This window comes from Paenibacillus sp. Soil750 (assembly GCF_001428045.1).
GTDB classification, from domain to species: Bacteria; Bacillota; Bacilli; order Paenibacillales; family NBRC-103111; genus Paenibacillus_E; species Paenibacillus_E allorhizoplanae.
The window spans coordinates 172533-230203 of the sequence record NZ_LMSD01000001.1 but is presented as its reverse complement, the minus strand read 5'-3'; the positions used below and the strand labels follow the sequence as shown (position 1 = coordinate 230203).

The following is a 57671-nucleotide window of genomic DNA, read 5'->3' as shown; positions in this document are numbered from 1 at the left end:
CGTATACACAACAAACCCGGTAGCTTCGCAATTTGGTTCGGATGTGAGTATACTTTCGTATTCCGTTCCGATCAGCTCCTGCTGAATCACATCTTTCATCTCTTCTCCCTGCAGCAGGCGATAAGCAATGCGATTATACAGGATGCATGCTTCATTGCATCTTTCGTCATAATGAGTCATTTTCGATTGCATATGGGAAAATCGCTCAATATCCTTCCACTCCGTGTACGTCAAAGCTACTGGCAAACAACGCATCAGTGAACCATTCCCAGCACTTTGGCCCATTTCAATATGCGTTACGTATGCCGCCTCGAACCAACTGTCCTCCACATTTTCAAACGTATGTCTGATGATGTTACCGATATCTTTCGGCCTCGTTTGATACCATTTCATGAACTGATCACCGATAGCATCCAAAGGGTACGCTGGATTTTCCAAAATCCCCTCCGCCACACACAACGTCATCATCGTGTCGTCCGTCACTTCACCAGGCTCCAATCGCCAGACGCCGCCGCCAATGATCTCTGTCAAATATCCGTATCTTGCTTGGATTTCCCTGACACTCATGAATTCGGTTGTACCGCCCAACGCATCCCCAATCGCGACGCCGTAGATCCCACCTTTGATTTTATCCAACAAGTCGTGTTTGTTCATGCTTATTACTCCCTTCCCCCACTACCTGCTTGCGTCATTAGACATTCACTCAAACTATGATATTTATGATATGTCTTCAAAATATGACAGACTTTCTCCGCTCTTTCTTCGAGCGTTCCTTGTAATAGGAAATACGGGATCTGTCTCATTTTGAGATCTGCGATAATCTGCTTCTGGAACACAAACCGCTGCACCTCCCCCGAACGATCCCAAGTATCTGCATAAGGAATATCGGTATCGCAAACAAAAACAAGCTCATACCGCGACGCCGCATCCACTGCCAGTTGAGTCAAACGTGGCGTAGCCGTACCATGATAATAATGAGAAAACATATACGTTGTAATCGAATTGGTATCCACGAAGAGGACATCACGCGCTTCTTTCACGAGAAGCTCCTCTCTTTCCAAATGCCCCTCCGCGATCTCTTCTAACTGCTCTAACGATAATCTGCGATCCACTTGATGTTTCTCCCAATATTCCCGTCCGTACTCCATCATCCAACCTGTATGCATCTGTTTCGCCATGTAAGCGGTAAGTGTGGATTTGCCCGTCGAGGGAGCGCCAAGAAATACGACTTTCGTAATCAGATCTTTATAAACAACCGGACTCAGAAACTTTCTATTGTCAAAAGGATTCCCCCGCACTTGCGTGCCCGAGACCGGAAACGTGTTCCGATCCGGATCAACCTGGCGATTCACTGCACCCAAAGCCGCGCTCATGTGCTCACCATAAAACTCACTGGAATAGAAATGTGTGATCTTCCGCCCCTCCAGCTTCTGCAGGATATAGGCCTCATGCATCCTTTTAATCGCTGGCGTATCGCCTATTTCATTAGAACCATCCCATGCTTCAATAACCTGTACCTGCGGATAGAGGGTACGTATCCAATTGGATCGCACACGCAAAGGGATATCCGTCGTTTCAGGACAGTCATAGATGACAACGATCACTTCATCCATCTCCTTGATCGCAGTCTCGATCATGTATTGATGACCCGCATGCAGCGGTGCAAATTTACCTAGCGTTAAGCCTGTTCTGTGTTGTGACATAGGGGTTCCCTCCGATCTTCCATGTGTAACGCCCGTTTCCATCCCACATAGCCAGCAATAGCGATGAACAAGAAAATAACGTATAAGAAGGCAACTGCATACAAATCTTTGTAAGCATACATCGCTACTGACATCACGTCGACAGCAATCCAGATGAGCCAATTCTCTAGCACTTTTGACGAAAGTAGATACTGTGCAATGAGACTTAACGTAGCAATGAATGCATCTGCATAGGGAATCGAGGCATCTGTGTATGTTTGTAGAACATAGCCCCAGAGCAGGGTCATCACCACCAAGAATATACTTAATAGGAACGTGAGTCTCCGTGTTATTTTTCTAGTCGGACGCACCTTGGTACCTTCTCTTTTTGTCAGCCAAATGATCCAACCATACACGCTCAATATGAAAAAGAACACCTGCAGCATCGTATCCGCATATAATTTCGCTTCCCAAAACATCACGAAGAAACAACCTACATTGACCAGTCCAATTGGCCATGACCATATATTTTCCTTTGCTGTTAACCATACGCATAACAAACCTGTCGTAGTCGCAATGATTTCGATTGCTGTTGATGAGGTGTATATCGCAATGGCGACCATACAGACGAATAATGCCAAGAATGACCATGCTTTTCTCATACGTAACGCCTCCTTAAGTTTAACTCCAAGCTAACAATACTATCATTATGACATTATCAAAAGCTAAAAGAGAAGCGCCTAGCTATAAATGGATAGCTGAGGCGTCAGATCAGTAAAGCGATAGAGCTGTGCGGCTCTTTGCGAGTAACGATTGGAAAGCTTCGGCTCTCCGTTACGATCCACCGCTTCTTCAATAATACCTTTGCGGCTTTGCGTAGATGTGATTTTGCGAATGAAGTTGCTTTCCTCAAAATGTGGCACGACCGTTTGAATCACTTGGTACAGTTCACCGATGGTGAACTCTTCGGGAAGAAATTCCTTGGCAATGGTTGTCGTTAGCATCTTTTTCTGAATCTGTTGTAAGGCGTCCGCCAATATTTGCCGATGATCAAAAGCCAACTCTAACTTTAGCGCTTCCTCAATCGTAAATAATTGCACATCCGAAGCGTCTGTGTCGGCGCGTCTTTCAGCCAACATTTTCTCGTTAACTAAGGCATAGAAAGCATGAGAGATGATCCATCCTCTCGGATCACGCCCTGGTTCACTATAGACGTTTAAATATTCCATATGAACATCCGCGACACCAGTCTCCTCTTGAAGCTCCCTCCGTGCACATGAATACATACTCTCTGACTCTTGACAAAACCCACCAGGTAAAGCCCAATGGCCTTCGAATGGCCATTGTTTTCTTTGAATCAGCAGGACCTGTAAGTCCCGAATGGGCAGCGCCTTTTTGGTTGTGCTCTTTTCCCTGGAGGTAATGGTGAAAATGACAATATCACTCGGTGCACCATCTGGTGTTCGATATTTATGGGAGGAGTAGTTCGACTCTTTTTCGTTCGTGTCCATTGTGGCACCTGCTTTCGTAACTTTAATGTCGATATGATATTATCATTATGACATATTTAAATGAGTTGTCAAGTGGGGTTAGCCCGTTTGACGTTGTCCCACTGTAAAAAGACTCATCATTTCGCCAAAATCACTTTCTTTCGCATGGCACTTCACGTAAAATATAAATAAGCATATCCATCACAAATGTTGGATACAAATTCGATCTTAACGAGGTAGGCCATGAAACCAACCGTTCTTCACTTCATTGCTCCACCGATTCCTTATTTCTTAGATTGCGGAAGCGCTTACTATGAAATTGGGGAGAGTCATATAAGTAGGACAAACATCGGTGCCTTCGACCTCATCGTCGTTAAGAAAGGGACTATATTCATCGGAGAAGGAACGAATGAATGGACACTTCAGCCTAATGATGCCATCATTCTAAGACCCGATCTCTCGCATTTCGGAACGGCTCCTTGTGAGCAAGAAGCTGAAATTCTTTGGATCCATTTCCATACGTATGGCGCTTGGGATGAGTACATGGATATGGATGCGTGTTTAGCGAATCAGAATGCTCTCATTGAGGATCACAAACAGAAGGCTTTCCTTAATCATGCGGAAGTGAATTCCATATTTATCCCCAAATATATGAAACTGAATCACAAAGCCTTAGAAATCTTAGAATATTTCTTCGATTTGGAACAGGAGTCGCGCTCCCAACGCAATTGGAGGAAACAGAATACCTTTCAATTGTTTATGCAGCATATTAACCGTGAATTAATTTCAACAACCGACATGACTGCGTTTCATTTAGCTGAGAAAGTGGAGCTATTTATTCGCCAAAATTATACGAAGAAAATATCCAATGCCCTCTTGCAAGAGCATCTGAATTATCATCCTAATTACATTGCCAAATGCATGTTGAAGGTGTTCGGGATGACACCTAATGACTATTTGCTTCAATTTCGTATCGAACAGTCCAAGAAGTTGCTGATTCAGACCAATTGGACCATGGCGAGAGTTGCGGAAGAGAGCGGCTTTCAACACGCCTCCTACTTCTCACACTGCTTCTCTACCAAGGAAGGGATCTCTCCTTTGAATTTCCGTAAAAACTATACAGGCCATTCATGACCGTCATGCCCAGCATGAGACGCGAACATGGGATCTCGCCGGAGGACCTTGTTGGTTTTCCATCTATTCGGCGTATGATCACAAAATCCCAATTTTCAACTGTATATTTTCCATCTATTCATCTGGTGCACAGAAGGGTAACTTCGCTTACTTAAATAAATAGCCAGCAACCTAGATATCTCAAGGTTACTGGCTATCTCTCGTTCACTTACTTGCGCAGTCGTATCACATTCCAAGATAGCCTTGGCAATGTTCCGATTAGCATATCGTCTTGAATGGCAGCATCGCCATCACTATGCGGTGTCACTCGATTAGAATGATTCATCGTATTTACAGCTTTGACATCCCTGTTTTCCAATACAATGTGCTCTACCACTCGGTATCCCTCAAAGCTGCGCAAGTCGCATGAAACAACTAATGAGGAATCAAGACTCTTATTAACTGCAAATATCGTAAGTTCGTCCTTCTCTTCCTGATGAACAGCAACCGCATCCAGATAAGGGACATCCGTATAGTCCTTCGTATCATATTTAGGAGCATCTACGAACGAATGCAGCACCGTTCCTCTCCCATAAACAGAAGCGTGCATATACGGATAAAAAATCGTCTGGCGCCAAGCAGGTCCGCCCGTTTGCGTCATAATAGGAGCTATGACATTCACTAACTGCGCTAAGCAAGCAATTTTCACGCGATCTGCATGTTTTAATAGTGTGATCAGCATTGTGCCTACCATTAGGGCGTCCTCCAAGGTATACACATCTTCAAGCTGTGGAGGCGCAAATTGCCACGGTTCCATCTTCTTGTCTGACTCCAAAGTATGAAACCATACATTCCATTCATCAAAGGAAAGCATCATCGTTTTTTTGCTTCGCTTTTTCGCTTTTATATAATCACACACCGCAATAATCTCTTGTATAAAGGCTGTCATATCCATCGATTTGGCCAAGTAATTAGCGGTATCATTATCTGCGTTTCCATAGTACGTATGTAAGGATAAATAGTCAACATTGTCATACGTATGGTCCAGCACTGTGGCTTCCCACTCCGCATAGGTTGGCATACTTCGAAAAGAACTTCCGCATACGACCAACTCAATTGTCGGGTCTAAGAGTTTCATCGCTTTGGCTGTTTCATTTGCCAATCGACCATAGTCTTCTGCCGTTTTAGCCCCAATTTGCCAAGGTCCATCCATCTCATTGCCTAAACACCACGTCTTGATCCCATAAGCATCTGAATAGCCGTGGGCAATTCTTAAATTGCTCCAATATGATCCCGCAGGATGATTGCAATACTCCACCAAGTTTCTTGCATCATCGATCCCTCTTGTTCCTAAGTTTACAGCCATCATCGCTTGTGCTTTGACCTGTTTGATCCATGCGAGAAATTCATTTGTTCCAAATAAATTAGGCTCTAGTACACGCCACGCCAACTCCAGCTTGGCAGGTCTACCACTAATCGGTCCGACACCATCCTCCCAGTTGTACCCCGAGACGAAATTGCCCCCTGGATAACGAACGATAGGGACACCAATTTCATTGATCATCGCACGAACATCCTGCCTAAAACCTTGCTCATCTGCTGCAGGGTGTCCAGGCTCATAAATGCCGCCATAAACTGCACGCCCCAAGTGTTCAATGAAAGATCCGTAAATGCGCTCATCGACTTCAGCAATTCGAAAATCTTTATCCAACTTCATGCTCGCTTTTAACACAGTCGTCAACTCTCTCTTCCTCCTAATTTCAGTTACCAAGCCATTGTGCTATTTTTCATAGGAAAGCTGCCCTGCAGATTTACAAAGATCCGAGAGGCAGCCTCTATTAAATGAATTATGTTCCGAATACTCGCCACGATTCAATTCCTGTTGATGTGGTCGCTTTGGCTGTTATGTTGACGCGGATTTTGGTAGTAGAAACAGGCGTAAATGTCGTCGTGTTGTATTGATTGGCGAGAACTCCTAGTCCTGACGGGCTTGCTACATTAACCCATGCGGTTCCATTCCAATACTGTATGGTATAGGAGGCTGGGAGATCGATACCTTGATTATCGTCAAACCAATAAATCGCTGTACTAGATACTGTTTTCGCTGATGCAAAGTCGTATTGCACCCATTGCGTTGTACCTGGATTATCCCAGTTTCCATACACAGAATGTCCTCTGTCATTTGAACTTGTTGGTGCATAACCATCGTTCAGACCTGCAAGACTTTCCCAAGCTGATACGAACGACGTCGTCGCTGTCCCTTGTGGTGCTACATCTTGAGGTCCTGACGGTGTGCCCACTTGCAGTTTCACATCGTACGTGGCGTTCGTTCCAACGCTAAGGTTAACGATGGTTTTAGCGCCTGACGTCGCCGTCACCGTGCCTGTTTGCACGTTGTTCACAAGCACATTATAGGTACCTGCTGCAAGACCCGTGAACGTGACTTTCGTAACGTGGGCTGCTGTTGTGGTGGAATTTTTCAAAGTAAAGTTGACATCATTCTTAGCTGTAGCCACGATTGCTGATGTATATTGGTCACGCTCAAGTTCCATGGAGAACTTCTCCGTAATGAGATGCAAACGTTTGAACAAGCCGTCCTTCGGCGTAATCGTATATTTCCCGCTGCTTAGGGTTACGTCCGCCCCATAGCCATACAAGCCAAAGATGGGATCAACGGCAACATCCGCACTTAGAATTTTCAAAGCACCGAACAGCCCAAGATCAGCTTCACCGCTCATCCCGCGCCAGCCATTAAATAGAGGACCGCCATCCAGGCCTAGAGCGCCGTGATTTCCTTTACTTGCTTGATAAGTCCAAGAAACAGCACCAATATTAGCAGCATCACTACTAATTTGACCAGAATTGATCGCACTTATATTGGCTATTTTAGCGGCATAGGATAACCGCTGCTCTTGCTCCGGTTTCGTTGAATTCGTACGAATCCAGTCGTCCATCGCATAACCTGCAAGTGACGTGCTGTACTGGAAATTCCACCAGTTGTCCCCCGTAATGGTTACAGGATCGGTGTAGTAATACCACACTGGCATATGACCGCGTGCTGCTCTCGTTTTGGCATTAATTTTACCTTTGATGGTATTGTTATTATTCATCTTAGCCAGCATGTAGACCGATTCTTCCCCTGTATTGTCATAGCTGTATTCTGATCCGTATGGATAGGAATTTGCTGAAAAATTGCTGTATTTCGTTGCCATTTTGCTGATGATATCGTTCGCTTGTGTCGTATAGCCCTCATCTTGAAGTGCTTTAATAATGTCTGGTGTCGTTAACTCGCCCATTAATCCCGTCTCCCAGTTGTAGGCAACTGGACCGTCATATAAGGCTTTGAATACATTATATGCGCGAAGCAAATACGTATTTTTGGGATTCTTGTATGTCACCAGATTCGGGTAAAACTTAGCAATTTTATACATACTGAAGTACGTATTATAAATATGCGGATACGCATAGCCCCGATAGGTTGGCGTTGTGTTTGGTTGCGCCATTAGAAAATCTGGAACAAGATAATCGGTATGATGGCCATTCATCAAATTCGTCCATACGGCCGTTTCCAAATAATTATCTACGGCTGTTACTTCAGAAGCGATAGGCGTAATCGCATTTTTTTCAGCAAGGAATTGACCATGTGTAAGCCCCCAATCATCTCCCCAACCCCAGTATCCTGCGAAATTGTTCCGCTTGGCTTTGGTCTGCATCATCCAGTCGTCGAACACTTTATCGCGAATATCCCCTGGCACATTCCATTGTTGATTGTTCACCATGAACGTCGAATGTCGCTGTAATGCCGCATCAATAGGTTCAATGGCATAGAATTGGAGAACTGTCTTCTCCCCTGAGCCGTACGTAACCGTAATATTGTTCTGTCCCAAATGGGTCATCGTCATCTGATACAATTTGTGATCCGTTCCCGTTGTACCTAAAGAAGTAATTGTCGTCTCGGATGGGTATTGCGGCGTAACGGCAGTAATCGTTTTGGATGTGTGCAAATCGAACTTAGCCGTCTGATTCGTTGGTACAATCATGCCAGGAACCACATTGAAATCAACCATACCTTCGCTATACAGCCTATCTTGAACGGCATACTCATCTGCAGCTTTGAAAAATTTGAAGGCATACGTTTTACTTGCGCCTGGTGCTAACGTTAGGCTCGTGTTGGGCAAATATCCACGACCATTGCTTTTAATCACATTGGAGTGGATATAGTACACATTCAACCCCTTCGCATAGCCCCCTTGATCCGCTGCCCACATGCTGCCTGGATGCTCCTCAACGCGCCAATTGTCTTGATACTCAAGTCCCGCTCCCGTCGTCGTGTCAGGTACCATAAGCAGAGAAGGGCCAATACCGCTAGGGCGCTGCGCCACGATATACGAACTATTGTTACCGATAAAAGCATGTGTAATGACACGTGTCTCATAGATTTCGTCATTATTGCCGGCAGTGAAAAATTCATTGAAGGGGAGCGGGAGGCCGAAATCCCCGATTTCCAAAGTTTGCGTGCTTGTATTCGTAACGGTAATTTGCCATTTCAAATAGTCACTCACGAGGGAATAGGATTCATCGACTTTGAAGTTTTTAATCCCTGCACTGTTAGTTGAATTCTGATACGTAATATTAACGGTATTGCCCGTTTGGGAAGTGGTTCTGCCATCCGCCGATTTACTCGAAAGCGCTTGTGTCCAAGCCCCTGTTCCAAGCTTATACGTAAACATAAGCTCCCCAACCCATTGATGATCAGCTGTGTTCTGATTCGGTGCATTCGTTGCATTCATGACATAATTGGTTGGATAGGTATCCCCGCCAATCTGTAGCGAAGTAATTTCGCCATTCGTACCCGTCTGAACCGTAAAATTACTATTCGTAATGGTATTGGCTGAAGCTAGCTGCGGTACCAACAGAATGGCTGCGGCCGTAATCGTGGAAGCTGCAAAAAGTTGCACTCGCTGTGACTTTGACATCTTACTCCAATACTTACTAATTATTTGCTTCATTAGAAAACCTCTCTTCCTCATCTTAGATTTCTTCGACATCTAGCGGGGATTCTTCTTACCACTGGGCTTCGATCCTAGCTGCATCGAACTGTCATCCTCTGCGGCAAACCTCCTGTCATTCGCTAAATTTTGTAGCGCTTACATTTTCTATCATATCTAAAATTTGTGCGATTTACTTTAAGTTTCACAACCTATTTTTACACTATATGAACTAATGTCGTGGGAATTTTCTTTAAAAATATCACCCTAAAAACCCCCTAAAGGATTATCCTTCAAGGGGGTTCTTTTTGCTCATTCCAGATTAACTTTTCATACCGGTCAACGTGATTCCCTCTACAAAATACTTTTGACCAACCAGGTAGAAAATGACGCCTGGCGCAAAAGACAGGCACGTGGCTGCCATCGTCAACGACCAATCTTGCTTTAATTGACCTTTAAAATTGGTAAGCCCCAACGCTATGGTGAATTTATCGCTCGAATTAATGTAGATCATCTGTTGGAGCAAATCATTCCATAATCCGATGAAAATAAACAAGGCAACGACGATCATAGCGGGCTTGATCGCCGGCATAATAATGCTGAACAAAATCCGGAAGTACCCGGCACCGTCTATCGTTGCCGCTTGGTCGAGTTCTCTCGGTATAGAGAGAATGAACTGCCTGATCAAAAAGATATTAAAAGCGCCGCCGCCGCAAAAATAGGGCAGAATCAATGGCAGATAGCTGTCATGGAGCCCCAGCCCCCGCGTCCATCCAATGTACAGCGGAATGAGCGTTACCATGGCAGGCAAGAGCATAGAACCGACGCAAAGGATCCAGATCAATTGTTTGCCCTTAAACCGCAACCTCGCAAAAGCATATCCGCACAAGGTAGCCGTGAACGTCCCCCCCAAACAGGAAGGAACGATAATGATCATCGTATTCCACAGATACTTCCAAAATTTAAATATATTCAATGTTTTTTCATAATTGGAAAACAACCAATTTTTCGGTATAAGAGACGGCGGATACTTGTAGATCTCGGGATTCGTCATCAGTGACGTGCGGAATATCCACCAAATCGGGAAGAGTACGATGAGGGCAAATACAATGACGACTATAAGTGTAAGCACGTTCATCGTTCGTTCACTGCGTTTCTTGCTCTTCAATCTGGCGTATGCGACTTCGCTCATTTATCGTCGTCTCCTTCGGAAAAGATCCACCGTTTCGACGTCTTGAACAAAACGGCAGTAAAAGCGGCAAGAATGGCGAAAATAATAAAGGTCGTCGCGCAGGCATAGCCCAGCTTGTAATTGACGAATGCCTGATCATACATCAGATAAGTCATGAATCGGGAAGAGTTGCCCGGACCGCCATTGGTCAGAGCAAGGGCCGGCGTAACGACTTGGAGATTGGCGATCAGACTCAGCAACAGGTTATAAAAGATGATCGGCGTCATACAAGGCAAGGTGATATGAAGAAAGCGATTCCATCCGTTCGCGCCATCCATTTCAGCCGCTTCATGATAGACGCTCGGAACGCTCTGAAGACCAGCCAAAAAAATAACGATTAAGTTCCCCGACAGCCAGACCGCAATCAATGAAAGAGAGGGGATTACGTAATTGGAATCCGCGATAAAGAGAACTTTATTCAATCCGATTTCGGAGAGGAGATAGTTGAAGAAACCAAAATTGGCCTCGTAAAGCCAGGACCATCCTACATATATAGCGGCAGCAGGCAAAACGAAAGGCACATAGAATACGGCTCTGAAGAATCCTCTTGCCGGAATTTTACGATTCAACAGCATCGCGATGAAAAGTGAATAAATCATGCTTCCGGCTACAGATAAAAATGCAAAGTAGAGCGTTGCGATAATTGAATCCTTAATATAAGGATCGGTGGTAAATAGCGTGATGTAATTGCTGAAACCGACGAATTCAGGGTTTTTTAGCCCCGTCCAATTCGTCAAACTAATGCCCAACACGCCAAGAAGAGGCAGGTAGGTCAGGAAGATCAGCCCGAGTATTGCCGGAATCAAGCATATGTAAGCAACCCTTGCCTCGCTTGAATGAAAGCGGGAACGGCGTTGCTGAGGTTTATTAAAAGTTTCCATATCTTGCCCCCCACCTCATATGTGAAGGATGACCACCGCTTGCTTGTTCTTGGCGGTCATCCTTCCTATACGTTATTTTTTGCCTTTATTAGCTGCTTTCAAAGCTTCGAGATTTTTGGTAATGGCATCCTTGGCGGTAGCTTTTCCGGTCCAAACATCTCCCAAGGTCGATCCCAGCAAGGTGTTAAAGTCCGTCGTATGATTCGTATAGAACCAAGCTGCAGGTCTAGCGGCTGAGGATTGTGCATAATCGACTACAGCGGACTTATATTCGTTGTACGGAGGGAAGTTCTTATTGTCGACCCATTTATGGGTAAGCGTTTCATCCGTATACCACTTTTTCAGTGTTGGCATCCAAATACCCGATGAGATAAGTCCCCAGTTGTTTTCTTCGGCCGTGTACCATTTGAGCCATTCCATCGCTTCTTTCGGATGCTTGGTCTGAGAGAATACGACATTGGCACCGCCTGTGTTGAGAGTAACCTTTTCCTTCATGTAAGGTAATACGGCTACACCATATTTCAATCCTGCATCCTTGGCCGCATTCAAGCTAGTGCCTATGTTCCACTGGCCGTTCGTGGCCATGGCAACCGTTCCTGCGATGATCGTACGCTGAATGCCATCATCCGTCTGTCCAACAGACAACGGGGCAACTTTGTCTTTCAAGTACAGATCCGCGACTTTCTGAATCGCTTCGATACTGGCATCTTCCCCAATTCTCACCGCTGTACCGTCATTGTTATAGAAACCCCCGCCATTGCTAAGCACCCAGGCTTCCAACTGCCATGCCAAATTTTCGACGGATGCGCCGTACTGAACGATGCTCTGCGGATTAAAGCCAGCCTCGTCAGCATGTTTGCCATTCTTGTCGATCGTCAGCTTCTTCGCCGTTGCTACGAATTCGTCCCATGTCCAGGCTTTATCTAGCGCGGATGGCGGATAAGGTACTTTCGCTTTGTCGAACATATCTTTGTTGTAGTAAAGGAGGAGGATTTCATTCGCAGCGGCATAGGCTACGGTTTTACCTTGATATTTGTAAGCAAGGCTATCCAGCGGCTTGCTGTCACTTCCCGAGTACATGGCACTTACATCATTCAACATACCATCGGAGGACCACTGGATGACGCCATCCTCCTTCAATATTCCCGTATCTGGTAATTGACCTGCCGTCGCCTGCGTATTCAGTTTGGTCATATAGTTTTCCCATGGAATCGCTTGCACTTTGACTTCGATTCTGTTTTGAGAAGCATTAAACTTATCCGCCGCTGCCTGGGTTGCGCTTCCTTCCGCCTCACTTCCCCACATCGAATAGGTAATCTTAACCTTCTCCGTGGAAGGAGCTGCCGTCTTCTCTGGTGCTTTTGTAGCTGCATCTCCTGTTGGCGATGCGCTTGGTTTATCGTTATTCGTGGAGCATCCAGCCATCATGCTTAAGATCAAGACCATTGATACACTAACCACGAATCCCTTTTTCATTGTTTTCATATTAACCCCTCCATCATATATAATTCGCCGTCACTCCTTGATTCCTCCCGCGTAGGCGGGGAATATTTCATCTGTCTATTAAGACTCTTATATTGTCGATTGCTCCCTTCCCTCCTTGACCAGAGTTAACAAGCGTGATCTATCCTTGCACCTCATGAGGGTAAAACCGTATTTTCTCTAATCCACACTCTCATCTCGCCGCTTCCCCGGTTCGCCCAAGCAAAGTAAGGGATAAATCGGGCCGTAGTTGCTTCTAAGTGATCCTCGTCTTTCACGCGGTACAGTTGTTCCTTCCAGCCCTCGTCTTGGATCCGATAAGCGGTTAAGTCGATGGTAAGCAGTCCGCCCAACAAGCTGCTATCAAAGCTAACTTGATCTTCGAAGCCCGGATGGATAATCAGCTTATGTAGACCTTTGCCATTGTCGGCTTCCTCCAGGCAGTACACCATCGGCCCTCGCTGGATGGCGACCATACCTACGGTCTCTCGAATTTCCGGATTGCCTTTCATTGGACTAACGTTCATTGGTAGAACTAGATGGACGATATCGCCGGCGTTCCATTCCCGCTCGAGATGAAGATAACCGTTAATCAGGCGCATAGCGGATTCTGCTAAGGGTTGCCCGTTAACACTGACATCCCAAGAAGCACACCAGCTTGGTATCCGAAGAGCCAAGGAGAAGAATGTGGGCCCATCCATCTTCAGCTCGAATCTGATGTTACCGTTCCATGGCAGCTCGGAATGCTGGATGAGCCCAACGGCACTGCCATCCACCTCCACAGTAACTTGACTCCCAATATATAAGTGAGCATAAAGGGCATGCCCATGGAACGAATAGATGTAGCTGCCGAGCGAGGCGAGCAGACGAGCGATATTAGGCGGGCAACACGCGCAACCAAACCATCGCTGCCTTTGCATCTTCACGTGATCGAAATTCTGATTCTTACCGCTGGCTTCAGGCCAAGCTTCCAATGGATTCACGTAGAAAAAGTGCTGTCCGTCGCGAGACATTCCGCCGATTACGGTGTTATAAAGCGCTCTCTCCAAGACGTCCGCGTATTCGCTTCTCTGCTCAATCTGAAGCATGCGCTGGGCGAAGAAGATGAGACCGATCGATGCGCACGTCTCGGCGTAAGCCGTATCGTTCGGCAAATCGTAATCGAGCGTGAACGACTCGCCGTAAGACATTGAGCCGATCGATCCCGTAATGTACATCCGCTTGTTCACGATGTTATGCCAGAGCGCTCGGCAAGCCTTTAACAAATCCTCGTCTCCAGTTGCTGCCGCGACGTCGGCCATACCCGTGCACATATAGACGACCCGCACCGCGTGACCTTCGGCCGTCTGCTGCATGCGAATCGGGATGTGCGCTTGGCTGTAAGATTTGTCCTTGGCTATCTTCAGCGCTTGGAAATGAGTCTCGCCATTCCGGCGATCGAACTCTAAATCGTAGAAGTGGGGACTCTGCCCTCTCTCATCCAAGAAGAACTTCGCCAGCTTCACATAGCGATCATTGGAGGTGACTCTGTAGAGCTTCATTAGCGCCAGCTCGATCTCTTGGTGCCCATCATAACCTTTGATCTTTCCAGCCTCTGGCCCGAACGTCGCATCGATGCAGTCGGCGAGCTTGCAAGCTACTTCCAGAATCTTGCCCTTTCCCGTTGCCTTCTCATAGGCGACCGCCGCTTCGATCAGATGACCCGCACAGTAGAGCTCGTGGCACTCCGCTAGATTCGTCCATCTGCCTGCCTTTTCTTTAAGTGTAAAATACGTATTTAAGTATCCGTCCGCATGCTGCGCCTTAGCGATCAGATCGACGACTTCGTCCGCTACCTTTTCCAGATCAGGATCAGGCATTTGCTCCAACAGATAACCGACGGCCTCGAGCCACTTGGCCACGTCGCTATCTTGGAACACCATGCCGTAGAAGTCGCCCTGCTCCAATCCGGCAGCGATTTTGAAATTCTGGATGGCGTGACTTGGCTCGTTGCCTTCGATTCGGTCATTAAGTGCCTCCCACTGGTAAGGAACTACAACATCGCGAATTAATGAAATATAAGGGGACCAGAAGTCATCCTGGATGATCACATTCTTCAATTGAACGGGTGTTGAGATAGATATAATACTCATCAGGTGTGCCCCTTTTATAAATTTCGCCTTCTTAATGAAAGCGCTACTAATTATAATACATGGGATAGCCTGGTATTAATTAAAGATTTACAACCACTTTTTTAGAAATTACAACCAATAGAATATATTAAAAATATCCCAAATGAACTCTCCAATTTTACAGTTCAACTCTCAACCTATCCCTTATCTCATCGATTGCGGCGCGCTTTCTTAGGCGAAGGGAAGAAACATATTATCGGGAATAACATCGGAATAGTGGATTTATTGTTTAGGCATTATCTACGATTTTAATAACTTTTGGATTAACTAATATTCGTACTTGCAATTCCGTTAATTCCGAGTATAATACTAGGTATATCGCCGAAATGAGGTAACCCCCATGCTAGAAACCGTGAAATTAGAGCAACGCTGGAAAGATGATTATCTGGATTTGTTGAATTATGCGAAGCAAATCGGGGACGCCCAATGGCAAAACGAAATTATACAGACGCTGAGTAAATCAGCCTTATATATGCAACAAACGACACTTGAATATCAAATAAGCCAACTATGGCACCAGTTCGATGCCGTCAATAAGAAGATGCTGGAGCTATACAGACAGCTGAGGGAAACAGATAACGTGTATGTCTCTTCTCGGTTGATCGAGGAAGTTTGGGGATTGAAACTACAGCGGGTTGAAATTGGTAAACAGTTGAACGCGACTTACCAACGCTAGAAATGCAAAAAATCCCGTATGCGGATTACCGCTCTACCGGACATCGGGTTCATGTCTATTCATCATTTCCATGCATGCAGTCATCTGCTCTGCAGAATTGCTTTAAACGGTACGCATCAATTTGCAGATTGATATGTACTGGCAATAAAAATTTCATCGTATGAATCCAATGATAACCGTGTGTGTTCGATAACTCCTTGTATAAGGACGAATCTTACACAGCGGTTTGTTTCATTTCACGCATCATACCCATCATCATTGTCATCATCTCATCGCAAGACTGCATCTTGGACATCATCATATCCATATCCATCATGTCTGCCATTTCCATACCTTGCATGCAATCCATCATCATCTTCATGTTGTTCATTTTACACATCATTTCTTCCATACACATCGACATCATCATTTTCATGCTCATCATTTCCATTTGTTCCACTCCTTTCTCTCTACTTGATTGTTTTCCAACAATTAGAAGATTAACCCATTTGACTGTTTTTATCAAGTCTTTTTCGAAAATAATGTTGCTTTTAGATAATTGATTATGTTATATTTTAATATTTGCTAAATACCAATATAACCCCTTGGACTGAGTGTTTTAGTCGGGTTTAATGCTAACACGCGATGCATCGATGCGTCGCGCAAGCGAAAATAGCTCCTCCGGAGCCCTCTAAGTCGATTTTTTCGACTTACACGGGCGCTGCGTAGCGAATCATAAAGGAGAACGACATAATCATTCAGCGCCGAATATCGTTATAGATACTAGTGAATATAAATCATAGAAAAAGCGCTAATGTCAATTCAAATTGACATCAGCGCTTTTTTTCATACACTTAATCGTATTTATCTTCATCCTCGCGTTCTACCCCGTCTATCATTAATTCTAATTCCGTCTCCAAATTCAGATGCAAAGGAGCAGGCAATACGTCGAAAATATCTTGGATCATCTCATTTCCAAGCAGATCATCCAGTGTTTGAGGCATGGGATCTTGACGGAGTACCCACTCGCGGATGGTATCAATAAATACATAGAACGAAGATTGAAATTGATCGGCCACTGCTTCTTTCTCATCGCTTTGATAGGAGGTCATGGTCTGCCAGTTATGAAGTGTGATGTCTAAAGCTTGTTTGACTTTGGGATCCATGATGTACTCCTATGCCTGACCTTGCGCAATTTGAGCGAGACGCTCCTTAATATTTCCCGTACAAACACCACCATGATAAGTGATGACTGTTTCAATGTCATAGTCCAGCAGCTTTGCTACGGATTCCAGCGCTAACGGCATATCTGGCGTGAACTGAGGATTCGGAGGCATCAGCACGCCGTCTTGCGACGTAAGCGCATCTCCGGAAATTAATGTTTTACTGTTTGGATGATACAGACTGATATGATCTGGCGTATGGCCAGGTGTATAAATGACCCGAATGCCCCCGCCAAAAGGAAGTTCATCCCCATCCTGAAGCGTCACATCCACTTTCGTCGGAGTAGCCAAAATCTTGCGTTTAACCAAGGGCACTTCCCCTTGAATATAAGGCTTGCCAAGTTCATGCGCCAGCACTTCGATCCGTCCCTCAGCAGCGCCCACCAGCTCTGGCAGGCTGCCAATGTGATCCATGTCCTGGTGCGTAATAATGATTTTCGTCAGCTTTTCAAAAGGAAAGGATGCTGCAGCAAGTTGGTCGCGAATCAGTCCTAACTGACCAGGGATACCCGTATCAACAAGGATGACATCCTGCTCGTCCCAAAGTAGTGCCGCATGAACGGTGAATGGATTCCCATTCACGTCCATATCCAAAATAAACGGTTGAATTCCTGCTTGATCTGCCATTCCTGCACCTCCGAAAAATTTGCCTAACTACTTATTTCCATTGTAATGGCTGGTGCTTGCAAGATCAATTTTTGTATTCGAGCTAAACGCTGTACCCGATTTATTTTTCCATAAAATCCTATATACTAGTTACTAAATGGGAAATGGGGGCAAAGCGATTATGACTGAGTTCATGTCTTTTTCTGCCACTGAGAATTTAACTACGATCCCCGGAAAGCTAATTTCCGGCCATTATCGCCAATCATTTGGCTACAAGGTGAAACGGTCCAATGGTACGAAAGATTATTATTTGACCTTGACGTTAAAGGGGACAGGTTTATTCAACAACGGTAAAGAAACCTATGCATGCCAACAGGATGAGGTTACCTTAATCACACCAGGCACCCCCCATTTTTACGGAACGCCAGAGAACACGCTATGGGAGTTTTATTGGTGTCATTTTGTCCCAAAGGAAGAATGGCTACCGCTTTTACAGCTGCCAGAGGTGATTAAAGGCATACGATTTGCTCGCTTTCATTCTGAAAACGAGTCGCTTCAGGTAACTAACTCTTTTTACAATTTAATTCAATACAATGATGAAACGGATTTCTACTCAGAAAGATTCGCTATCAACGCACTTGAAAAACTCCTCCTTCTCCTGTCCAAAAGTGCCATGCAAACCGAATATCCGTTGGATTCACGCATAGTGCATACGTTAGCGCTGATTACACAGCATTATAGTCAACCTTATACGGTTGCTGAACTGGCTGCTGTCGTTAACTTATCTGCTTCCAGGTTCGCCCATCTCTTTAAAAAACAGACCGGTGAATCCGTGATGGACATGTTAAATAAAATTCGACTTCGCCAAGCTAGAAAACTCATAGAAACGACTTCATTAACGATGGCCGAAATTGCGGAGGAAGTCGGGTTCAATCATCCCTTTTATTTCTCCCGTCAGTTTTCCGCTTTCTATGGGACATCCCCTGCCCTATGTAGAAAGCGCATTCAACAGTTAAGAATGGAATGAAAAGAAGCGCTGGAGTAACCCGAACGCTTCTCTCATTCTCAGTTTATGGCGTGGTATAGATATTCGGCTGCGTAGGTGTGGCCATACCCGTTCCAAGATAGTAACTCGTATGAGGTGGTTGGTTGTAAGCTACATTTTGCCAAGCGATATCCAGACGGTAAAGCGGATCATGCATTAGAGTCCACAGGCGTGTCGTTGTTTCATAAGGCGTTGCATAGATGCGTAAAGCTGAACTGTCTGATTTCCGCCAAATGACCTCTTCACGCCAATCGCCGAATAAATCGGCTTGCAAGCTAGGATTCCCTTTCGTGGAGTTATTCGAATTGGTTCCTGTTGCGGTTAGCAAGGTCGTTGTATTGAGACTTGTGTAATTCCACTTATCAATACGTCCAACCCCATTCGTGCCATCCCAATTATGATCAAGAAGCTCACGGGAAACATCGCCATCCCACCAGATACCAAAGTTAATGGAGGAAGGGGTCGTAGAGCTGATTTTGGTACCATTGATTTGATAAAGCCCGACACCGTTGCTTGCCCATACTTCTTCGCCGGCATACCGTGGGTCAATATCAGCTGCCATACCTCTTCCCGTATCAGCACCTGTATTCACTCCCCACTTGATGGCTCCAGTTCCTGCATTCCACACGGCTGCACCATAAGTAGCACTAGTACTTTCCATCACTTTGAATACTTCAAGTCCCGCGCTGTTCGGATCCAAATCGCCGACATGAAGGGCATCACCATGACCCAACGCTGTGTTATATTTCTTAGCTCCGTTATCATCAATCGTCATCGCGCCATAGACGATTTCATCCTTGCCATCACCATCAACGTCGGCAGCTGTTAAGTTGTGGTTCCCTTGCCCTGCATAAGCCGAGTTGCCTGAAGTGTTGCTGTCAAATGTCCACAATTTAGATAGTGTTCCACCACGCCAATTGTACGCTACCAGAACCGTTCTCGTGTAATAGCCGCGTGCCATGACAATGCTGGGCTTCTGACCATCCAGATAGGCGACCGTCGCTAAGAAACGATCTACACGGTTGCCGTACGTATCGCCCCAATCGCCGACTGTGCCGCGCGGTGGATCGTAGCTCGTTGAGGTCAACGCCTTTCCTGTCGCCCCTTCAAAGATGGTTAAAAATTCTGGCCCACTCAGAACTCTCCCCACACTGTTGCGATAGTCCACCGTTGAGCTGCCAATGACTACGCCAGTGCCGTCCTTCGTTCCATCGGCTGTTTTCATGGCGATTTCCGCTTTACCATCCCCATCTAAATCGTAAACCATGAATTGCGTATAATGCGCGCCAGCTCGAATATTTTTACCCATACTAATCCGCCATAACCGCGTACCATTCAGTTTATAAGCATCGACAAATACTTCACCCGTATAGCCATCTTGTGAATTATCTTTGGAATTCGTAGGATCCCATTTCAAAATAATTTCATATTGCCCGTCACCGTCCACATCGCCAACACTTGCATCATTGGCGTTATAGGTATAGCTGACACCGTCTGGTGTCGTCCCGCCCGCAGGTTTCTGTAGCGGCACATCCAAATAGTTGTTCACCCATGGCGTAACCGCAGTTGACGCGGTCTGCTCCACGCCACCAACAACGGCTTTAACCGTGTAACTGGAGCTCGTGGTACCCGAATTATCTTGATAATTCGTGCTTGTCGTGATCGGTGTAGCATTGAGCTTAACGCCATTTCGATAGACGTTGAACGAAGTGCTTGCTGCCTCCGTCCCGAGAAGTCGCCAACTGACGAGGACGCCCGTGCTGACCTTAACTGCCACTAGACCGCGGTCTAATTTCTCCATTTGCCTAGCAACCGCTGCGTGTGCGGAAGGTGTTTGGATACCGAAAGAAGAAATGAGGAGTGAGCTTAATGTAATGAAGCAAGTTGCTTTAATCAGTTGCTTAGCATGTTTAAACATTTCTACAACCTCCAGGTAGTCAATTTAGATCTACATTCAATTTGCCTCGGGACATCTGCGGACCTCCCGTTTCACCTCCTGCGATCGTATGGATCATCAGTCCATTGATTGCGCTTACATTTCATTTCGTTCCTCATTATATCGTGAAAATACAAGAGATTTAATGCAGACAATAGCTAACTTCCTGCACAATCCTGCTATTGTATGGCATATATCTTTGTAACAAGCAACAGCCCAGCTTCGAACAAAAAAAAGACCACTTCCCAAAATAGGAAATGGTCTATATTTATAATCATTTTTCGTACGTTCGGTAGGCGTGTACTTCCATAAACATAACAAAAACCCTTGATTATCAAGGGTTTTCATGGGATGCGGTCGGAGGGATTTGAACCCTCACGCCTTGTGAGCGCCACCCCCTCAAGATGGTGTGTCTGCCGTTCCACCACGACCGCATGAGAGAATAAAACAATGACCCGTAGGGGACTCGAACCCCTGTTACCTCCGTGAAAGGGAGGTGTCTTAACCACTTGACCAACGGGCCATACCAAAAGTCATTGAACATTTCAGCCCGTTATGGACGACAAGTGTTATTATAAAGGATTCTGGGCTCTTTGACAAGCCTAATTATTGGTAATAAACCAGTCGAAGCAAACAAGCGAGGAGTCCCCATGGCCATGCTTCTAAAACCATGAGAACTCCCCTTTGCAACCGACTATTTAATTTTAAAATAGGACACAGACTCGTTCAATGTATCCACAACGGACTTCAGCTGTTCCGACGCAGCAGCAATATTCTGCATCATGGCAAGCTGTTCCTCTGTGGCCGCTGCTACCGTTTGCGATCTCGTCAAAATCTGAGATGAGCTTGACGCTGACTGATCCATCGTAGCTGAAATTTCTTCCGAGCTAGCCGACATTTGCTGCGTTATCGCCGATGTCTCATGAATCTGAGTGACGATGTGTGTCACAGACTGCATGATCGTTTCGAAGCTCTGGTTTACTTCCTGCATCATTTGTGAGCCGGCGCTTGCTTCTTGCTTCGTCGCATTCATCGACTGGGATACACTAGCAATCTCGACTCTCGTTTCGTGGATCAACTGATTGATACCGTCGGCAGATTCGATCGATTGTGATGCGAGCTTGCGGATTTCTTGGGCAACCACATTAAACCCTTTGCCATGCTCACCTGCTCTAGCCGCCTCAATGGACGCATTCAGCGACAAGAGATTGGTCTGGTTGGCGAAGCTCGTGATACTTGAGGCAATCTGCCCAATCTCATCCGACTTACGGGTCAGCGACTGTACCGTCACAGACAGCTGTTCGACCGAGCTCAGCATATTCACAATTTGATGTTGCAGTTTCGAGAGCAGCTCATTACCTAGTGTTGCGTGCTGAGAGGTTAATGAGGAGTGATCCGCCATGACGCTTGAGTTCTCTGCGACACGTTGAATCCCAATCGCCATTTCCTCGATTGCCCGGCTCGTCTCCTCACTGCTTCTTGCTTGCACTTCGACTTCCTGTGTCATTTCTTGAATATTCGAAGCCACATGTTCAGCAGCGTGGGCAGACTCTTTGGAGCTGTCCGACAGCTCCACGGAAGCATCGTGCACGAATTGCGTATTGTGTGCAATCGTGCCGATTAAGCCTCTCATTTTGGCAACCATATGATCAACCGACTCTGAAATCTGACCCAGCTCATCCTTTGAATACGTCAATTGAGCCTCATGGCGCAAATCTCCTGCAGCAACCTCACCCGTAATGGTTAAGATTCTACGTACCACTGACATGATTTTCCTGATTACAAATCCGCCAGCTCCAAACAAAATGAAGACGATAACCGCCACGCCGATGTAAACGCCTTTGGCTGTTTCTTTATTGTCCTGCTTAATATCGACAATGCTTTGATTAGCATGCACGTCTAGAATTTCACCAATGACATTCAGCCCTTCGCGACCCTTCTCAAAGGTGGCCATCAGCTTCGCTTCATTCAAAACGCCTTTGCCAACACTCCCCGCTTGAACTACGGCATTTGCTTCTTTAACCCACTGATCAAAGGAAGTTTGAAAGCTCGATGTACTTTGCTCAATCGTTACTTTCGTCTCCGCATGTGCCGTTTGCAGTAATTCCTTTGATTTTAAAATAGTAACCGCTTGTCCGACCCTTGTATTCGTTTGTTCAATATTGTCTTTCAGCAACTTCAACTGGTTCGTTTTCTCCTCCGCAGTCAAGGTACCCGACACTAACAACTGATAAGCGTTCATAGCTTGATACATATCCCGGTCCGCATTCAAAATAAGTGACACACTCTTCTCCGTCGTCTCATACAAGGAGGAGGTCAGTGTATCCGTATTGGACTTGTTTACCTGTAGGAGGTATACACTCGTGCCTAAATACAACAGAGAAGGAATTAACAACAATAAGATAAGACGCACACGTATCGAGAATAATTTAGTCACTGGTAGTTCCCCCATCGTGAAGCTTTTTTTATTCACTATAGAGGACAAACGTTTAACAGATATTAGAAATTTGTTAGAATAGGTTGAGATTCGGATGAACAAAAATAAGCCCAACGGCATGAATGCCATTGAACTTATTTCGTGACGGAGAGAGAGGGATTCGAACCCTCGCACCGCTTACGCAGTCTAACCCCTTAGCAGAGGGTCCCCTTATAGCCACTTGGGTATCTCTCCATGTATGGCTCCCCGAACAGGACTCGAACCTGTGACAACTCGATTAACAGTCGAGTGCTCTACCAACTGAGCTATCAGGGAATGAACAAGTTTTATTTTATTATGAAGGCGCCGTTAAGTCAAGTGTATACGATTTCAATTTCCCCCTGCAATTTCCACAAACAAATTTACGCACATCCAATTTACGTTTCCGATAATACTCCGTCTTGCAATTCACACACTCTAACCTATATTTATAGGCTTGTTTCGCCCGGGGCCGCGGTAAGGATTGGCAATATCGGGTACCGCCTACTTGGGCTAGCAAAGTTTTGAAATCCTGATCCCGATGCTGATAGCCTCGCTTCAAAATATGTAAATGATAATGGCAGAGCTCGTGCTTGATGATCTTCTCGATTTCTTCCCGCCCATAGGTCTCCCACTGGCTCCAACTGATCTCAATATCATGTGATTTCATAAAATAACGTCCACCCGTCGATCGCAATCTCCGGTTAAAACGCGCCTGGTGAACGAAGGGTCTCCCAAACGATTCCATAGAAATCTGCTCGATCCATTGCTGCAGCTCTTGATCTTCCATCTACGAACACTCCAATGACAAGTTCTTACTTGAATTTGTACCGTATGTACGGCTATACTGTCAAGTAGAAAAGAAGAACGAACGCTCTATACAGAAAGGATTTGAACCACCTCATGCCACAAATGCGCTATGCCATATTGAAGCTTGACCAACAATTGGAATTCGTCGAAATGCCTTCCTCCTATTCCTATCAATTAACGGCTTTGAACCAACGTTTACACAAAGAATTAGAGAAATTAACCGCTGACCATGTGCCACAGCTTCCACGCGTAATTGCGGAGTGTGACGACTTGGAATTGATCGGTACGACGTATACGCTTATCCAAGGCTTGGATTACATCAATGGTTTAGAAAAAACGTTCGCTGGTATCCAAGAGAAATCCTATCCGTTGATCTCACTGTTGACTGAAATTCGTGCGCTGCAAGCTCAGCTTGAGCAATGGTACGAAGAGGAATTTGATCTCTAAACAATCGGGACCTGCACCCATTTCCCTCATTCTTCATATGCTATAAGTACATGGCGAAGAAGGGGATGGGCATATGCCGCAATGGCTTTGTAATCAATTAATGCGTGCCTTCCAGAACAAAAACCGCAGACAAATTCGATTATTGAACGATAGCTGGTACTTTTACCGCACTCGCCGCTCACAAGAGGAGTGGCCTGACAGCCAATCGACGGACGGACCGAGTAAACGTAAATTTTGATGAGAAAGCTAGTACTTGTGCTACAAGTGCTGGCTTTTTTGCCATTCGGTACATAAAAAAAAGATAGAAAGAGTAAACATGCGATAAAAAACATACGAACCTGACGACATCAAGAGCAAGAAAAAACAGTTGCATATTTGAAATGTGCCCTCTATACTGTAAATAAATGTAACAAAAAGTAAAGATGAATTAGAGAATTAAATATAAATACCTGAGTGAAGCACACTCGAGCTTGCAGATTTATCTGCTGTTCGTTTGTGCTTTTTTTGCGTATTTATTTTGAAAAAGGGGGCTTATTTACATGGAGACAATTAGTAGTCAGTGGCTGCGCAGAATGCGCGAGAAGCATCGTAGGTTGTTTTGGAAAAGAGGATTGGAGGATCGGTTTCAGGTGTTGCAGGAAGGAGAACGAGTAGGTCGAGAGCAAGTAAGTGGGAAGAGAATAGATCAAGTGCAAAATAACGTGAAGAGAAAGAACCAAGTGATACAGACTGAAAAGCAAGTAGATCGAGTGCACCAGACTGGAGAACAAGAAAGTAAAGTGCAAAAAAACGGACATCGAAATAACAACGTTATTCCTTTGGAACAAAGAAGGATCGTTTCTAGCAGCAAACCACATCCCCCCACCATAGCTGAGCTTGATGCGGACGTATGGGAACTTCGAAAGCAGTTTATCCTCCAGATCGCTAATCGGCGTAATGGCAAAGTTCGGCTTCAAGAAGTCGCAGCCGAGTGCAATGTGAACATTCGTATCGCGGCTGAGTGGCTCATCCGTCTTTCGATGGAAGGAATGCTTTCCCTAGTCGCCGGTCAGCGATATACGATGACTTATTTGGTGAAGGAGGTGGGAGGTGCTCAGAAGTAAGGGATGCTTCGAACAGAATAAGTTGACTCGTTCCCCCCCGTTTACTGTATAACCTACAGTTAATTTTGGCGAATTCTGCGTTTTGCAGAGATTAACTGGAAAACCTCCATCTATTTACAAACAAATTGGCGATTTGAAAGAAATACGCTGAAAGTAACTACATGAAATCCAGTTAAATCAGTAAATGTGGAGGTGAACAGGAAATATAGATGGAGGAAATCCAGTTAAAATGCTAGACGCACAAAAAGCAGTTGGGAGCGAACTCCCAACTGCCACTTATTCATCATCAACTGATTTCCTAAACCTGCTATTGCGGCTTCTTCATCGTTAAGCCTACGCGGCCTTTTTTCTGGTCCACATTGAGTACCCATACTTGGACGATGTCTCCAACAGAAACCACATCCATCGGATGTTTCACGAACCCGTTCTTCAGCTGGGAGATGTGCACCAGCCCATCGTTCTTAATGCCGATATCGACGAAGGCGCCGAAGTCGATCACGTTACGCACCGTGCCGGTCAATTCCATGCCCGGCACAAGGTCTTCCAGCTGCAGCACGTCTGTGCGGAAGATCGGCGCAGGGACTTCGTCCCGCGGATCCCGCCCAGGCCGCTGCAGGCTGTCTAGGATGTCCCGCATCGTCGGGACACCGACGCCAAGCTTAGGAGCCAGCTCCTCTGGCTCCAGCGTCTGCAGCAGCGCTAGCAGCTGCTGAGAGCCTAGCTGCGCAAGCTCGATGCGCAGCTCCTTGAACAACCGATCCACCACGTCGTAAGACTCCGGATGGATCGGGGTGTTGTCGAGCGGGTTCCGGCCGCCCGCAATCCGCATGAACCCGACACACTGCTCGAAGGATTTCGCACCAAGGCGAGGAACCTTCGACAGCTCCTGTCGGGAGCTGAACTTGCCATTCTCCTCGCGATACTTCACGATGTTCTTCGCAAGTGTCGCGTTGACCCCCGACACGTACGACAGCAAGGACGGGGACGCCGTGTTCAAGTCCACCCCGACATGGTTAACGGCCGATTCTACGACGGCCTTCAAGTTCTCGTCCAGACGTTTCTGCGAAACGTCATGCTGGTACTGACCGACGCCGATCGCTTTCGGCTCGATTTTCACAAGCTCTGCGAGCGGGTCCTGCAGCCTCCGCGCGATCGAAATCGCGCTGCGCTCGGCCACGTCGAGCTCTGGGAATTCCGTCTGCGCCAGCTTCGACGCGGAATACACGCTCGCCCCCGCTTCGCTGACGATCAAGTACTTGAGCTTCCGCTCTTTGATCTCACCGATCAGCTCCGCAACGAACTGCTCCGTTTCACGGGACGCCGTCCCATTCCCGATCACAATCAGCTCCACGCTGTATGTGCTGATCAACTGCTTGAACTTCGCCTTCGCTTCCGCCACCTTATTATTCGGTGGTGTTGGGTAGGTGACGGCGATTTCAAGCATTTTACCTGTGTCGTCTATGACGGCCAGCTTACAGCCTGTCCGGTAGGCCGGATCGACACCGAGCACCACATGGCCCTTAATCGGCGCTTGCAGCAGGAGGTTGCGCAGATTTTCCGCGAAAATCTTAATCGCCTGTTCTTCACCCGCTTCCGTCATTTCACCGCGCACCTCGCGCTCAACGGATGGTGCAAGCAGCCTTTTATATGCGTCTTCAACAATGTTACGCAGCACGTCTTTTACGACCGAATCGCCTCTCACGATTTGACGCAACATGTAGTCGTGAATTTTATCTGGTTGGACATCTAGTCCAACCTTCAGAATCTCTTCCCGCTCCCCGCGATTAATCGCGAGAATACGGTGAGGCGGCAGGCGCTTCACAGGCTCTTGATAGGCATAATACATCTCATAGACAGATTCTGCCTTCGCATCCTTAGCCTCTGTCCGCATAATGCCGTTATCCTGCGTGAATCGACGCACCCAGGCCCGTATTTTCGCATCATCTGCGATATTCTCCGCCAGGATATCCATCGCGCCTTGAATCGCCTCTGCAGCGCTACCAACCTGCTTGTCCGCGTTGATGTAACGCGAAGCTTCTTGCTCCAGCGAGCCTTGACGAGGCTGCTTCCAAATCCACGCAGCAAGCGGCTCCAACCCACGTTCCTTGGCAACGCTAGCTCTCGTTTTCCGCTTCTGGCGGTAAGGCCTGTAGAGATCCTCGATTTCCTGAAGCTTCACAGCTTTCTCAATCGATGTGCGCAGGTCGTCCGTGAGCTTGCCCTGCTCATCGATCAGACGAACAACCTCGATTTTGCGATCCTCGAGATTACGCAAATATTGCAAACGCTCCTCGATATCCCGCAGTTGATTCTCGTCAAGCTCACCGGTCATCTCTTTCCGGTATCGCGCGATAAACGGAATCGTATTGCCCTCATCCAACAGCTCCATCGTCGTCTTCACTTTTCCGGAAGGCAACTGTAGCTCAGCGGAGATTTGCTTCAGGATTCGTTCCTGAATCTCCGCTTTCTTCTCCGCAGGAATCTGTATCTTCGCCTTCGGTTCCTCAAACTCACTTGCTTTTGGTTTTCCTTCGTTCTCCGTTACTTGGCCATCCGTCTCCACATTTGCCACAGTCATACCTCTCTTCTATTAATCGTATGTATATGTATGTACAAACCAAAAAACGAGGGTACTATCTCCCTCGTCCGTTCCAGACCTTATTCAAAATTCTATCAGTCCCACACTAATTTGCAAAGCGTCGTCAACCTTTCGCATGGTTTCTTCATCCAAATGCGTAATTTTGTCCGTCAATCTTTGCTTGTCGATTGTTCTGATTTGCTCAAGCAGAATGACCGAATCTCGATCGAAACCGTGCGTCTCCGCGTCGATTTCCACATGCGTGGGAAGCTTTGCCTTTTGGATTTGAGCTGTAATCGCTGCAACAATCACAGTGGGGCTAAAGCGGTTGCCGATATCATTTTGGATCACTAGAACAGGACGGACTCCTCCCTGCTCCGATCCTACGACCGGCGAAAGATCTGCGAAAAATACATCGCCACGTTTCACAATCACGTCTTACACCCCGCTTACTAAGCGATCAAGCGTTCCGTCCGCTTCTTCCTCCGCTTGAAAAGCTTCAGATGCCATGCTGAGATTTATTTTCGCCATTTCCATATACCCACGCTGCATGGATTCGCGTAGACTGCGCTTTTTGCGTTCAATTAAATACAGCTTCATTGCCTGACGAATGAATTCACTCCGATTGGAGTTTTCCTTCTCAACAATTCCGTCCACTTCTTGCAACAGATTGTCAGGCAAGCTAATCATGATCCTTTTCGTATTATGCGCATTGCTCACACTCTCGCACCCCCAGAAACGATACAAAGACAATATTACCAGTATGTCATTCCAAAAACCAAATTATACAATAGAATATATGCCTCCGGTATATCAATTATGTTACACCTAAAGATATAAGATTGTTAATACATAGTATTCTATACCCTATTCTGAAAATCCTCTCCAATGCCTGCATAATTTACATGGTAAATTCATGAAGTTTTTTCCCCGTTCTAATAACGGTGCCGCATGAGAGGATTTAAAGCCTCAACCCGCTCCCCATTACGCACATACACGCGCGCAACACGGTGTGAAATCATACATATGATTTCATAATTGATCGTCCCAAGCTGATTGGCCACATCTTCCGCGGTAATTCGTTCTTCGCCTTGCTCACCGATGAGGACAACCTCATCAAGTGCACTTACATCAGGCACATCGGATACATTGATCATACATTGATCCATGCAGATTCTGCCGACGATTGGCACTCTTTTGCCACGAACCAGCACCTCTGCTTTACCTGAAAGCATACGGGAATATCCATCCGCGTAGCCGATCGGCAAGGTCCCGATTTGCTCATCACCCTTGGTGTGATAAATCGTTCCATAGCTAACACCTGAACCCGCAGGCAGCGTTTTGAGATGCACAATCCCTGTTTTGAGACTCAGGACTGGCTTTAGCTCAATTTTCGTTTGATCCACATCCTCAGAAGGATACAGGCCGTACATCGAAATCCCCAGACGCACCATCGAATAAGTCAACCCTGGCAAATCAATGGCTGCCGCGCTATTTCCCGCGTGAATATAAGGGAACGTTTCCCCTTTATCCGTAAAATAGCTCACGATCCGCTCAAACCTGCCGTATTGCTCCAGCGTATAGCTCTTATCGACTTCATCTGCGCTTGCGTAATGTGTAAAGAGACCTTCTACATCCACATTAGGCAGCAGTAATGCTTCCTCTATAAAGGGAATCGCATCTGCTTCCGTGTGCAAACCGAGTCTCCCCATGCCAGTATCTAATTTGATATGGATTTTCAATTTCTTCTGAGCCTTGTGCCCCTGCTTACGTCCTTGCTCACGCAGTGCTTCGAGTACGTCACGGCTGTACACCGCAATCGTTACATCCAGCTCTCGTGCTCGACTAATCCCCTCTGGAGGCGTGTAGCCGAGTACGAGAATAGGAGCAGTAATCCCTGCATTTCGGAGCTCCAGTGCTTCATCAAAGAACGCCACACCCAAATAATCCACACCCGCGGCGAGAACTTCTTTGGATACTTCTACAGCCCCGTGTCCGTAAGCATCCGCTTTTACGACTGCCATCTGCTTCATGCCTGCAGGCAGTACCTTCTGAAATTGTTCAATGTTGCTTCGCAGTGCATCTAACGATATTTCCACCCACGTGGGCCGATAAAAAGCATCCACCAGCGTTCACCTCTTCTATCCTGTTACAAACAACATTTTTTGTATTTCTTACCGCTGCCGCATGGGCATGGTTCGTTACGTCCGATTTTAGGTTCGGCAGCAATCACAGGTGTATGATTAAGCACATAGGCTGCCTCGTTGACGAAATAACGGAATACGCGGTTTCCAGGTTCTAGAACTGTCATAGTGACAGGTTTTCGCTCAAACCCATATTTCATCTCTGAATCTGGCAAGAATTGTGCCTGTATCACATCAAAACGAACTAATATAGTAGCTACTGCATGTAAAAACACATCAGCACTTGTATCCAGCAAAATACCGGATTGGCGATGCTTATCCCATTCTTTTTTCACATTGTGCGGGGGTCCTACTGGCCAGCTAGCTAACACACTTGCGATGGCTCTTCTCCAGGCTTGAATATCTTCTGGGCGACCACCTTCGTTCACTTCCTCGAGAATTCCCCAGTTTACTCGATTCCAAAGTGTATCCAAGAGTACAGCGGCTTGTTCCTGCTCTGTAAGCGCCAAGTAAAAGGCTAATTGCTTCGTATTTACCGTTAGTTGCGTTTCTTCTTCCGTCAGTCCTAACACTACCGCTGCATAGAAAAAGAATTGGTACACAGGCTCCTGGTCTTGATTCAATGTCGGTTTGCGGAAAAGCTGCAGGTCCAGCTGCTCATCGAACTCGCTCCAGAATTTCCGCGGCAAATGTTTGCGCGCAGCGGACAACTTGACGTTCTTTCCAGTCTGTACGGCCTCAAGAAAAGCTCTGAATTCCTGAACGATTTGTGGTACTGGTGTCCGCCCATCCATCCAAAGCTGAAGCAGCTTCTGGTCAACTACAAGTGGTTTCAGCTTTCGCTTGGAAGGAGGCGTATGCTCTTCAATGTATGCTTCTATATCATTCGAGTTCAGCCAACGTTCCAGCGCATAGTCATTATCTGCTTCCATGTACTGCTCGAAGCGCTCTTCGAAATAAGTTTTATGCTTACATACTTCATTCAATGAAGTGGACTGTTCTTTTGAAATTCTAGATGTCACCTGTAGGAATTGAATCCATTTTTTAAAAGAAGTCAAATAAGCACCGATATCGGATTCTTTTGTGCTAAGTACATGGCTGATTAAGAAACGGCCTGCAAAATCGACAATCGTTTCACCTTGTACATCTTCATAGCTGATTCCATAACGCACGAAATATTCGGTCATCACAAAGCCCATGCGATCCACATGTTTGCTAGCCGTTTCTTCCTTCAACTTTCCCTCATCATTCAGAAACGTTGCAAATGCCTTCGTCTCGTTTTCCCAGAACAGCTGCATCTCTTCCAAAGTCAAATTATCAATTGTATTCATCTTAAACACTCCAATTATCTATTCGCTCCAAAGTTGCATTATACCAAAAAAACGACCGTTCGTGGGAGTTGGTTAAATCTTCTTGTAAATTTTCTTCCGAATTCTCCTGTTATACATGAGAAAAAACCCTGCACCATAGGATGCAGAGCCTTTCTCTTTTTTAATAAAATCGAACTTATTTCCCGGACTGTCCATCCGTTGCCATTGCAACTTGAATCATTTCATTCACTGGCATATCGCCCGTAAACATCCGGAATTCAACACCATCGTTCGTCCAAGTCAGTGTTCTAGGCTCATCCTTCGAGCCATTCCCCGTCATCACACCAACCGTGAATCCGAGATCAACGATGTCTCCTGGTGGCAATGAAACCGATTTGGCTTGAGGTCTAACCTCAATCAAATTGAAGTTGTATTTCCCTTTATATCGTAAAAGTACAGCAGCATCCTCACCAAGCTTCATATCACTGATATCCTGCTTCACAACATCCTTCGGCAAGTAGTATGGCTCAACAATACCAATACTTTGTGCTTTGGCAGCTGCTGGCGCGGTTTTCGTCGCATCTGGTTTCGTCGTAGTACCCGTGGCTTTGGATTGATCGGATTGACCACCTGTCGCGGACAGGTTTTTGTCCGTTACCGATTTGTCCCCAGTTGCTGCCGGGTGATCCGCATCTGTAACCGCAACGTCAGCTGACGTAGGCATTGTTTGCTGTAAATTCCAACTAGTCATGTTGCGCTCCATTTGGAAATAGTCCTTATCGAACTTTGTATCGAATTCAAAATTCGTGAAATTCACTTGCACCAACACATTTTGATTCGCATCTGACACTTGTACTTGCGCAGGTGCGAGAGTTTTCTTATTCAGCCAGATTTTCTGGCGAGAAAGTTGCTCATTCTGGTAGTTCGCGGCGACATCGAAGACGTAAGCATCCTTGTCCGTCGTAAATTGACGGTCATTATCCGCAATGATGCTTTTCGCTAAAGATTGGAACAGATACACTTGACCTTGATTCTCTGGCCAATCGCTTTGGAAGCGGAAGCTCTTCTTCAAATGCGGCGTCAAGACAAACACGCCTTCTTCATTACGCAAAACGATTTGAGTAACATCCTTCGTAGCATTCGTCAGGGATATCCGATAGAAATGCTCAGGCGAGAACGCCACCTCAACCTGATACTCCTGCGGCTGCTGCCCTGTATTAAGAATCATGCTGCCTGATGCTTGATAGCTGCTCGACTTGCCCATCACATGATCCAAGTCCTTTACGATAGATCCTGCATCCTTTTTACCCATCCCGCATCCTGCGAGAACCAATGCTACGCACATTACCACTGCTACCATCCATGTGACCCGGCGCATTCGATCATCCCCTCACTCATGATTAACATCAACATAGTACATGCATATGAGGGGACTTGTTCGATTATGCAGACGAGTTGGGGCTTGGACGGAAAAGAGAATCACAGTCGGGTTCGATCGTATTTTAAATACCAAAAAGAGCAGAATTAGAATATTCTAATCCTGCTCTTATTTGACTAATTTTAAAGTTCGAATACTTGCCGCGTGTTCCATCATTGTCACAGCAATTCCGGCAATTTGCTCGCCTTGTTGAATTTGGACTTGTTTGACTTCTTTAAAAGAGTCCTCCATTGAGTTTAATCTGGAATCCATAGAGTCTAATCTAATATCCATTGAATCTAACCGATCTTCAACACGGCCCAGTCTTCTATCCATACTCTCAACTCGATCTTTAATCGCAGTTACATCTGCACCAATTTCATTGATTCTACCCAGCATTGCACTTAAAAACTCACGATCCGTCATCTCAGCCACGACATTCGCTCCTTGTCACAATCAGATTCCTTATCTCATTATAACTCAGATTGATATTAAAAAGTACCATCTTTCGACTTCCAAAATAGGACTTCAACTCCGTTAAAAATTAATCTCCGCATCCCTCAATACTGGGTGCTTTTCATCCTTCGTTGATAAAATCGGGGACGTCGTCGGCCAAGCTATGCAGATTGATGGATCATTCCACCGTATTCCTCGGTCATGCTGAGGTGAATAGTAAGCATCCACCTTGTATAGCACCTGCGTCTTCGGTTCTAATGTACAGAAGCCGTGTGCGAAGCCCTGCGGAACTAACAACTGCCGCTTATTGTCGGCGCTAAGAGTAACACCCACCCACTCACCAAAAGTCGGTGAGCTAGGACGAATATCTACAGCTACATCGAAGATCGAGCCCGCGACTACTCGCACTAACTTCGTTTGCGCATGTGGGTTCAATTGATAGTGCAGCCCGCGCAGCACGCCTACTTCTTCCGAAAGTGAATGATTATCTTGCACAAAATCTATCGTAACTCCTTGCATGGCTAGCTTTGCCTCATGATAGCTTTCCATAAAAAACCCCCGATGGTCCGCATGGACCTCAGGTTCAATAATCACAAGCCCAGCTAAAACAGTCGGCGTTATTTTCATACGTCCTCTCACCTCTTTAACTAACATATGCAAGAGGATCGTTGAAAGCCTCAGACAACCGTTTATAGGCAGGTGACCTAACCTTTATCGTTCTGGATCTAAGCAAGCGTAAAAAGGCCGCCAAGAGCTTTACAGCCCCAGCAGCCTTTTCCATGTATGAGATGCATTTACCATATATATACGATACCTGCAATTATACCTGCCCAAATCAGGGAACCGAAGACCACACCGACAATCAATCCCTTGCCGATCGACACATGTTCATCCTGATAAGCGTCTTCATGATCAATCATACCCATAACCTCCCCGCATACTCAGTATATGCAATAGTATGGGGAAAATGTTGGCGAATCATGCGGTCGTTTCAATTTTTTTTAGTTTAATAGGCATTTTTATTTATAAAGCCATTAACGACGGTTCTCCAAATAATCTTAATATCAAATAAAAAAGTCCAGTTTTCGATGTAAAAAATATCATGCTTAATCCGTTCCTCGATCGATGTATCGCCACGCAAGCCGTTGCTCTGCGCCCAACCTGTAATTCCAGGCCTAATGTGATGCTTCACCATATACTTCGGTACTTCTTCTTTAAATTGTTCCACGAAATAAGGACGCTCCGGCCTTGGCCCAACCACACTCATATGTCCAAATAGAACATTGAAAAACTGTGGAAGCTCGTCGAGACTCGTTTTACGCAAAAATGTACCAACCCTCGTTCGCCGCGGGTCATTCTCAACCGTCCACTCCGTATTCGAAACCATATCTCCAAGCACCTTCATACTGCGAAACTTGTACATCATAAAGCGTCTGCGGTTCAGGCCAACTCGCTCTTGCTTGAAAATGATGGGGCCTTCGGAGGTCAGTTTAATAGCTATAGCCGCCGCAAGCATAACAGGAGATGTAACTAGGATTGCTGCTGTTGCAAAAATGATATCAAATGCACGCTTGAACAATCTATTGCGGAATTCATCCAAAGGAATATCACGCACATTAATCAACGGCATATCCGCAAAATTATCAAAATATGGCCGCGATGGTAGGAAGTCATAAAAATCAGGGATAATCAGCGTTTTAACGCCAATTTTTTCACAAACATTAATAATACTACCGAACTTCTGATGGGCATCCAATGGAAGCGCAATAATGACCTCATCCACGATGCGATCATTTAGAATCGACTCCAACTCATCAATTTTCCCAATGATCGGCTTATAGCTCTGATAAGTAACCTCGTGTTTCTCTTGGTAATCATCGAGGAAGCCTACGACTTCGTAGCCTAGCTCTGGATGCTGTTTCAGCTTCGTATAAAACTTGCGGCCCAGTGAGCCTGCACCGAGGATGAGAATGAATTGTTTGTTATAGCCTTTTTGACGAGCGCGTTTGAGTGAGATCTTGATGAAATAGCGATAGGAACTTATGAGAAGGATGTTATTAACTAGGAAAAGTAATAGATACGAACGTGAAACGTCGACTTCTTTTAAGATAAAAAGCACACTTAGAAGCATTAGTAAGCTGAACGCATGTACTTGAATGATTTTTAAAACCTCGAAAGAAAATCGTTTTCTCCGCTTCGGCGTATAAAAATTCACCAAATAACTGATAAAAATCGCGATGATTGCGTAAGTAATACTCCACATCAGATAGTGTTTAAATGGTAGCGGCGAGCCATACGGAATCCAACCGCTTTTAAATTTCAACCACCATGAGAAGAGAAACACGAGCTGGATACATATGAAATCAGCCAAAGCGTATAGTTGAGTTAAAAAACCTTGACTCTGACGAATCAAACAGGATCACCTCGTTGGACGTAATTTATTTCGAGCTAGTGATAGGATGAACTTCACACCTACACCTATGTATACCATGGCATTCGTAAGCCAAGAATACTTTTTGCGATAGTGCTTATTATGGAATAAAATCATCGCTCTATGAAATTCATAAATAATCTTATACGGCTTTCTTCGACTGCTGGCCCCTTTATGATGAACAATCTGAGTTCTAGGGTAGTAATAATTCACCCAACCAGCTTCCTTAATTCTATAACACCAGTCAATATCCTCACCATACATAAAAAATTCCTCATCCAGCATACCGACCTGCGCTATCGTCTCGCGGCGTACAAGCATGAAAGCTCCAACTAGTGAATCGATGGGATATTGTTGGTCAGGATCTAAATAACCAAGCTGATATTGATTAAATCTGTGGATTTTCGGAAATAGCTTGGCAAACCCGAAGGCATAGTAGAAGGACGCTGAGGGCGTTGGGAAGCCACGCTTGCAGGCTTTATCGAGTGAACCGTCTGGTAGCACGATTTTGCAGCCGCTGGCCCCTACAATAGGGTTTTCGTCCATGAAAAGCAGCATTGTTTGGAAAGTGTCTTCTTGGACAATGGTATCAGAGTTCAGGAGCAAGACGTAACGGCCTTTGGCGATGCGAATACCTTGGTTGTTGGCTTTTGAGAAACCTACGTTCTCAGCATTGGTGACTGTGACTACTTGTGGGAACAGCTCATTCACAGAATGAATAGTGCCATCGTTAGATGCGTTATCGATAAGAATGATTTCGTAGCTGTATGATGTAGTTGACGAGAAAACCGATCCAATACAGGCTAGCGTTAGATCCTTCGTTTTGTAGTTCACGATGATAATGGATAAATCCAAGATATGACCTCATTTAATTGAATTTCAATAAGTTTATTATAGCATGTGCAGGCAACGTCGTAACAAATTAAAATTCTTTTTCAAGTTAGTTCCACTTAAAGTATACTTAATATAAACACAATTATGGAGGCACAACGTGATCGTATCTAATGAGTTATGTTATATATGTGGCAAAATTTCCGACTTCTCTATTGTTGACAATGCGACACTCCTTAGAGAAGCTATTTGCAAATACTGTAATGCGAGCTTCAGAAACTCGGATACAGCAAGAATAGTTATGAAAACTTCCATAGGAAAAGAATTACCGTTATCCCAGGGTATTGACTTCCTTATTGAGTCAAAAATAACTATTTTAGAAGCTCAAGCTTCAGGGCCAATCCCTAACTTACTAAAGCATCTGCCTACTTACACATGCTTCGAATATTGGGATGAATTAGAATCTGGCGATAATAAAAATGGTGTAATGAATAACAATTTTGAACAATTATCTTTTGAAGATAATTCATTCGATATCGTTATAAGTCAAGATGTGTTAGAACACATTGAAAACCCAAATAACGCTCTCGCTGAAATCAATCGAGTCTTGAAATTGAATGGTACTCATGTATTTACGATTCCGTTGCATGAAGCTTCAAAAACAAAATCGAGAAAAAATGCTAGACCCGTCTTTCATGGGGACCCATTAAAGGAAGGCGGGATTCTCGTACATACCGATTGGGGAACCGATATCCTTGATATAATTAATATCTTTGGCATGAGAACCCACCATATAAATTTACATACATTTTATGATTCAACCGAAATCACTGAGGTAGATAACAGCTACAATGACTATTTAGCTTCACCTTCACTACATTATTACCGATATAATTCCATCGTTTTTCACTCAAAGAAAATAAAAAATTGCGATCTACCCAAAAAATAATAAAGAATTACGATTATTACAATATGGTCCAAATGAAATTATTGAAGGTGCAACGTTCAACGAACAACCTTCTGGAGAAAGTGCAGTTTGGGCTATAGCTGAACATGCAAGCAAATCAACAATTATTAAAATAGACGATGTTGATCTATTTAGTTATTCTAACGATCAAGGAAATCTAGTAACTGCCATTATTCCTACATGGCTATACAAATTTGAAGGGGAACATCAATTATTCCTTTATGACCCGGTTTCAAAAAGGAAATCAAACTCTTTATCTTTTGTTGTAAAACCTTCTACGAACAGTGAATATACAATGGATAGTGACTATATTCATCATTTAAAACAAGAGAATTACAATTTATCTAAAGAACTGTACAACACAAAAATTAATCTAAAACCTGCATTTGATGGATGGGGAATGACAACAAACCATCAACTCCCTTGGAATGATAGCTTTAAATGGGGGACATTTCGTGAATCAAGTGTCGAAATAAAAAACGCCTTTAATTTTGGATTAAAAGCAGATATTGGTATAGACGCAAACAACATTGATAGCTTACTTTGGCGACACTGGATCGTTGTTTTTGCATTACATTATGCACTTGAATTTAAACAATCTGATGCCCAAATTAACTTAGTCGAATGTGGCGTGAGTGATGGAATGTCGGCATTTTTTGTATTAAAAGAAATGAGTCAAATGATATCTAAATCTTCAGAAATCCAATATCAAATGCACTTGTTTGATTCATGGGACAATTTATATTCAGAGGATCTAACAGAAAAGGAATTACATATCGAAGGTAGATATGCAAATAATTCTCTTGAGCGGGTTCAAAACAATCTTAGTGTATTTCAAAAAAAAGTAAAGTATCACGTAGGATATATTCCTTTTACTTTTACAGAATCTCTATCGAATATTTCATATTTATACATTGATTTGAACTCAGCGAATGCTACTCTCGAAACTTTAAGATATTTTTATCCATCCCTTTCTAAGGGCAGTGTAATCTTGTTTGATGATTACGGTTGGTCAGGATTTGAAGAAACTAAAGAGATAATAGATAAGTTCTTTTCCGATAAACCAGGTATTTTGCTGAAAATTCCTACTGGGCAGGCTATATACTTTTACAAATAACACTCTTGACGAACTCAATAATCATAAATAGTCCCTTAGTTAATTTAAGGTACCATTTACTCTACCAATCCTAAGTTAATTAAATGATTAAAAATCTGTTCAACTGCATGGTCTAGCTTGTGATCATCGAACTTTCTGCTTGCCGAGTATCCGCTGAAACTTTTATATCCGGGCAAGTAACCACTTTGTTCTCTCAGAGTTACTCCACTAAACTGCTTTGTACCAAACACACCGTCTAAAGAAATGGCTGTTCCAATATCTCTTTTCTCATCGGATTCTCTTCCCGTATACAACATATAGAAATATGGGACATTATAAACAACACTTGGTTCCCCTAATCCATTTTCATCAAATGAACCCTTCGAACCATCATCCATAATGGGATAAGCTCCTTTAACCCAATTTATGCCGTCCGTTGAATAGGCACCACCTAATCTTTGAACCTGCATTTCTTCCATGCCTAAGTAATACATGTATAAAATACCATTGTGTTCAATAACATAAGGATCAGCAACACCATTGGAATCCCATGAGTGTTTTTCTCCTACTGTGAGCACAGCAAATTCATTATAGTAAAATTTACTAAATCCTCTGATTGTGCCATCCCTATCGCTGAAGGAGTATTTGTAGCTCCTCCCCTGATAGAAATAAAGCGTTTTTCCATTAAAAACAATTGCAGAACCGTTTGCTGCAATATAAGTAGAATCCCAGCTATTCTGACTAACATCTAAAATAGGATTTTTTTCATATTTAGACCACTTTTGACCATTGACCCCGTACGACATAATTAATCTATTCTCACGATACACCTTAACCCTGATACTCCTTCAAGAAAGCCCTAAGCCCCTCCCGCCAAACACGTAAATCTTCAAAACCATTGGCAAGTATGGCTCCATGTTCCATGGATGAATTCCGTGGTCTTCGTGCAGGTCTAGGAAACTCTTCCGTTGTACAAGGCTCAACATGGATAGTAACGCCACTTTCTTCAAAAATGGCACACGCGAAATCATACCAGGTACAAACCCCTGAATTTGAAGCGTGGTAGACACCGTAGTGTTCCGTCTGAATCAATTGTTCAAGGAATGTTACGAGATCAACCGTATATGTTGGAGATCCCAACTGATCATTGACAACCTTCAAAGAATCACGTGTTTTTGCTAAATGAAGCATTGTTTTCACAAAATTTTGACCGTGCACACCATAGACCCAGGAAGTCCTTACAATAAAATGTTTGGATGATATGGCTTGAACATGTATTTCTCCAGCTTGCTTCGATTTCCCATATACACTTTGCGGGTTCGTAACGTCATCTTCTTTATAGGACCTCGTGGCTGTACCATCAAAAACATAATCCGTGCTAATATAGACGAATTTCGCACCAACTCGCTCAGCTGCAAGTGTAAGATATTTAGTTCCATCCCCATTAATTCGAAAGGCAATATCTTCATTCGTCTCTGCTAAATCTACAGCTGTGTAAGCAGCGCTATGGATAATTACATCTGGATTTATATCCGTTATTACCTGTAAACAATCTGCTTCATTCGTGATATCTAACTGATCTCTACTAAGACCATATATCTCATGTTTGGGTCCAAGAAGCTTTACAACATCTTGTCCAAGCTGCCCCTTTGCGCCAGTTACTACAATTTTCATGAACGATTACCTAATCTCGAACCGTATTGCTCGTTAAAATACTTTTGATATTCACCCGTTTGAATTCGTTTCCACCAGTCTTGATTGTCCAAATACCAACGAACTGTCTCATGAATACCAGTTTCAAAATTATGCTTCGGCTTCCAGCCCAACTCATTTGTGATTTTCGTGGCATCGATGGCATAACGACGGTCATGACCAGGTCGATCCTTCACAAATTTTATCAGGGATTCAGGCTTTCCAAGCGCTCCAAGAATTGTTTGAATGATTTGGATATTCGTTTTCTCGTTGTTTCCACCTATATTGTAGACCTCGCCGCTAATGCCACTATGTAAGACCAAATCAATCGCACTACAGTGATCCTCGACATATAGCCAATCTCTTATATTCAGACCATCTCCATAAACAGGTAGATCCTTATCGCCCAACGCGTTAGCAATCATTAGAGGAATTAGCTTTTCCGGGAACTGATAGGGACCGTAGTTATTGGAACAACGTGTAATATTAACATTGAGACCAAACGTCTCATGATATGCTCGAGCCAGTAGATCAGATCCTGCTTTACTTGCTGAATAAGGACTGTTTGCTGCCAATGGCGTTTCTTCTGTAAAAAGTCCTGTCTCCCCGAGTGAACCATACACTTCATCTGTCGAAACATGTACATATTTCTTAACCGCATATTTTCTGGCAGCATCAAGTAAAACTTGTGTACCCAAAACATTCGTTTTCACAAAAATGTCTGGCTCCAATATACTACGATCCACATGTGATTCCGCGGCGAAATGAACAACCGTTTCGATGCCTTGATCAAACAGATTGTTCACAAGCTCAGCATTCGCAATATCACCTTTAATGAAGGTATACTGACTATTCTCTTGGATAGATGTAAGGTTCTCTAAATTTCCTGCATATGTCAACGAATCTAGATTGATGATCTCATAACTCGGATAAAGATCAAGCATATAGTGAATGAAGTTGCTGCCAATAAAACCAGCACCGCCTGTTACAAGAATTTTCATGTATGTAGGACTCCCATTTAAAAGTTAATTTCTGCATCTTGAAGTAACGGATGCTTTAGATCTTTATCAGAAAGAATTGGCTTGGAGGTTGGCCAATCAATCCCAAGTGCTTGATCGCTCCAAAGAATGCCACGATCATGCTCAGGCGAGTAATACTCGTCCACTTTGTATAGTACTTGCGTATTCGGAACAACCGTACAGAATCCATGTGCAAAACCTTGTGGTACTAGTAACTGCCGCTTATTTGTCTCGCTTAGTATAACTCCTACCCATTGTCCAAAAGTTGGTGACTCCTTACGAATGTCTACCGCCACATCATATATTGCCCCCAAAGCAACTCTAACAAGCTTCGTTTGTGCTTTTGGATTCAATTGATAATGAAGACCTCGCAACACGCCAGCTTCCACAGAGAGAGAGTGATTATCTTGTATGAAACGATGATCAACACCTAACACTGCAAACTTAGTACTACTGTAACTTTCCATAAAAAAGCCCCGATTGTCTCCAAAGACATCGGGTTCTATAATAATTAGCCCATCTAACTTTGTTGTTATTATTTTCATTCAAATTGGCACCTCTTACAATTTAAGATTCCCAAACTCTTCTCCAAACAACAAATCTTTTGCCAACTCATTGGCTTTAGCATAAGATGCGTGCGTTCCAGCATCTGTCCACCAACCTTGAAGAATATCGTATGTGAGTTCGTTCTTTTCGATATATGCATTGTTAACGTCTGTAATTTCAAGTTCACCACGACCAGACGGCTTGAGTGTTTTAACAATTTCAAAAACCGAACTATCATACATATATATGCCTGTAACTGCATAACTACTTTTCGGTTCCTTAGGTTTTTCCTCGATAGATTTAATCTTATCACCTTCTAGTTCAGGAACACCATACCGTTGAGGATCGTGGACTTCCTGAATAAGAATTTTAGCACCATTGCCTTGAGTCCTAAAGTTACTTACAAACGGCACAATACTCTCTTCAAATACATTGTCACCAAGGATGACAACCATTTGTTCATTTTTAGCAAATTGTTCAGCAAGATCAAGGGCTTGAGCAATTCCCCCAGCTTCGTCCTGCACTTTATACGTAAAGGTTACACCCATGTCCCGCCCACTTCCTAGTAGGTTGACCACATCACCCATATGTTCCTTACCAGTGACAATTAAAATATCGCAGATGTCTGCTTGCTTAAGTTTAGCTACAGAATGAAAGATCATTGGATACTTCCCAACAGGAAGCAGATGTTTGTTTGTAACTTTAGTAAGTGGAAAGAGACGTGAGCCCGTTCCCCCGGCTAGAATTATACCTTTCATGTAAAAACCTCCATTTATTAATCAGATGATGAGGTCGCAATTTCACTTTTAGCTAAATTGTATAAAAAATACGGATGATCCTGCTGAAAATTAACTCTTTCTCTTTCAATTACAAGCGGTCTCTTGAGCACCTGCGTGTGGATAGAACCAATATATTCTCCAATAATCCCAATAAAAAATAGTTGCACTGAAGAAAACAAAAAGAGCCCAATTACTAGAGGAGCAACACCTACTGAAAAGTAGCTCCAAAAAAACACTTTTGCTAAAAAGTAGATAATCGCAACCAATAAACTTACTGCTGACATGGCAAATCCTAACATTGCAGCTATTCGTAGGGGTACTTTAGAATGATTTGTTATACCTAACATCGCAATATCATATAAAGTATAAAAATTATTCTTCGTTATTCCTCTTTTTCTTACGGGCTGTACATATTCAATCTTATAACTTTCAAAACCAATATCAGAAATAAGTCCTCTAAAATAGGGATAAGGATCATCAATACCTCTTAAAATTTCAATAACCTTTTGATCATATAATCCAAATCCAGTATTATTTTTAGTCAATTCAATTTCAGAAACTCGATTTATAAAATTGTAATACATTTTCCTGATGGCAAACATAGGAGCTGATTCCTCACTTTGCGTCTTAACACCAAGTACAACTTTATAGCCTTCTTCCCATTTTCCAATGAAATCCTTAATCATTGTTGGAGGGTCTTGTAAATCAGCAACCAATAGTATAACTGCTTCGCCACTGGCTTGAAGTAAAGCATGATATGGAGAACGAATATGACCAAAATTACGAGCATTCACAATAATTTTAACTTTAAGATCTTTAGAAGCAATTTTTTTTAAAATTGCTACAGTACTGTCTTTTGATGCGTTGTCTATAAATATGTGTTCATAGCTGTAGTTTGGAAGCTGATCCATACATAACTTAACTTGACGATATAATTCTTCGACGTTCTCTTCCTCATTGTAACACGGGGTTACTATACTAATGTTTTTCATTTTTACTTCCTCATTGAATTATTTTGTTTTTCAAATATTCATACTCAGTAATAAGACTAGTTATTGAATCATATTTTGGGAGAAAACCAAGCGTTTGTGCATGATAATACTCTGAAAAATAATTGGGCTTATTTCCTGTTATTGAAGATTTTTTTTCAGGATTTGAATATTCATATTTTAATCCATATCTATCGGATAAATTTTCCAAAATCTCTAATTTTGTCGTTGGCTTTAATGAATATGCATCATAAGCATCATTCACTCTCTTTTTTTCTGCTATTAATTTAATTAATGATATTAAATCTTCTGGGTGGATATAGTCTCTAATCATGTTTTCAGAGTTAGTTATCAATATTTTATCTTTTAAAAGACAACTAATTACTTCAGTCATGAAAAACTTGGAATCCATTTCAATATATCTACTAAAAAATCCGAATACTCTTAAATCAACAATATTATATTGTGACATAACACGATGTTTAGCTTCAGAATTTAACTTACTGATACCATAACATTCAGCAGGTGAAATATTGTTTATTGATATTTGAGATTGTGTTGCTATTGTTGCTGGTTTATTAAAGTTATTGAGGTAGGCTGCACCGCTACTTAAGTTGATATATAAGCTTTGAGAGTTTCTCTCTAAATAATTCAAAATTAAGTTATCGTACTTCTCAGTAATAAAGAAGATGGAACTAATATTACTACTTAACTTTCCAGGATCACCAATTCCAATACAATTAATGATAATATCAAATTTAGTTTCCATGAATAGTTCGAAATTCAATACAGTAACTTGATTTGCAATTTTATTACCATTTAGAAAAATCTCAAGTTTCTCTTGCGTTCTAGCAAACAAATACAAATCAAAATGACTATATAATCCTACAACTAGATTCTTCGCAATATGTCCAGTTGCTCCTAAAATGGCTACTCTCTTCTTATTTGCAACTTTATTTTGAGGACTTATCATTATTTTGGAACTTCCATCTCTTCAACTAGATCAATTAACATAATTTCTTTTAATTCTTCTCGTTCTAAATGTGGATACATATCTTCTATCGGTCTATTTACTACAAGTTTAGGGTTAACAGCTGTATCTTTCTCTAACTTAACTTCTACAAAAACAGGTCCAGTAGTACTCATAACATTAGGAATTATTTCTTTTGCTTCTTCCATATTATTAACATTGTATGCCACAATACCGTAGGCTCTAGCTATTTCAACGAAATCTGGATTTTGGTACATGGTGGATTGTTGCCTCCCGTTGAAGTAAATATCTTGAAATTGTCTTACCATACCTAAGCAACTATTATTTAAAACAAAAATCTTTATTGGCAAATTCAATCTTACTATTGTATCTAACTCTTGAATATTTACCTGAAACCCACCATCACCTGCAATAACAATAGCATCTTGTCCAGAAGACAAAGTTGCACCTATCGCAGCTGGTAGTGAAAAACCCATTGCACCCATACCACCAGAATTTAATAATCGCTGTTTGGGTTTTAGTCTAAATGATTGAGATGCCCACATTTGATGTTGCCCGACATCTAAACTAATGATATCTCCATCTTTACATTTCGAAGATAAAAATTCTATGAATCTGTTAGGCTCAATCACATTTATTTTAGTCTCAGCTGAGTAAGTTGGATACTTATTTTTGAAAGTTTTAAATGTTTCATACCAATTACTCAGATCAAGCTTAATAAACTTATCTTGGCTTAGTTTCTCGTTTAATGAAATAAGGAATTCATTCACATCGTGATGGATAGCATAATTCACCTTAACTTTAGCATTAAGTTCGTTTTCATCAATATCCACATGAATTTTCAAAGCGCCTCTAGCAAACGTGTCAGGACGAGTCCCTGTTTGTCTACTATCTAATCTTGAACCTAATATGATTAACAAGTCACAATTAGCCAAAACAAGATTACTATATCGATTTCCATATGAACCAATCATGCCAAAATTCAACGAATTCGAATGAGAAATAGCATCAATACCCATAAGTGAAGTTACAACTGGGATACCTGTTATTAGCGATAACTGTTCAAGATTCTTACTTGCGTTGGCTGCTCTTATGCCACCCCCAGCTAATATTACAGGTCTTTTGGAGTTAGCAATTACTTCTTTGATTTCATCTAACATTTTAGAATTTAATGAGTTACTTTGTTGAATAATTTGCTTATATTCATTGCTATCAAAAAAACTTTCTAGTATTTCTGGCTCAATATCAGTTCTTTGTAAATTCATAGGAATATCTAATAAAACTGGTCCGGGTCTACCACTTTGAGCTAGAAAAACTGCCTTTTCTAAACTATATCTGATTCTATTAGGGTCGGTAACCAACTCAGCATACTTTGTTAAGGGACGAGCTACACTTACAATGTCAGTTTCTTGAAATCCTATTTGTCTTACTGGCCTATCGAATTTATATTCATAGGTATTAACTTGACCTGTTATAAACAAACAGGGAACAGAATCAAAATAACAACTTCCAATACCTGTAAGGAGGTTAAGTGCCCCTGGACCACTTGTCGCCATTGCAACCCCAAGTTTCCCATTGATGCGAGCATATGCTTCTGCTGCAAAAGCCCCTGCCTGCTCGTGGCGCACAGAGACACACTCAATATCATCTCTATTTGAAATTGAATCTAATATGTGTACAATTGCGCCTCCAATGAATTCAAAAACGTGGGATACTCCCTCTTTTGCAATAACATCCACTACATAATCGGATAATTTCATATGAATGTCTCCCTTCCCAACATTTACTCTGCATTGTAATCTTCTATTTGTTTAAAACAAATCTCTTGAATGTCTTTTTCTTGTTGGTAGGCATATGACCACTCAATTATCTTATCTAATGCTTGATTTAAATTCCATTTAGGTCTCCATCCAAGCTCATAATGTGCTTTTGAGCAATCCAGTTTGAGATACCTCGCTTCATGAGGATTTTGATTCTGATCAACTTTATAACTTGCAAAGTTCCCCCATTTTTGACACAGTGATTCTACGATCCAATTAACAGGCTTAGCATCTGTATCATAAGGTCCAAAGTTCCAAGCTGTTGCAAATTTTTCGCCATTTTCATATAGATTCTGGGCCAATAATAAATATCCATGGAGTGGTTCCAATACATGCTGCCATGGTCGTATAGAATGAGGATTCCTTATTACAATCGATTTTTCATTTAATAGTGAGTTAATACAATCAGGAATTAACCGGTCTTTCGCCCAATCCCCTCCACCAATAACATTTCCTGCACGCGCTGAAGCCACAGCAACTTTACCGCTTTTATTATTGTTAAAAAATGAGTTTCTGTACGCACTTGTTACAAGTTCTGAACAAGCTTTACTACTAGAGTATGGATCATAGCCTCCCATAGGTTCATCTTCACGATATCCCCAAAGCCATTCTTTATTTTCATAACATTTATCCGTTGTAACATTGACAACGGCACGCACATTGTCGTTTTTCCTCACTGCTTCAAACATATTCACAGTTCCCATTACGTTAATTGAATAAGTATCGTAAGGGTTTTCATACGAATCACGAACTAGTGGTTGAGCAGCCATATGAATGACAATATCAGGATCTGCTTGCTTCATTGCAGCATTCAACATCTGCGGATCTCGAATATCACCAATTGATGACATCTTTACTAGTTTTTCAACTGCGCCCAACTTAAACAAGCTAGGAACTGTTGACGGCTCTAGCGAATAACCATACACTTCTGCTCCTAGTTTAGTTAAAATCATACATAACCAGGAACCTTTAAAACCTGTGTGCCCCGTAACAAATACTCTCTTATGCTTCCAGAAATTATTCATTTGAAGTTACCTTATCAGCATGCCATACCTTCCAAGGGGCTGTCCCATTCTTCCATAAATCCTCAAGTAAATTTTTATCTCGCATAGTATCCATTGGCTGCCAAAAACCGTTATGTTTATATGACATTAGCTCACCTTTAGTAGCTAGTTGCTCCAGGGGCTCTTTCTCTAAAATCGTTGTATCATTTTCAATGAAATTGAAGATTTCTGGCTCCATAACAAAAAAACCAGCATTTACCCAAGATCCATCGCCTTTGGGTTTTTCCTGAAACCCCTTTACTTCGTTGTTATCATTTAATTCAAGAGCTCCAAATCTTCCACTAGGTTGCACCGATGTAACAGTAGATAATCTGCCGTGCAATTTATGAAATTGTAACAATTCATTTATATTTACATTCGAAACACCGTCACCATATGTAAGCATAAATGCTTCATTATTAATATATGGCTGTATTCGTTTAACTCTTCCACCTGTCATAGTATCCAAACCTGTATTTACCAGAGTTACCCGCCATGGCTCCGCGGAATGCTGATGTGTAATTAACTGGCTATCACTTCTAAAATCAAAGGTTACATCTGATTCATGCAAAAAATAATGTGCAAAATATTCTTTAATAAAAAATCCTTTGTAACCAAGACAAATAACAAAATCATTAAAACCAAAGCTTGAATAAAGTTTCATAATATGCCAAAGAATCGGTCTCCCACCAATTTCAATCATTGGTTTTGGCTTTAAATGGGATTCCTCACTGATTCTTGTTCCATAACCACCCGCTAATATAACTACTTTCATTAGTGCTACCCCCACAAGTTCTAAGATCTGTTAACTTAATTGAAAACATACTTTTTATTTAAAAGAAATGAAAGAATTGCCAATGGAAATACAGTCATAGCTCCTGAAACGTAATGGTTATCATTGACTAAACTATTCAATAAAAACATTAATAAAATGTTAAGCAAATAAACAAATCCATAAACTATAAAAAACCTAAAAAGCAAATTATTGTTTTTACTTTTAAACACAATTGAACCTATTGTTTTAAAGTTGAAAAAAATGCCAATAACAGTTGCGCATAAAGTAGCTATTGCGTAATGAAAATTAAAGTAAATGAACAGTGCAAACAAGGAATAACCAAATACTGTATTGATTCCTCCAACAACTAAGAATTTCACAAATTTACTTTTTAAAATATAATTCATAAAATCAACCAAACTTGCTAACAAACTCATGAATTTTACTAACCATATAGTCAACCATTTCATCATTCATTCCAGGATAAACACCAACCAGGAAAGTGTCGTATAAGATCTTATCTGTATTTTTCAAATTATTATGAATTCTGTATTCAACATCTTGGAAGGCAGGTTGTCTTACTAAGTTTCCTGCAAAGAGCATTCGGGTTTGAATTCTGCTGTTTTCTAAAAAGCTGACAATTTCACTTCTATTGAAAGGCATACCATCCTTAATTGTTAAAATAAAACCAAACCAACTTGGATCTGCATTTACAGTCGCTCTAGGAAGAATAAAATATTCTTCTAAATCTCTCAAACCATTTAAAAGCCTATTGAAATTATTAATTCTTGCTTGAACAAAAGCTGGAACTTTCTTTAGCTGCTCTATCCCAACAGCTGCTTGCATATCAGTAACTCTCAAATTATATCCAATATGAGAATATGTGTACTTATGATCATATCCCTCAGGAAGTGAACCTAATTGCCAACCAAAACGCTTCTTACAAGTATCATCACAGCCAGAAGGACACCAGCAATCTCTTCCCCAATCTCTGAATGATTCGATAATCATTTTCAATTTGGCATCATTTGTGTAAACCGCGCCGCCTTCGCCCATAGTCATGTGATGCGGAGGATAGAAACTTGAAGTAGCAATATGACCAAAAGTACCAGTCAATTTGCCATTAAACTTTGAACCTAGGGCATCACAGTTATCTTCAATCACCCATAGATTATGTTTGTTTGCAATTTCCATAATTTTATCTAATTCAAAAGGGTTTCCCATTGTATGAGCGATCATTATTGCTTTGGTTTTTGGAGTAATAGCTTTCTCTATGTCTTCTGCAATTATGTTATAAGTACCCAGTTCCACATCAAGAAACACAGGTATAGCATTATTTTGAATAATAGGAGCTACCGTCGTCGGGAATCCTGCGGCAACTGTAATAACCTCATCCCCAGATTTAATTCTACGGTCACCTAGTTTAGGAGATGTAAGTGCAGAGAATGCTAATAAGTTAGCCGACGAACCTGAGTTAGTTAAAAGCGCATACTTTACCCCAATAAATTCAGCAAACTCTTTTTCAAATTGCTTATTGAATCTACCTGCGGTTAACCAGAAATCTAAAGATGAATCTACTAAGTTGATCATCTCTTTTTCATCGAAAACTCTACCGCCATACGGTAGTTGTGTTGAGTTCGGGTTAAAATTATCATTTTTTTTATGGAAAACATCATAATAATTTTTAACTTTGCAAAATATTTCTTGTCTTAATACTTTATCTATAATTTCCTTATCGCATACTCCAAGTACTTGCTCTATTATTTCCATATCTAAGATTATTCTATTTCTTACATTACAATAATAAATTTCGTTATTGATAATAATTTCAATGTCCATTGTCTCTGTTTGTTTATTTTCAATTAATATTGTTTCGTAAATATCGTTAATATTAATCACAAGATGAAGTTCATTTTTTCTGGTAGTAATAATAGATCCGATCATTAGATCCATTTGGATTTCCCCTTTAATTTAAATTTATTTTGTAGTAATTCGTTCTATAGTTCCACTTAAAACTCTTACATCAGGATTAACATTATTTAATTTGTTTGGAACAAACGATTTGGTAAAGTTAATCTTCATACTTATAATACTATTTTTTGGAATTGTTCCCTCTATTGTGAATTTCCCACTTACATTTTTTTGTAATATTAGTTTATTATTAACTGTTATTTTAATCTCATTAGAATCTAAAACCTCCGGTATAAATCCACTTATAGATAATTGCCCCATTTCGCCACTATTAAATGTAATATTAGATTCATTATTTACCCATTGTTGTATTCCTTCTAATCCATACCAGCCTTCTCCTAACAATGCATTTATATTTTTTCCATTTATTAAGACATCACCATTAGTAAATTTATACTTATGATTAAAATCATGATATATATTCAATTTATACTTTCTCATAATTTCAATTCCTCGCTGAGTTTCTTCAACCGTATTTAACAGAGGAGTTAATCCAAATTCATTATTTATTGGGAGATCGTATGGAGTGAATGCATATGGAGCCATTCTTTCATAAAATTGTTTTATATATGGAGCCCTTTTCCATTCAACTAAATTTGAAATTAATTGCGATAAGAATATTATTAAAACTATACAAAAAAGTGATATTAATGTTTTACTTTTTTTAAGAAAATTAAAATCAATTGCTTTCTCATTTCTCGCAAAAACTGTAATAATATAATAAAATATAATCCATAAACATCCTACTAATCCAAACTTGGTGTGTACAGCATACCAATAGTTTGTTGCAAAATAAAATTCTTGGCTTCTCCCAAAAAATACAAATAACGCAACACAAATTGTATAGCCAATTAACATTAAAGGGAAATAAGTTTTGCTCCACATTTTGGTTTTAATAAACAACACAATCGAAATAATATATACAACAAAAATAAACAATCCATTATATAACATTATGTTCTTATTTACAATAATGTTATCTTCCCATAACGACCTTCCCAGAGTACCGCTTCCAATAAAAGAAAGAATAACTTTGAAAGCATCTATTGGATGATGAATAATAATTAAAAGTTTACTTGCAAAGCTCCCTTCGCTTCCATCGGTTGGATTAAAAAGAGAATACATATAAAAATAAAACAACATTGAAGCAACCAACAAAATATTGATATATATATAACCGTTATCCATTTTTTTACGAAGGAAATAATGAATAAAACCACTCAAAACTATACAAGGTATCCAAGCAAACGAATACAAAGTACCGAATATTAAAATTGATAAAATAATCATTACAGATATTATTAATAAATATTTACTTTTATTATTTTCCAGATAAAAATATTTATTTATAAAGTAACATGTAATTAGAAAAAATAGAGGCCCCAATCTAACTTGAGTTTCCATTGCACCACTAGATTGTTGAATAATACTAAACATTACAAAAATAATAGAAATGAAGAAAACATTGGAGACAAAGGTATATTTATTGTTCTTTTCTAGTGTTTTTTTATAAGCAGAATAAATAGTTAGTGTACTTAAGATAATTACTATTAAATTTAAATAACCATCAAAAAAGTTATTTACATTAAATAGTTTAGTATTAACTAAAAACAGAATATTATACCCTAACATACCGTGCTCGCCATACCTATTGATTAAATCAGAAAAAACTAAAGATCCATTCAAGAATTTCTCAGCAATATCTAAATGAAAAAACCAAGTTAACCAAGCTAAATTTATCGTGGTTAATTGAATATATACTGAAAAATAAATTGAAAAAAACACAAAAATGATTAAAATTAGATTTTTCTTTAAGGCGTTCATTGGTTGATTCTCCCATCAAATAATACTGTTAGACTCTTCTATTTATTTGATTGTTACAGAAGCATAATAAAAACGGAATTGTAACAAAAAAGGAAATAACTCCAAAATAGAGAAATTATAATCGTCACAAACAAAATTTTAATAAAAGGTAATATACCAATCTTAAGGTATCTTCCTACTTGCTAATCTTAATATTCAGCACCAATACAACAATCAATTTGAGCTAAGCAATTTCAGTGTTGTGATTTAAAGTAGAACCTCATATAACCTACTGGAAGAATACTACAATGTACACATTCTTGAGATGTTCGAAAGATGATCAAACCACTAATGTTTAGACATTCAGCAATTTCGGGAAATCCATTTTGCAAAAAATAGAGCACAGAGTCATCATTGGATAAAGCAAGAGAAGCATCTTACGTTCAGAAATGTGGAGTATCGTAGTTGGCAGTAATATTTCGGGCGATTCCCTATGTGTCAAAATTACCAAACACCCATCATACAATACTCATTTATCTTTGGAATTCTCCGAAAAATTCACAACAATCAAGTATTTCTTTTGATTGTATACAAATCACTTTCAACCATCATTGTTACTAATTGTTCGAAACTTACTTCAGGTTGCCACTTAAGCACTTTATTAGCTTTGCTACAATCACCAATCAATAAATCAACCTCAGCCGGTCTAACGAATTTAGGATCAATTACTACGTAGTCACGCCAATTCAGACCAACATGATTAAATGCAGTTTCAACAAATTCTAAAACGGTATGAGTTTCGCCAGTTGATATTACAAAATCCTCTGGAGTTTCTTGCTGAAGCATTAGCCACATTGCTTTAACGTAATCTCCTGCAAAGCCCCAATCCCTTTTAGAGTCTAAATTTCCTAGTCGAAGCTCAGTTTGTAAACCCAGCTTAATTCGTGCAACAGCATTAGTAATTTTTCTAGTCACAAACTCAATACCGCGCCGCGGAGATTCATGATTAAACAAAATACCTGAGCAAGCAAATGTATTATAACTTTCGCGGTAATTAACTGTAATCCAATGTCCATATACTTTGGCAACTCCATACGGACTCCTTGGGTAAAAACCAGTTGTCTCTTTTTGAGGCACCTCTAAAACCTTACCAAACATTTCACTGCTTGAAGCTTGATAAAACCTAGCTTCAGGCTTCGTTACGCGTACCGCATCTAAAATATTTGCAACGCCCATACCGGTAACTTGACCAGTCAATACTGGCTGACTCCATGATGTTCCTACAAATGATTGCGCACCTAGATTATAAACTTCATCTGGGTTAGAATTCTCGATAGCTTTAATCAAAGAATGAACATCTAACAAATCCCCATCAATAAGTTCAATTTCATTAGCAATATGAGCGATGTTTTCCATAATTGGCACACTTGTTCTTCTGCGAAGTCCAAAAACTTTGTAACCTTTATTCAGTAACAATTCTGCTAAATATGATCCATCTTGTCCAGTAATACCTGTAATGAGTGCATTTTTAGTCATTCGTAAAATCTCCTTATTTATAAATATTTTTCTAATTTTTTATCTCTGAGTTCCTTTAATAACAACTTTACTTCTTGCGCCCTGTCTTTCGTACAAATCAAAGTAACATCATCCGTATTAATAATAATTAAATCTTCTATTCCAAGAGTTGCTATAAGCTTTGGTCCACTTTCGATGATGCAACCTTTAGTATCTACAGTAAGCGTATTTCCACTAATGAAGTTTCCGCTTTGATCTAATTCATTAATTCTTTCTAGAGCATTCCAACTTCCGACATCATCCCATCCAAAACTACACGGGATGACATATATATCCTTCGCTTTTTCCATAATACCATAGTCAATAGACTGGTCAGGCATTTTTGCAAATTCTGTTCTAATAGTCTCAATAAAATCTTGTTTGTCTAAACTGGTTTTTATGGTTTCAAGAATGTCATGAATTTCTGGAAGATATTGAGCAATTAAGTTACGGATCACACTTGTCTTCCATACAAAGATACCGCTGTTCCAATAAAAATTCCCTGCAATCAAATACTTCTCAGCTTGTTCTTTTTCAGGTTTCTCTGTAAACTTTTTTACACTGAGAACCTTCATGCTATTTTTCACGAAAGAATCACTGGCAGCTTCTATGTACCCATATCCAGTCTCTGGATATGTAGGGTTAATGCCCAGAGTCACCACATGCTCGCTTTTATTAGCAACATTGGCAGCTGTCTCTAAAATTTGTATAAAACCTTTTTCATCAGTGATTATATGGTCTGAAGGTAAAACAATCATTGTCGTATTTGGATATTTTCGTTCAATAATTATGGAAGCTAACCCGATACACGGGGCTGTATTTTTACCAATTGGCTCGATTATGATATTTTCTTTAGGGAGGTCTGGGACTTGTACTTTAATTAATTCTGCATAAAGTTCATTAGTAACAACAAAAATATGTGTCACATCTAAAATTAATTTTAATCTTTCAATTACTTGCTGAATCATTGTTTTATTACCGGAGATATTTAAAAACTGTTTCGGCAATTTTGTACGACTTTTTGGCCAAAACCTTTCTCCTTTACCGCCTGCTAATATTACAGCTACCAGTTCCACGAATCTTCCTCCTGAAAATACGAAAATCCTTTTAAGGATTCATATCCTTTAATAACTGCTTTTTGGCAGACTCTATTGAGAAGTTTTCCAATATATATTTTTGGGATTTTCCTGCCGTCTCTTCCCATGCATGTTCATTTCCGTATAAATTCGAAAATGATTGAACAAATTCACTTTCGTTATTTACAATTTGAACAAACTCATCAACTCTGTCCAATCCTTCTGCCCCAATTGGAGTTGTAATTAAAGGAACTTGATTAAACATTGCCTCAAGTACTTTCCCTTTTATTCCAGCACCAAACCTTAAAGGAACAACAACTATTTTCACTCTATTATAGAAATCTAAAAGTTCTTCATCTGATACATACCCTACAATATGAATATTGTGGGATCGAAGATTTTTAATTTCTTCTGTTGGATTCGAACCAACAATATAAAAATTCAAATCTGGATATTCCAATAAAAACTGCGGAAATACGTACTTGACGAACCATAGAACCGCGTCTTGATTAGGCTTGTGCCCAAAACCACCAACAAAAAGAATTCCTTCCCTTTCCGAAAATTTATTCGATACTGCTCCGAATTGATCTTCATCATAAATATATAATGGGATATTTCTTATAGGCTTATTTATATTTTCTTCTTGCAGAACTCTTTCTTCGTATGAACCAACTACATGAATTACATCGGTTTTAGAGAATAATTCAAATTCGATTTCTCTCCAGTATTCCGACATTTTTTTCATCTCTTCATCTTTGGTTAATTCATAATTTCTTAATTCTCTCACATAATGTAAATCTGTACCAAAGAAAAACACTTTTGCATTTGAATGTTTCTTAATAGTTTCGATGTACTTTATTGAAATATGCGGTCTTATTAAATAGGCATAATGCAAGTACGTTCCATTATTTTTAATCCAATCAAAAATATGTTTTTGATACCAATTTCCATATAACACTTCAATTCCCATTTCCTCTAAAATAGAGGTATAAGGTTCATGCTTGTAGAAATTGTCTCCTACAAATATTACATGGAAACCCATCTGCTTAAAAAGTTTTAAATAAAGGAAAACGCATCTACCGCCAGCATCTTTATCAAAATGTGGAACATAATGATCAATAACAAGTATAGTCTTCTTGTCTTTACTTCGATCACGCGCATTAAAAACATGTTCTGCGTTTGTAAAATGGTCAACTTCCAAAACTTCTTTCCATTTATCAAGAAACCTTTCTTTGTTAACTACTTGATGTGCCTTAATTCCCGTGAAAGTATTAGTTCCATGGGATATTCCCTCAAAATGTACAACGATAGACTTTGGCTCCAACACAACTTGATAACCATGTTTTCTTACCTCGAACGCTAAATCTGCATCCTCATAATATGCAGGTACATATCTCTCGTCAAACCCACCAATTTCTTTCCACAACTCTGTTCTTATCATAATGGCTGCACCAGAAATGAAGTCTACTTCTTTGACATAATTATATTCTGGCTTGCTCGGGTCATCTAACCTGCCATAATTCCATCCGCTCGCATCATTCCAAATAATTCCCCCAGCTTCTTGAAGTCTACCATCTGGATAAACCAATTTGGATCCCACCATACCTATTTTACTATTATTTTCGACTAAATCCACCAGATATTTCAACCAATTCTCTTGTACATTCGTATCATTATTCAAAAAGAAGATGTATTCCCCTCTTGCACGTTTAGCCGCGTTATTACAATTAAGTAAGAAGCCTCTGTTAACTCCATCCCGAACTACATGAATGTTTTCAATGTAGCTCGAAATGTTAATAGTTTCGTCAGTAGACATATCATCAGCGATAATAATTTCATATGCAATACCTTCTGTATTTAGTGTAATTGATTTCAAACAAGAATATGTATACTCCCATTGATTGTAGACTGGAATAACGATTGACACTAGTGGTGACTCAAATTGAGGAAAAGTGAATTTCTCTTTCATCTCATTTGAATCAACCAATTTGATTTTGAGTTGACTAACTTCCTTGTGACGGTCCATATAGTGATCGATTCGACTCTCAATATTCCCAACATCTTCAGTATTTAAGTAGTATCGTAATTTTTTCAAATTTGTTTTATTAAAGCTTTTAATCATCTTTCGCGGTTCTTTAATCGATTTTGAAACAAGTTTAGCTGCTAGTCTCCGTCTACTGCTTTTAGGTATTAACTTGTCTCTTAAACGATAGTATTTCGTAAGTAACTTCCATCCAGTTGAACGATGGATCTTTTCGAGCGATCTGTCACTTTCTAATAAGAGATTAATATGGCCTTCTTTATTCTTTAGTTCCTGATCTTTATTCTGAATCTCTTGATCACGATCTCTTATTAATTTCAAATCATGGTTAACCCTTCTAATAATCTCATCCAAATTCGAATCTTGGATGCCATATTCTACTCCAAGTCTTCTTAGGATCTCATCGCTATCATTTAATCGTCTTTCAATCTCCTGTTTCAATAAGAGATTCTCATCTAGCGTAATGATCACTTTTTCTTGAAGTTGAATTGTTTTCGCTTGCAAATCAATGATTACGTTCTTCTGATTATTTAGTTCATTCTGGAGCTCTGACCCATTTGCATCCAACAATTTAATATGAGCATTTTTTTCTTCAACTTCATCCTGCAAGGACAGGATTCTGTTCAACATTTCATTATACTTGTCTGCAAAAAGTACTGATGACCCAATTCGATGATTAGATAATTCTTTATCACTACATACAGCAATAAAATAAGTTCCATTGATGTCTGTTTTTTCGTTATCTATCTTTACTTGACGCATATTTTCATTATTCGAAAAGTCCGTTATGACAGAAGAAACCTCATTTTTTTGATGAAAGATGTTAACAAATTCAAAATAATTCCTAAGAAATTGGCTATACTCTTCTTTGTAGAATTCCTTGATATGAAATGGGTTGTGATAATTTCGAATATCAGAGTACATATGCTTATTTGGCGTGGATATAATGAGTAAACCATTTTCCTTTAGCACTCTCTTTATCTCAGACAAGAATGATTTTTGCATCATTTCCTCGACATGTTCG

The 57671-nt window shown here is 41.5% G+C and carries 51 protein-coding genes, 4 tRNA genes and 1 pseudogene (2 of these 56 cut by a window edge); 8 read left to right on the top strand and 48 right to left on the bottom strand.

The features are described from left to right. From ASL11_RS01045 to ASL11_RS01030, 4 genes are all read right to left on the bottom strand, one after another. Positions 1-654: the 5' portion of an ADP-ribosylglycohydrolase family protein gene (locus tag ASL11_RS01045; protein WP_056608697.1), read on the bottom strand. It extends 234 nt beyond the left edge of the window; the window shows 654 of its 888 coding nt (coding positions 1-654); its start codon is at positions 652-654; its stop codon lies beyond the left edge, outside the window. Between the two features lie 5 nt (positions 655-659). Then, complete coding sequence (locus tag ASL11_RS01040; RefSeq protein WP_056608694.1) at positions 660-1703, bottom strand: AAA family ATPase; 1044 nt, start codon at positions 1701-1703, stop codon at positions 660-662. Continuing rightward, positions 1679-2344, bottom strand: a complete 666-nt coding sequence (pnuC, locus tag ASL11_RS01035) for a nicotinamide riboside transporter PnuC (protein ID WP_056608692.1) — start codon at positions 2342-2344, stop codon at positions 1679-1681. The genes ASL11_RS01040 and pnuC overlap by 25 nt, the downstream gene beginning before the upstream one ends. Positions 2345-2422: 78 nt before the next feature. Continuing rightward, positions 2423-3193, bottom strand: a complete 771-nt coding sequence (locus ASL11_RS01030) for an NUDIX domain-containing protein (RefSeq protein WP_056608689.1) — start codon at positions 3191-3193, stop codon at positions 2423-2425. Between the two features lie 222 nt (positions 3194-3415). Between ASL11_RS01030 and ASL11_RS01025 the strand changes: the two genes are divergently transcribed. Further along, positions 3416-4306 (top strand): AraC family transcriptional regulator, encoded by an 891-nt coding sequence (locus tag ASL11_RS01025; protein ID WP_056608686.1) that lies wholly within the window; start codon positions 3416-3418, stop codon positions 4304-4306. Between the two features lie 208 nt (positions 4307-4514). On the opposite strand, the gene arfA is transcribed toward ASL11_RS01025, so the two are convergent. The 7 genes and pseudogenes from arfA to ASL11_RS00995 form a co-directional block, all read right to left on the bottom strand. After that, positions 4515-6002 (bottom strand): arabinosylfuranosidase ArfA, encoded by a 1488-nt coding sequence (gene arfA / locus ASL11_RS01020; RefSeq protein ID WP_056609583.1) that lies wholly within the window; start codon positions 6000-6002, stop codon positions 4515-4517. Positions 6003-6132: 130 nt separating this feature from the next. Next, complete coding sequence (locus tag ASL11_RS37960; RefSeq protein ID WP_327205081.1) at positions 6133-6585, bottom strand: galactose-binding domain-containing protein; 453 nt, start codon at positions 6583-6585, stop codon at positions 6133-6135. 5 nt (positions 6586-6590) lie between these two features. Beyond that, positions 6591-9261 (bottom strand): annotated as a pseudogene (locus ASL11_RS01015) (DUF5695 domain-containing protein); the annotation flags it as partial. A 334-nt stretch (positions 9262-9595) separates the two neighbouring features. Continuing rightward, complete coding sequence (locus tag ASL11_RS01010) at positions 9596-10465, bottom strand: carbohydrate ABC transporter permease (RefSeq protein ID WP_056608682.1); 870 nt, start codon at positions 10463-10465, stop codon at positions 9596-9598. Then, positions 10462-11385, bottom strand: coding sequence for a carbohydrate ABC transporter permease (locus tag ASL11_RS01005; RefSeq protein ID WP_056608680.1), 924 nt, complete (start codon positions 11383-11385; stop codon positions 10462-10464). The genes ASL11_RS01010 and ASL11_RS01005 overlap by 4 nt, the downstream gene beginning before the upstream one ends. Positions 11386-11457: 72 nt before the next feature. Then, positions 11458-12870, bottom strand: a complete 1413-nt coding sequence (locus ASL11_RS01000; protein WP_056608676.1) for an ABC transporter substrate-binding protein — start codon at positions 12868-12870, stop codon at positions 11458-11460. A 152-nt stretch (positions 12871-13022) separates the two neighbouring features. Beyond that, entirely contained in the window at positions 13023-14999 is a 1977-nt protein-coding gene (locus ASL11_RS00995; protein ID WP_056608672.1) for a glycoside hydrolase family 127 protein, read from the bottom strand. Positions 15000-15378: 379 nt separating this feature from the next. Between ASL11_RS00995 and ASL11_RS00990 the strand changes: the two genes are divergently transcribed. Further along, positions 15379-15714 (top strand): hypothetical protein, encoded by a 336-nt coding sequence (locus ASL11_RS00990; RefSeq protein WP_056608669.1) that lies wholly within the window; start codon positions 15379-15381, stop codon positions 15712-15714. Between the two features lie 214 nt (positions 15715-15928). Here the strand turns inward: ASL11_RS00990 and ASL11_RS00985 are convergent, their stop codons facing one another. From ASL11_RS00985 to ASL11_RS00975, 3 genes are all read right to left on the bottom strand, one after another. Then, a complete protein-coding gene (locus tag ASL11_RS00985) occupies positions 15929-16144 on the bottom strand; it encodes a hypothetical protein (protein ID WP_056608664.1) in 216 nt (71 codons plus the stop codon). A 403-nt stretch (positions 16145-16547) separates the two neighbouring features. Further along, positions 16548-16859 (bottom strand): hypothetical protein, encoded by a 312-nt coding sequence (locus ASL11_RS00980; RefSeq protein WP_056608663.1) that lies wholly within the window; start codon positions 16857-16859, stop codon positions 16548-16550. Between the two features lie 9 nt (positions 16860-16868). Then, the gene (locus ASL11_RS00975) at positions 16869-17543 is read right to left on the bottom strand and encodes an MBL fold metallo-hydrolase (protein WP_056608660.1); all 675 of its coding nucleotides are present in this window, start codon (positions 17541-17543) and stop codon (positions 16869-16871) included. A gap of 160 nt (positions 17544-17703) precedes the next feature. Between ASL11_RS00975 and ASL11_RS00970 the strand changes: the two genes are divergently transcribed. Continuing rightward, complete coding sequence (locus tag ASL11_RS00970; protein WP_056608658.1) at positions 17704-18549, top strand: helix-turn-helix domain-containing protein; 846 nt, start codon at positions 17704-17706, stop codon at positions 18547-18549. Between the two features lie 43 nt (positions 18550-18592). Here ASL11_RS00970 and ASL11_RS00965 read toward each other — a convergent pair whose 3' ends face one another. From ASL11_RS00965 to ASL11_RS00935, 7 genes are all read right to left on the bottom strand, one after another. Then, positions 18593-20485 carry a rhamnogalacturonan lyase gene (locus ASL11_RS00965; protein ID WP_056608655.1) on the bottom strand — a complete coding sequence of 631 codons (1893 nt, stop codon included), beginning with the start codon at positions 20483-20485 and terminating at the stop codon, positions 18593-18595. 370 nt (positions 20486-20855) lie between these two features. Further along, positions 20856-20937: transfer RNA gene (locus tag ASL11_RS00960), tRNA-Leu, on the bottom strand. Between the two features lie 17 nt (positions 20938-20954). After that, a tRNA-Glu gene (locus ASL11_RS00955) sits at positions 20955-21026 on the bottom strand. Between the two features lie 171 nt (positions 21027-21197). Next, entirely contained in the window at positions 21198-22940 is a 1743-nt protein-coding gene (locus ASL11_RS00950; RefSeq protein ID WP_056608652.1) for a methyl-accepting chemotaxis protein, read from the bottom strand. Between the two features lie 145 nt (positions 22941-23085). After that, positions 23086-23174: transfer RNA gene (locus ASL11_RS00945), tRNA-Ser, on the bottom strand. Positions 23175-23179: 5 nt separating this feature from the next. Beyond that, positions 23180-23255 (bottom strand) — tRNA-Asn (locus ASL11_RS00940). A gap of 19 nt (positions 23256-23274) precedes the next feature. Next, complete coding sequence (locus ASL11_RS00935; RefSeq protein WP_056608649.1) at positions 23275-23748, bottom strand: SprT family protein; 474 nt, start codon at positions 23746-23748, stop codon at positions 23275-23277. 113 nt (positions 23749-23861) lie between these two features. Here ASL11_RS00935 and ASL11_RS00930 point away from each other — a divergent pair, with 113 nt between their 5' ends. From ASL11_RS00930 to ASL11_RS00925, 3 genes are all read left to right on the top strand, one after another. Then, the gene (locus ASL11_RS00930; RefSeq protein ID WP_056608646.1) at positions 23862-24215 is read left to right on the top strand and encodes a hypothetical protein; all 354 of its coding nucleotides are present in this window, start codon (positions 23862-23864) and stop codon (positions 24213-24215) included. A 73-nt stretch (positions 24216-24288) separates the two neighbouring features. After that, on the top strand, positions 24289-24453 hold the full coding sequence (gene cmpA / locus ASL11_RS36230) for a cortex morphogenetic protein CmpA (RefSeq protein WP_141692697.1): 165 nt from the start codon (positions 24289-24291) through the stop codon (positions 24451-24453). Between the two features lie 301 nt (positions 24454-24754). Continuing rightward, positions 24755-25318, top strand: coding sequence for a hypothetical protein (locus tag ASL11_RS00925; RefSeq protein WP_056608644.1), 564 nt, complete (start codon positions 24755-24757; stop codon positions 25316-25318). A gap of 307 nt (positions 25319-25625) precedes the next feature. On the opposite strand, the gene ASL11_RS00920 is transcribed toward ASL11_RS00925, so the two are convergent. The 11 genes from ASL11_RS00920 to ASL11_RS00875 form a co-directional block, all read right to left on the bottom strand. After that, positions 25626-27806: a Tex family protein gene (locus ASL11_RS00920; RefSeq protein ID WP_442953017.1), complete on the bottom strand. Its 2181-nt coding sequence runs from the start codon at positions 27804-27806 to the stop codon at positions 25626-25628. A 174-nt stretch (positions 27807-27980) separates the two neighbouring features. After that, complete coding sequence (locus ASL11_RS00915; protein WP_028553893.1) at positions 27981-28331, bottom strand: type II toxin-antitoxin system PemK/MazF family toxin; 351 nt, start codon at positions 28329-28331, stop codon at positions 27981-27983. Positions 28332-28334: 3 nt separating this feature from the next. Continuing rightward, positions 28335-28616 (bottom strand): CopG family ribbon-helix-helix protein, encoded by a 282-nt coding sequence (locus ASL11_RS00910; RefSeq protein WP_028553892.1) that lies wholly within the window; start codon positions 28614-28616, stop codon positions 28335-28337. A gap of 215 nt (positions 28617-28831) precedes the next feature. Next, positions 28832-30022, bottom strand: coding sequence for an alanine racemase (gene alr / locus ASL11_RS00905; protein ID WP_056608640.1), 1191 nt, complete (start codon positions 30020-30022; stop codon positions 28832-28834). Between the two features lie 23 nt (positions 30023-30045). Beyond that, positions 30046-31371 (bottom strand): YecA family protein, encoded by a 1326-nt coding sequence (locus ASL11_RS37290; protein WP_056608637.1) that lies wholly within the window; start codon positions 31369-31371, stop codon positions 30046-30048. A 175-nt stretch (positions 31372-31546) separates the two neighbouring features. Further along, positions 31547-32728 carry a LolA family protein gene (locus ASL11_RS00895; protein ID WP_056608634.1) on the bottom strand — a complete coding sequence of 394 codons (1182 nt, stop codon included), beginning with the start codon at positions 32726-32728 and terminating at the stop codon, positions 31547-31549. A gap of 168 nt (positions 32729-32896) precedes the next feature. Beyond that, positions 32897-33202 (bottom strand): hypothetical protein, encoded by a 306-nt coding sequence (locus tag ASL11_RS00890; protein ID WP_056608630.1) that lies wholly within the window; start codon positions 33200-33202, stop codon positions 32897-32899. A gap of 102 nt (positions 33203-33304) precedes the next feature. Continuing rightward, positions 33305-33850, bottom strand: coding sequence for a dTDP-4-dehydrorhamnose 3,5-epimerase (rfbC, locus tag ASL11_RS00885; protein WP_056608627.1), 546 nt, complete (start codon positions 33848-33850; stop codon positions 33305-33307). A 167-nt stretch (positions 33851-34017) separates the two neighbouring features. Beyond that, positions 34018-34143 carry a hypothetical protein gene (locus ASL11_RS37805; RefSeq protein ID WP_268796177.1) on the bottom strand — a complete coding sequence of 42 codons (126 nt, stop codon included), beginning with the start codon at positions 34141-34143 and terminating at the stop codon, positions 34018-34020. An 86-nt stretch (positions 34144-34229) separates the two neighbouring features. Continuing rightward, on the bottom strand, positions 34230-35636 hold the full coding sequence (locus ASL11_RS00880) for an undecaprenyl-phosphate glucose phosphotransferase (RefSeq protein WP_056608625.1): 1407 nt from the start codon (positions 35634-35636) through the stop codon (positions 34230-34232). A gap of 6 nt (positions 35637-35642) precedes the next feature. After that, complete coding sequence (locus ASL11_RS00875) at positions 35643-36509, bottom strand: glycosyltransferase family 2 protein (RefSeq protein WP_056608622.1); 867 nt, start codon at positions 36507-36509, stop codon at positions 35643-35645. A 136-nt stretch (positions 36510-36645) separates the two neighbouring features. On the opposite strand from ASL11_RS00875, the gene ASL11_RS00870 reads away from it, so the two are divergent. Continuing rightward, positions 36646-37434: a class I SAM-dependent methyltransferase gene (locus ASL11_RS00870; RefSeq protein WP_056608619.1), complete on the top strand. Its 789-nt coding sequence runs from the start codon at positions 36646-36648 to the stop codon at positions 37432-37434. Between the two features lie 313 nt (positions 37435-37747). Continuing rightward, positions 37748-38569, top strand: a complete 822-nt coding sequence (locus ASL11_RS00865; protein ID WP_056608616.1) for a class I SAM-dependent methyltransferase — start codon at positions 37748-37750, stop codon at positions 38567-38569. A gap of 56 nt (positions 38570-38625) precedes the next feature. Here ASL11_RS00865 and ASL11_RS00860 read toward each other — a convergent pair whose 3' ends face one another. From ASL11_RS00860 to ASL11_RS00785, 16 genes are all read right to left on the bottom strand, one after another. Then, positions 38626-39378 carry a hypothetical protein gene (locus ASL11_RS00860; RefSeq protein WP_056608613.1) on the bottom strand — a complete coding sequence of 251 codons (753 nt, stop codon included), beginning with the start codon at positions 39376-39378 and terminating at the stop codon, positions 38626-38628. A 1-nt stretch (position 39379) separates the two neighbouring features. Then, positions 39380-40222 carry a dTDP-4-dehydrorhamnose reductase gene (rfbD, locus tag ASL11_RS00855; RefSeq protein WP_056608609.1) on the bottom strand — a complete coding sequence of 281 codons (843 nt, stop codon included), beginning with the start codon at positions 40220-40222 and terminating at the stop codon, positions 39380-39382. Then, positions 40219-41241 carry a dTDP-glucose 4,6-dehydratase gene (gene rfbB, locus ASL11_RS00850; protein ID WP_056608606.1) on the bottom strand — a complete coding sequence of 341 codons (1023 nt, stop codon included), beginning with the start codon at positions 41239-41241 and terminating at the stop codon, positions 40219-40221. The genes rfbD and rfbB overlap by 4 nt, the downstream gene beginning before the upstream one ends. A 17-nt stretch (positions 41242-41258) precedes the next feature. Beyond that, positions 41259-41804 carry a dTDP-4-dehydrorhamnose 3,5-epimerase gene (rfbC, locus tag ASL11_RS00845; protein ID WP_056608603.1) on the bottom strand — a complete coding sequence of 182 codons (546 nt, stop codon included), beginning with the start codon at positions 41802-41804 and terminating at the stop codon, positions 41259-41261. A 15-nt stretch (positions 41805-41819) separates the two neighbouring features. Continuing rightward, on the bottom strand, positions 41820-42563 hold the full coding sequence (locus ASL11_RS00840; protein WP_056608600.1) for a sugar phosphate nucleotidyltransferase: 744 nt from the start codon (positions 42561-42563) through the stop codon (positions 41820-41822). Between the two features lie 17 nt (positions 42564-42580). Then, entirely contained in the window at positions 42581-43576 is a 996-nt protein-coding gene (locus ASL11_RS00835) for a glycosyltransferase family 2 protein (RefSeq protein WP_056608597.1), read from the bottom strand. 10 nt (positions 43577-43586) lie between these two features. Continuing rightward, positions 43587-44546, bottom strand: a complete 960-nt coding sequence (locus tag ASL11_RS00830; RefSeq protein ID WP_056608594.1) for an NAD-dependent epimerase/dehydratase family protein — start codon at positions 44544-44546, stop codon at positions 43587-43589. Then, positions 44546-46324, bottom strand: a complete 1779-nt coding sequence (locus ASL11_RS00825) for a thiamine pyrophosphate-binding protein (RefSeq protein WP_056608591.1) — start codon at positions 46322-46324, stop codon at positions 44546-44548. Before ASL11_RS00825 ends, ASL11_RS00830 begins: the two co-directional genes overlap by 1 nt. Positions 46325-46347: 23 nt before the next feature. After that, positions 46348-47409, bottom strand: coding sequence for a CDP-glucose 4,6-dehydratase (rfbG, locus tag ASL11_RS00820; protein WP_056608589.1), 1062 nt, complete (start codon positions 47407-47409; stop codon positions 46348-46350). Beyond that, entirely contained in the window at positions 47402-48202 is an 801-nt protein-coding gene (gene rfbF, locus ASL11_RS00815) for a glucose-1-phosphate cytidylyltransferase (protein WP_056608585.1), read from the bottom strand. Before rfbF ends, rfbG begins: the two co-directional genes overlap by 8 nt. 35 nt (positions 48203-48237) lie before the next feature. Further along, positions 48238-48609: a GtrA family protein gene (locus ASL11_RS00810; RefSeq protein WP_056609578.1), complete on the bottom strand. Its 372-nt coding sequence runs from the start codon at positions 48607-48609 to the stop codon at positions 48238-48240. A gap of 4 nt (positions 48610-48613) precedes the next feature. Then, positions 48614-50155, bottom strand: a complete 1542-nt coding sequence (gene rfbH / locus ASL11_RS00805; RefSeq protein ID WP_200962397.1) for a lipopolysaccharide biosynthesis protein RfbH — start codon at positions 50153-50155, stop codon at positions 48614-48616. A gap of 24 nt (positions 50156-50179) precedes the next feature. Then, positions 50180-51997: a hypothetical protein gene (locus tag ASL11_RS00800; RefSeq protein WP_056608582.1), complete on the bottom strand. Its 1818-nt coding sequence runs from the start codon at positions 51995-51997 to the stop codon at positions 50180-50182. A 546-nt stretch (positions 51998-52543) separates the two neighbouring features. Next, the gene (gene gmd / locus ASL11_RS00795) at positions 52544-53512 is read right to left on the bottom strand and encodes a GDP-mannose 4,6-dehydratase (RefSeq protein ID WP_056608579.1); all 969 of its coding nucleotides are present in this window, start codon (positions 53510-53512) and stop codon (positions 52544-52546) included. Positions 53513-53529: 17 nt separating this feature from the next. After that, positions 53530-54606, bottom strand: coding sequence for a mannose-1-phosphate guanylyltransferase (locus tag ASL11_RS00790; RefSeq protein WP_056608576.1), 1077 nt, complete (start codon positions 54604-54606; stop codon positions 53530-53532). A 31-nt stretch (positions 54607-54637) separates the two neighbouring features. After that, on the bottom strand, positions 54638-57671 hold the 3' portion of the coding sequence (locus ASL11_RS00785) for a glycosyltransferase (protein ID WP_056608574.1). Its footprint extends 317 nt past the window's final position; 3034 of the gene's 3351 nt are visible here — the last part of the coding sequence; its start codon lies beyond the right edge, outside the window; its stop codon occupies positions 54638-54640.

Excerpts from the sequence above, each read along its gene's own strand:
- rfbB (WP_056608606.1), bottom strand. The coding sequence starts at position 41,241 with ATGAAAATTCTTGTAACAGGCGGTGCTGGTTTTATTGGCAGCAACTTC.
- ASL11_RS00965 (WP_056608655.1), bottom strand. The coding sequence starts at position 20,485 with ATGTTTAAACATGCTAAGCAACTGATTAAAGCAACTTGCTTCATTACA.
- ASL11_RS00840 (WP_056608600.1), bottom strand. The coding sequence starts at position 42,563 with ATGAAAGGTATAATTCTAGCCGGGGGAACGGGCTCACGTCTCTTTCCA.
- ASL11_RS00930 (WP_056608646.1), top strand. The coding sequence starts at position 23,862 with ATGCCACAAATGCGCTATGCCATATTGAAGCTTGACCAACAATTGGAA.
- ASL11_RS00985 (WP_056608664.1), bottom strand. The coding sequence starts at position 16,144 with ATGGAAATGATGAGCATGAAAATGATGATGTCGATGTGTATGGAAGAA.
- ASL11_RS00925 (WP_056608644.1), top strand. The coding sequence starts at position 24,755 with ATGGAGACAATTAGTAGTCAGTGGCTGCGCAGAATGCGCGAGAAGCAT.
- ASL11_RS00895 (WP_056608634.1), bottom strand. The coding sequence starts at position 32,728 with ATGCGCCGGGTCACATGGATGGTAGCAGTGGTAATGTGCGTAGCATTG.
- ASL11_RS01000 (WP_056608676.1), bottom strand. The coding sequence starts at position 12,870 with ATGAAAACAATGAAAAAGGGATTCGTGGTTAGTGTATCAATGGTCTTG.
- cmpA (WP_141692697.1), top strand. The coding sequence starts at position 24,289 with ATGCCGCAATGGCTTTGTAATCAATTAATGCGTGCCTTCCAGAACAAA.
- rfbH (WP_200962397.1), bottom strand. The coding sequence starts at position 50,155 with ATGGATCTAATGATCGGATCTATTATTACTACCAGAAAAAATGAACTT.
- arfA (WP_056609583.1), bottom strand. The coding sequence starts at position 6,002 with ATGAAGTTGGATAAAGATTTTCGAATTGCTGAAGTCGATGAGCGCATT.
- ASL11_RS01040 (WP_056608694.1), bottom strand. The coding sequence starts at position 1,703 with ATGTCACAACACAGAACAGGCTTAACGCTAGGTAAATTTGCACCGCTG.
- ASL11_RS00825 (WP_056608591.1), bottom strand. The coding sequence starts at position 46,324 with ATGAAATTATCCGATTATGTAGTGGATGTTATTGCAAAAGAGGGAGTA.
- ASL11_RS00810 (WP_056609578.1), bottom strand. The coding sequence starts at position 48,609 with ATGAATTATATTTTAAAAAGTAAATTTGTGAAATTCTTAGTTGTTGGA.
- ASL11_RS37290 (WP_056608637.1), bottom strand. The coding sequence starts at position 31,371 with ATGAATACAATTGATAATTTGACTTTGGAAGAGATGCAGCTGTTCTGG.
- ASL11_RS01005 (WP_056608680.1), bottom strand. The coding sequence starts at position 11,385 with ATGGAAACTTTTAATAAACCTCAGCAACGCCGTTCCCGCTTTCATTCA.
- rfbC (WP_056608627.1), bottom strand. The coding sequence starts at position 33,850 with ATGAAAATAACGCCGACTGTTTTAGCTGGGCTTGTGATTATTGAACCT.
- ASL11_RS00865 (WP_056608616.1), top strand. The coding sequence starts at position 37,748 with ATGGATAGTGACTATATTCATCATTTAAAACAAGAGAATTACAATTTA.
- pnuC (WP_056608692.1), bottom strand. The coding sequence starts at position 2,344 with ATGAGAAAAGCATGGTCATTCTTGGCATTATTCGTCTGTATGGTCGCC.
- ASL11_RS01025 (WP_056608686.1), top strand. The coding sequence starts at position 3,416 with ATGAAACCAACCGTTCTTCACTTCATTGCTCCACCGATTCCTTATTTC.
- rfbF (WP_056608585.1), bottom strand. The coding sequence starts at position 48,202 with ATGAAAGTAGTTATATTAGCGGGTGGTTATGGAACAAGAATCAGTGAG.
- ASL11_RS00970 (WP_056608658.1), top strand. The coding sequence starts at position 17,704 with ATGACTGAGTTCATGTCTTTTTCTGCCACTGAGAATTTAACTACGATC.
- gmd (WP_056608579.1), bottom strand. The coding sequence starts at position 53,512 with ATGACTAAAAATGCACTCATTACAGGTATTACTGGACAAGATGGATCA.
- ASL11_RS01010 (WP_056608682.1), bottom strand. The coding sequence starts at position 10,465 with ATGAGCGAAGTCGCATACGCCAGATTGAAGAGCAAGAAACGCAGTGAA.
- ASL11_RS37805 (WP_268796177.1), bottom strand. The coding sequence starts at position 34,143 with ATGATTGATCATGAAGACGCTTATCAGGATGAACATGTGTCGATCGGC.
- ASL11_RS00835 (WP_056608597.1), bottom strand. The coding sequence starts at position 43,576 with ATGAAAAACATTAGTATAGTAACCCCGTGTTACAATGAGGAAGAGAAC.
- ASL11_RS00975 (WP_056608660.1), bottom strand. The coding sequence starts at position 17,543 with ATGGCAGATCAAGCAGGAATTCAACCGTTTATTTTGGATATGGACGTG.
- rfbG (WP_056608589.1), bottom strand. The coding sequence starts at position 47,409 with ATGAATAATTTCTGGAAGCATAAGAGAGTATTTGTTACGGGGCACACA.
- ASL11_RS01030 (WP_056608689.1), bottom strand. The coding sequence starts at position 3,193 with ATGGACACGAACGAAAAAGAGTCGAACTACTCCTCCCATAAATATCGA.
- ASL11_RS00935 (WP_056608649.1), bottom strand. The coding sequence starts at position 23,748 with ATGGAAGATCAAGAGCTGCAGCAATGGATCGAGCAGATTTCTATGGAA.
- ASL11_RS00830 (WP_056608594.1), bottom strand. The coding sequence starts at position 44,546 with ATGATAAGTCCTCAAAATAAAGTTGCAAATAAGAAGAGAGTAGCCATT.
- rfbD (WP_056608609.1), bottom strand. The coding sequence starts at position 40,222 with ATGAAAATTGTAGTAACTGGCGCAAAGGGGCAGCTTGGACAAGATGTT.
- ASL11_RS00980 (WP_056608663.1), bottom strand. The coding sequence starts at position 16,859 with ATGGATCCCAAAGTCAAACAAGCTTTAGACATCACACTTCATAACTGG.
- rfbC (WP_056608603.1), bottom strand. The coding sequence starts at position 41,804 with ATGAAAATAATAACAACAAAGTTAGATGGGCTAATTATTATAGAACCC.
- ASL11_RS00800 (WP_056608582.1), bottom strand. The coding sequence starts at position 51,997 with ATGAACGCCTTAAAGAAAAATCTAATTTTAATCATTTTTGTGTTTTTT.
- ASL11_RS00995 (WP_056608672.1), bottom strand. The coding sequence starts at position 14,999 with ATGAGTATTATATCTATCTCAACACCCGTTCAATTGAAGAATGTGATC.
- ASL11_RS00990 (WP_056608669.1), top strand. The coding sequence starts at position 15,379 with ATGCTAGAAACCGTGAAATTAGAGCAACGCTGGAAAGATGATTATCTG.